Consider the following 57,671-nt stretch of genomic DNA (forward strand, 5'->3'; position numbering starts at 1 on the left):
ACCCCGGAATCAACGGCTCAACAATCGCCCACAACTCGTCCGGCACCAGCCGCAGCGCAAGATCCGACGACATGCCCCCAAATCATGCCGCACACCGGCGGTCGGATCCACGTGAGACACGCTCTAAATCGCAGCACTCGATTAGTACTTTAAGGGGCGCGACGTAGGACGATGATCCCTGATTTCTCGTAGACGCTGGTGAATCCCTGGATCCTCAATCCGTCTAGGTTGTCTGCTTCCGGCCGGCCGGCACAGGTGCGGGAATGTACATCGATGATCGACCAGTTGGCGTCCTCCTTTCCTTCGCCGATCAGAATCGCCCGATTGCCTCGGGGAATCTGGGGCAGGAGATAGTTGCTCACCTGCACCGTCACGCCGGTGGGGACGTGCGCGATTGCCTGCTGAACGGCCTGCCGGTAACTCGCCGACCGGGTTGTACCCCCACTGAGCCATGACCGCAGCGGCGTGGCCGGGCTGACGGCGACCATCAGCACCACCGCCAGAGCCAGTTCCGGCCACCGCGATGTGGCGACTCGGACCAGACCACCGCGGACAAGACCACCGCGGACCAATGCGGCTCCTGGGGTCGGCGCGGAATCATTCCGCCGACGCATCCGAGCCAGGCCGTCGGCCATCCCGATCACCAGGATCACCATCAGCACCGTGCTGTAGTGCAGCGTCCAGGCCCACATCGCCGGTTTCGTCGACAGCATCCGCTCGGCCAGCGTCGGCAGCGTGAGCAGCACCACCGGTGAGCGGAGAGCGCCGAGCCCGAACGGGATCAGCAGCAGTACCCAGGTGGTGAGCTTGGTGGAGTTGTCGAAGAGGGTGAACGCAGTGATGGCGGGATGTGTGATCACGTAGCGGCCGAACTCCTCCAGGTTCGTCGAGCCGCCAAGCCCCAAGTAGTCGTAGTGCGGATATGAGCCGCCCCGGAAGTGCGGAATGATCACGCGGACGGTGGTGATCAGCACGAGCGGGCCGGCGAGCAGCAGCACCAGGGCGTGCCGCCATTTGCGGTAGGCCATCGCCAGGACGCCGAACATGAACACCGTCGCGCCCATATCCTCCTTGGCGAGCATGGTGGCGCAGGCGAACGCACAAGCGGTGCTCCATCGCCCGGCAAGGGCGCGCTCCAACGCCCAGGCCAGCAGAGTCGCGCTGAAGATCGTCTCATGTACGTCGTAGCCGACGTCATTGAGCAGGCCGAACGACGTCAGGTATGCCGCGGTGAGGTACGCGGCCGGGCGATCGCCCAGCAGTCGCCGCACCGTTCGGTAGACGGGGATCCCCGACGAGGCGAGCAGTACGTGACCAGCAATGATCAGCGTCTGCGGGGCATCCCGGATCCAATACAGCGGAGCCAGCAGCGCGAACAGCGGCATGAAGTGATCGCCCCAGTGATGAAAACCCGGACCTTTGATCGGCACCTCCGGAAAGCCCCGCATCGCCCACCCGTGTACCGCCTGATCGAAGATCCCCAGGTCACAGGCGGCCGTCAATACATTCTGCTGCCGGGACAATCCGACCAGGCAATAGCTGAAGGCTGCCGTTGCGACGAGCCAACTACAGGGTGAACAGATCACGCCCCGGGCCACGGCGAGAGCGCCGTAGAAGACCTTCATTCCGCCGAGGTTCGGTCGGTGACGAATCGCTCGTACGTCAAGCCGTTGTCGTCCACGGGCCATCCCTTCTGTGTCACACCCCCGGGACGCCGCAGCACTCCTGTTCTGTTGCACGCGCAGGACCGTTTTCAGGAACGCTGGCGCATTTCCTCCTGCAGACGGGCGTCAAGCCAGTCCGCTTGGCCGTGCAACGGGACCGGCTCGGGTCCCTGAGTCGATTCCTGCGCTGCTGCTCTCTTCTGACCGACCACGGGCGCCGATGCGGCTGACCTTGTGCGTGGCCACCTTCTGGTCATGAGGAGCGGTCCAGAGGCGCTGAACGCCGTGCGGTCGCAGGAGGGTAAAACCGGCGGACAAGTTGCGACCGAGATCTGGGACGCGCCACTGACCGGCGGAAACGCCCGCAGGGTCCTGTCGATGCAGGTCGCAGGCGAACAGGCGAGAGCGAACGGTTGGTCTTTGGTGGACGGCAGATCCGCTAGAGCCGTGCCGCAGACGCCCAGGAAGACATGAACCTGGAACAGGCGGGTGAGCGTGTCCTCTGTCTTCGAGGCGCCGCTCGCCGGACGACCCGCCCGGATCGGAATCCCGGCTGAAGGCTCGCCGATGGGCTGGCCGCCCATCCTACGAGGAGCAGAGAACTCTCAGAACCTGCGGATCAAGCCGTGCGCTGCCCAGCGGTCCTGGCATTCGAAACGGCTTCGGCTGGGCGAGGGAAGCCTTGAAAACGGGAGGACATGGGGGAGACGGGGCTGCCAGTCTGGTGAGCCGATTATGGAGGGGGCCCTATGCCGGACGGCGATGAAGCGTCTTTTCTCGGAGAGTTCAGCCAGCGGCTGCACAGTGGCGACCTCGGTGTCGTGTGCGAGGCGCTGAGCGATTACCAGCAGGCACAGGCCAATACCAGGTGGGGAGCGGACAACCCGTATTGGCCACTGAACAACGAGGTTCTCTTCGTCGCCCGCGACCTCCTGGACCGGTCGTCCACGCTCGCCGAAGAGAACCGGCATCGGGCGCTCTCCTGGTCGCTCACCATGGTGTGGCACCTTGGTGAAGACGAGGACGCCGACCGGATCGCCGGGATCCTGGAAACCACCTCCGACCCCGGACTGCGGGAGGAAGGGCTGATGGCCGCGTCCACTGCTCTTCAGGACGCGGAGGAACCGAACCCTCGGCTCTTGGCGGCCGTCCGCGCGATCGCCCTCGACGAGAGTCTGGACGCGCGGGATCGCTGCGCCGCGATCCATGCCCTGGGCGATCTCGACATGCCCGAGGTGGAGGCCGTCTTCGTCCGCCTCACCGAGTCCGGCGACCTGAAGGTCCAGGTCAGTGCCGCCGGGCAGCTGTCATCGCCCAAGAAGGTTCGAGTGCACCGCGAGCTGCTCCAGCAGCTCGTCGACTCCTGGCCGGAGGACGCGGGCCCCTTTTCCAAGGACATTCGTGATGCGCTCACGGGCTTCCACAGCACTTACTGGAAGGACGCCCACCTGGACGATCCGGCCCTTCGGAGCGCCCACGACGAGCTGAGGTTCCCGCTGACCGACGAGACGTGCCTGGATGCCTTCACCACACTGCTGCGCAGCGACGACCCGCTCGCCGTGGGCATCGCGCTCGACCACTACGAGAACTGGGAAGGGCTGCGGCACGTCCTGGACGACTCCGACCTGGCGGACGCCTACCTGCCCGAGGTTCTGGAGCGGGCCCGCGAGGTGCTCCGTCGTCCGATCCCGCCCGCCGAGGTGAGCGCCCTGAACATGATCGGGGCACGGCATGTGGAACCGGGCGACGCCGACCTGCTGGTGCAGATCCTCGGCCGGACGGATTCCGACACCGTCCGGCACGAGGCCGTCTGGATGGCGTACGGGCTCTTCGACGAGACCGAGACCGAGACCGAGACCGTGGACGCCCGCCTCGTCGAGGCGGTGAGCGGCGTGATCTTCGACCCGTCCTCCGCCTCCCGCAGCACCAAGGAGACGGCGATCCGGATCCTGGCCGACGGGCTCGGTGCAGGCGCCGACGACGTCCTTCTGCGTGTGATCCGCGAGGGGGAGCCGGACGTGCAGGTGCACGCGGTCTCCTACCTGGTGAAGACCGGCGGCCTGGACCGCCACCGAGCGGTCATGGAAGACCTGGCCGATAGCTGGGAGGAGCGTCCTCCGGCGCGTTTCTGGGGCCAGAACCCCGTCGACCTGGTCTTCGGGAAGCCGCACAGCGTTCACTGGCAGGGGCACCGGCTACAGGACCCGGATCTGCATCGCGCGCACAGAAGGCTGCGCCTCCCCACGGCGGACGAGTCGTACCACGACGCCATGCGCACGATGCTCGAAAGTGGAGATGTGGCCGCCGTCGGCATCGCCCTGGACCATTGGTGGGACTCCGAAGGCGCCCTCGCGCGAGGCGGCGAAGAGGCACGGCAGCCGGCGAGGGCGCTCGTCCTCACGCTGATACAGAAGATCCTGCGGCAACCGCCGTCTCCGCCTGAGCTCAGCCGCGAGTACGGTCCCCGCGCCGCCCACCTCACCGCCCTGTCGGCCTTGAGGATCGCCGCGGAGGACGACCTTTCCGTCCTGGCCGACTCGCTCGAGGGCGCCGACTCGCTTCGCGACCAGCTTCTCGACACCGTGAGAGACGTGCTCTGGTCCGTCGGCCACTCCCACCCCCGGCTCGTCCAGGCTCTTGGGGACATCGTGTGCGACGAGGCCGTCCCGATGAGCGAGCGCAGTCAGGCCTTGTACCTGCTGGAGGAGTTTCGGTGCGGCAACTCCCTCGACGTCCTCTTGAGCGCGACTCGCTGCCCCGAACTGGAGATCCAGGCGGCCGCAGCCCTGGCCCTCGCACGGGACGAGACGTTCGAAGAGCACCGTCCGATGATCCAGGCTCTCGCCGCGAGTTGGCCCACAGAAGACGCTCCGACCGAGGTCATCGAAGTGCGCGAGCTTCTCGAAGACTCCGACGAGGAATAGAGCTCCTCGGCCCGCCCGCCAACTGATGAAGTCGCGGACAGCTTCACGAACTCCTCCGGCCTCTCGGCCATCATGGGGCCATCAGCATCGAATACCACGCGAACGTGCCGGCTGCGGCGGCCGCCGGTTCCCGGCCCTTCCCCTGCCTCGACCGCCACTACATCGAGCAGCGGGCGCTTGCCGCACCCAGGTGGTGGTGCCGCTCGGCCCAGCGTTTGGCGGTTCGGCCAGGGCGGCTCATAACGCTCGGCCGCCCGCGCGATGAGCCAGCCCGTATCGACGACCGGACGCGCCGATCGAAGACGGTTCGCGAGGATTCAGACAGCGTTAGCGGGGGCAGCCAGTTGTGACTGCGCAACCGGGACCCGTCGGCCGACCGAAGAAGGCCACCTGGGCCGGACCGCCCGTTGCCGCAGCAGCCGCACCGTCGCCCGGAGGGGGCAGGGTGGGGTGGCCTGCCGGCGGTCATCGGGGGCGAGTTCGCAGGTGCCGATCAGGTAGTCGACTGCGGCGGGTGCGGCGGGTGCGGCGGGTGCGGCGGGTCGCCTGGGAGGCTGCCGATCCCACGCAAGAAGCTCGACCAACGGGGGCGGGGAGTGAGAGGTCGTCTGCCGCCACGGGGGGCCGCTCTGGTGTCTCTACGCTCACGGCATGACGATCATGTACGAATGGCGAGGCGACTTCGAGAACGCAGCCGTCAACGCGTTGCACGCGGAGGGCTTCAACCATCGGGTCCTGGACATCGACTGGCTGGCACAGGTCCACCGCCATAGCCTCGGCTGGGTCTGCGCTCGGCGCGAGGGCGAGCTCGTCGGCTTCGTCAATCTCGCGTGGGACGGTGGTGTCCACGCATTCGTCCTGGACACCGTGGTCAGGGGAGACCTTCGCCGATCCGGGATCGGCGCTGGGCTGGTCACCGCAGCCGTTCGAGGCGCCCGGGCGGCACGGTGCGAATGGCTGCACGTCGATTTCGATGACCACCTGCAGGCCTTCTACTTCGGCGCCTGCGGCTTCGAGCCGACGAACGCGGGACTCATCGCGCTCTGACCGGGCTCTGGAGTCGTTTTCGGTGGCGGCGACGTTACACGGGCAGGCGGTTCCGGTCACGGCGTCTTCGATCACGAGGAGTGCCAGTGCCCAAGATGCCCGGAAGTTATCTCGCCTCCCGAGATCAGATCGCCTACCTGCAGACCGAACTGGCCGTCATCAGCCGAGCGATTGAGCTGGTGAAGCGGGCGGTGCCCCATAGGGCGATTCGAAGCCATCGCAGTGATGCCCGGCGAGGGGCTGCCCATCAAGGTCTGCTGCAACGTCCTGGGGATTCCATATGCGGCGCAAGCGCCCACCCCCGATGCGCGCGATCCGGCACCGAGCAGGTGCGCGGGGTGCACACCGAGCCCCATGGCAGCTCTGGCCTCCGGCGCGTGCACGCCGAACCCACCCTCGGTCCGAGCCCCCCGGTCGGACACGGAGCCGTCGAGTTGGCCTTCGCCACGACCATGTGGGTCGGCCGCCCTGCCGGCCGCCACTTGCGCCCTCAGTTGCCTGCTCCCGCACGAGGCCGGCACAGCGGTGGCATGACGAGCCGGTAGGCCGGGGGAGAGGACGCCTTCGGGATGCAACAGATCAAGGCGCCGCAGCGTCCTGGGGTGTGACTGAGAAGGGATGGCCTGTGGACGATGACGGCTTGACGTACGAGCGATTCGTTACCGACCGAGCCGCGACACTCCTGCGCTACGGCTATGTACTGACCGGCAATGCGCACGATGCGGCCGATCTCGTGCAGGAAGGGCTGCTCCGATTGCGCACCGCGTGGCCCCGCGTGGTCAGGAAGGACGATCCGGAGGGGTACACGCGGGCGATCATGGCGCGCTTGCACATCAGCGCATGGCGGCGGCGCAGACGTGAGCGACTCGTCCGCGAGGTGCCCGAGGGCGGCTACGTGGATCGAGGCCTCGAGCAGACCGAGCGGGATCCCCGGTTGTGGCGGGCGCTGGCGGCGTTGCCGCGGCGTCAGCGGGCCGTGCTGGTCCTTCGGTACTACGAGGACCTGCCGGACGAGGAGATCGCCGAGCTGCTCGACATCTCGCGAGGGACGGTGCGTAGCCAGGCCGCCCGCGCTCTCGACAAGCTCCGGGCGGATTGGCGTCCGTCCCTGACCCAGGCAGTGGGGGCCCACCATGACCGATGACCTTCAGCGGGCACTGAGGACCACGCTCAAGGCCGCGTCGCTGGACGCGCCGCACGCGGCACCGGACCTGCTCGACCAGCTGGCGGGCCGGGCCCGGGCGCGGCAGCGCAACCGGGCGACGATGGCGGCGGCCGCGGTCACGACGGCGCTGCTGGTGACCGCCGGGACGTCGGCCGCCCTGCGCGCCGGAAACGCGCCCGGGTCCGGTGCCCTCTCCGGCAAGAGCGCCGGCGGCTTGCCGACCGAGACCGTCCCCTCGCCGGTACCGGTCCCGAAGGCGGCGGTCCGGACCGAGCCGGACACGCTGCCGAACGGGCGCCGGTACAACCCGGAAGTGGCACTGGACGGCACGTCTCTGCTGGTCTCGACGGAGTCGCGTCCTGAAGTGACCGACCAGCTTTGGGTGTACGACCTACAGAACCACCAGGCCACCAAGGTCACCGACGTCGTCGAGAAGGGAACGTCGACGCAGTACGCCGGGAACCTCGCTGCCGGCGACGGTCAGGCCGTATGGTCGCAGGAGGGCACGGTCGCGGGACGGGCCGTGACCGAGATCTGGGCCGCCCCGCTGAACGGCGGAAACGCCCGCAGGGTCGTCTCGCTGGACGCCGGCTCGAAGGAGGCGGGGATCGGGCGACTGGTCGTGGGAGGCGGCACGATCAGGTGGAGCCGCGCAGCGAACGGCGGGACCGCCGACGACGAGCACGGGAGCGCCTCGGGGGCAACCGCCGTGTACGAGGTACCGCTCGCCGGAGGGCCCGTGCGGATGGTCCCCGGAACCGACGGCTACCGCATCTTGTCCTGGCCGTGGATCGGTACCCCGGGCACCAGCAGCGGCCGCACCGGGGACGTGGACTTCAAGCGGCTGTGGAACCTGGCGACGGGCCAGACCCGCACCGTGCGTCTCCCCAAGTCCTCCAATACCTGGACCTGCTGGATCAGCTGGTGCGTAGGCGGCCCTCCACTCGGCGTCACCCTTGACCGGGTCCCCGACACCCGCGTCCTGCCACTGGCCGCGGGCACCGGGCGCGCCGTGCCCGCGGACGAGCTGCCTGTCAGCGAACCGCCGGAGGGATCGCTGATGTACGACCGGTTCCTCTCCCTGGCCAACGGCGACAAGCACGACACCCTCTACGACCTGGCGACGGGCAGGATGATGGATCTCGGGCCCAACTACGAGGACAACTGGCCGGTGAGCATACCGAGCGCCCGGCGTGACGACTCCACCCTGGCTCTCGACCGGTACCTCGTCCGACCGGTCAAGGGGGCCATCCAGATCATCGATCTCGCGGCCGTCGGGTGAAGCGGCCCGCCGGCGGCCGGCAACCGACGCGGTCGCGCGGGTCGGCCTCCAGTTTGTCCGGCATCGAGCAGATCGTTGCGTGGGTCACGCCCCGTTACCCCCCGGCGCACCAACGCGCCGCCGACGGTGCTGCAGGAACGTCAGTGCAGGCCGAAGCGCTCGGCCCACGAGATCACGGTGGTGGGCTCGGCGTTGGCGCCGCCAGCACCAGGCCCAGCCGAGCCCCGTCGTGGACCTGCCGGGCGGCAGGGAGCAGGCAACCGGCCGCCGGCTCGGCCCAGACCTTCGCAGGACATCGCCTCGGCCCCTCGGGTCTCCACTCCCCAGACCCGCACACCCGGCCGCCGCGCCCGCAGTGCCGCTGCCACACCCGAGATCAGCGCACCGCCGCCGATGCTGACCAGCACATCGGTCAGCTCGCCGGCGTCCTCGGCCAGTTCCAGCCCGAGCGTGCCCTACCCGGCGATGACGTCCGGATCGTCGAACGGGTGCACGACCGTCAGCCCCTCGGCCCGGAGCCGCTCCATCAGCACGAACGCAGCGTCCACGGTGTCGGTCAGCCGCACCACGGCCCCGGTCGACGCGGCGATCTCGACGGCGCGCGCAGGGGCCGACTGCGGCATGACGACGGTCGCCTAGACATCGAGCGCGGCGGCCATCACCGCGACCGCGATCGCATGGTTGCCGCCGCTCACCGCCACCACACCCACCGCGCGTTTCCTCCAGCTTGTCCAGAGCCGGGCCCAGCAGTGGGGAGTCGTCGCGATTGGCCGGGGCAAGCACCCGGCCCAGCGGGATGCCGTACCCCTCGACCAGCAGCGATCGTTTCATGCCCTTGCGGCGATCCACCGGAGACGCCCGGCCAGTTCGCCACCACCCGGCGCCTTAACGATGCAGCCGTCCACGGCGACGTCGTCCAGCGGCGAACCGACGATCCGCGCGTAAGCGTCCAGGGCGCGTTTCCTGCGCCGGGCGAATGCCCCGGTGTTGATCCGTTCGTCGCGGCGGTTGCGGATCGTGGTGGCCGAACAGTCTGGACTGGACCGGACGCGCTGGCCGGGAACGAGTCCCGGGCCAGCGCGCCGAGCACTGCGACCTCGTGTCAGCTCAGATGCCGGGCGAAGAACCTCAGCGAGCTGTCCGCTTCGAACGACGGCACATCCTCGTGCTTGCCGGGGTTGGCGTGCAGCGTCTTCTCAGTCGAGGCCAAGGCGTCGAACAATGCCAGGCTCTGGTTCCGCGACACCATCTGATCGTTCCACTGGACCAGAAACTGCACCGGCACGGTGATCCGCGCGGCGTCCTCGGCCAGCCCGTGCACACCGAGCAGGCCGAGCACCGCCGCACGGATCCGGGGCTCTGCGGCGATGAGCGGGATACCGAGCCCGCAGCCCATCGACATGCCGTGGTAGCCCACCGGGCCGACGCCGACCTGGTCGAGGCGTTGGACCGCGTTCAGGATCGCTTGCCAGTCCGCGACGGCCTGACCAGCCAGATAGCCGTGCATGCCGGCGACCAGCGCGCCCGGATCCTCACCGGCGGCCATGCCGGCCCGCATCTCGGCCGCGATCCGGCCGAACTCCTCATCCTTGGGCCGGTCGCCGTGGTTGGGTGCGTCGATCGCGACGGCCGCGAAACCCTCGGCGGCGTAGCGGCGCGCGTGGGACACGATGCCGGTGGCCGTCTTGTGCTGCCCCCCGCCGTGGCCCAGCAGAATCAGGGGACGAGTACCGCAGGCGCCTTCCGGCGTCCACAGCACACCGGGGATCTCGCCGAGGGTGAAGAACTGTTCGGTGACGCCGTCCGACGACGTCCGGGCGGTGAAGCGCATCAGCGTTTTCAGGCCTTTCGGGATGCCTTGTGCGGGCGCTCCCTAGGTTATGTCCTGAAATCCAGACGTCTTCCGGAATCACGCTCACCCGATGGCTTGCGCAGATCACCGGCTCGTGGCCTCCACCACTGCTTGGGTTGAGGCCCTCGTTCGGTCACGCCTCTGGCTCGGCCGCACGCCGGGCTGCAGCGTCCCGAGCCGGTTCTCCGTGCCCGGCTGCCGAATCGCCGGAAGCCAGATCCGATCGCTCTCGGCGTCGTGCGGCGGCTCCTCCTCAGGGCGGCGGCTGCGATGGCGGCAGGCGTGGAGCGATCGTCAAGAGGTGTCCGCTCGCCGTCAAAGCCCGGCGCGCCGCCTCCTGTTAACTTTCTGGAGTGAACACGGGGAAATTTGAATCACCGCGGAGTCTGTTCGCTCCCATTTTTGCGCCTTCTTCCCGGCGCCGGCGAATCGATTCCAGGGCCCTCGCCTAATTCGCCTTCCCCTGCTTCGCTCATTCTCTGCAAATCCTCCCCGTCAGAAGGATGTCCCCTATGACTCGACGCAATCGGTGCCTGCGCGGCGCCGCGCTCGCCGCGGTCACGGCAGCGGCCGCCGGCACAGCGGGCCTGTCCGCCGTGCCCGCGCACGCCGCCCCCAAGGCGCCCGCCCGGCCCGGCGACTTCAACGGCGACGGCCACCGCGACCTGGTGCTCGGCAGCCCGTTCGGCACCGCGAACGGGGCCGCCAGGGCCGGGTTCGTCACCGTCGTCTACGGCACCGCGACCGGTCCCGATCCGGCCCACCGGCAGGTCATCTCGCAGGAGAGCGCCGGGATTCCGGGCGGTTCGGAGGAGTCGGACGGGTTCGGCGCCTCTCTGGCCTCTGCCGATTTCGACCTCGACGGTTACGCCGACCTCGCCGTGGTCGCCTCCGGCGAGGATTCCAACGGGCCCTTGGAGGGCGGCGGCATCACCCTCATCTACGGCAGTGCGAGCGGCCTGTCGTCCAGGGCGGTGAGGTTCGGGACCGATGACGGCGACGCCTACGCCCACGGCGCCGTCACCGTCAGCGCCGCCGATGTCACTGGCGACGGCAAGCCCGACCTGGTCGCCGGCGGCCGCGGCTCCTTCACCCTCTACCGCAGCCTGGCGTCGGGCGACCTGACCGGGACGACCACCACCGTCGGCCACGGGGAGGGCGAGACCGTCCAGGTGTCCACCGCCACCGCCGACTTCACCGGCGACGGTCACGCAGATCTGGCGTACGCGTACATCTGGGGCGGCATCGACGGGCAGGACCCCTCGCTGCGGTTCAACGTCTACATGGGCTCCTCGACCGGGCTCGCCGACACCGCGGCCTACACCTCGTCCAGCATCGCGGCGCGGTCCCTGGCCGCCGGTGACGTCGACGGCGACGGCCGCGCCGACCTGGTCGCGGGCGTGGACACCGACCGCGGCGGCCAGGTCCGCGTCTACCCGGGCACCGCGTCCGGCGTCGGCACCGCCACCGTCATCGACCAGGACACCGACGGCGTCCCCGGAACCGCCGAGTACGGCGACTCCTTCGGCGCGTCCGTGGCGACCGGCGACGTGAACGGCGACGGTCGCGCCGAGATCGCGGTCGGCGCCCCCGGCAAGACCGTCGACACCGTCGCCAAGGCGGGCGCGGCCACCGTGCTGTACGGCGGACCGGGCGGAGTGACCGGCAGCGGCGCCCAGTTGATCAGCGAGAACGTCGGGGACGTGACGGGCCACGCCGAGGAGAACGACCTGTTCGGCGCGCAGGTGTCGCTCGCCGACCTCGACGGGGACGGCAAGGCCGACCTCAACGCCGGCGCACCCGGCGAGAACGGCGGCGGAGGCGCCCTGTACATGCTGAACGGCGGCGCGTCCGGTGTGTCCACCACCGGAGGCCGAACGTTCTACTCCAGCACGCTCGGGGTGCAGGGACTCGACGCCGGACTCGGCGGCGTCGTCCTGCCCTGACCTCGCGGCGGGCCGCGCGGCGCCCTCGCCCCCGCCGCGCGGCCCGCGTTCCGGCTCCGCCGCCTTGACGGGCGGCGGCCCTTTCCGGAAACGGCTATGCGGTCCGGCCCGGTGCCGATTCGAGGGCGCGGCGGCGATGGTCGCTCGGAGCGATGCCGTAGGCCGCGCGGAACGCACGGGTGAAGGTGGCGTGGTCGTTGAATCCCCAGCGCGTCGCGATCCGGTGGATGGGCACCGCGTCCAGCGCCGGATCACCGAGATCGCGGCGCGCGCGTTCGAGGCGGAGCCGGCGGATCCACGACGAGACCGCGATGCCCTGCGACTGGAAGAGCCGATGCAGGTAGCTGACCGAGATGTGATGCGCGGCGGCGATGGAGCGCGGTGACAGCCCGGGGTCGTGGAGGTGCCGCCACACGTACTCCTTGATGCGCGGGAGAAGCGCGCGCTGTGGAAGGCGGTCCACCGGCTCCATTGCCGCATGGTGCGCGATCAGCGCGTTCAGGAGATCGACCGTGATGCCGCCCAGGCGGGGCGCGTCGGCCGGGCGGTAGGCGCCGGAGTCCGTGGTCAGCCGGAGGAGGTACTCGGTGAGCAGCGCCCCCACCCCCGACCTTCCCGGGAGCGGGACCGCGAGGACCCGGTCGGCCTGTTCCGGGTGCGCCACCAGGGTGCGGGGCACCTGGGCGCGCACGAGCCTGGCCGGCCGCTCCTCCGCCGTGATCCGCACCCGTAGCGGGCGCCCGCTGTCATAGACCGCGAGCTCGCGTTCACCCAGTTCGGCGCGTCGGCCGGCCTGGTCCACGACGAGTCGGCCGCGCAACGGGAACACGACCGAGTACAGTCCCGGGTCCTGCGCCCGGATGAGCGGCGGCGGCCTGCGCACCTCGGCCGGCGAGCAGGTCAGTTCGACCACGTCCGCCGCCCCGAGATCAAGCGCCCGCACCGTCGCCTGGAAGCCCTGCGGCCCGTCGCTCACGACCCGCATCGGGGGCGCGCTGGTCACCTGGAAGTCGTCGAAGGCGGCCAGCCGCCGATCGGGCGCGAACTCGTCGCTGCTGAAGACCGTCCGGATCATCGTTCCCCCAGGCAGAGGCGCGTGCGGGGTCCATGGCGGCCCGCCGGCCGTGCGCCACGCACTTTAAGGGACTGAGAGTCCCCTCTGCAAGGTACTCATAGTCCCTTGCAGTGCCGCGTAACCTACGGCCTGGGCTGACGAAAAGGTACTGACGAGTCTTCTGGAGGGCGGCCATGGCACCGGACGACGCCGCGCGGGACCCGGCGCGCGGCAGCGGCGGCCGGGTGAGGCGCCCCAGGCGCAGTGCCGCGCAGGTCCAGCACGCCGTCCTGCAGGCCGCCGTCGACGAACTGACCGACCGGGGATACGACGGCTTCACGATGGACCGGGTCGCCGCCCGCGCCGGCACGAACAAGACGGCGATCTACCGGCGCTGGCCCAGCCGCACCTCGCTCGCCCTCGCCGCCTACAGGCAGCTGGTCGCGCGGCCGGAGAGCCCGCCCGACACCGGCGCGCTCCGCTCGGACGTCATCGCCCTCCTCCGGGCGGCGGCCGACCGGATGAGCTCCCCGGCCGGAGCCGAGATCCTGCGCGGCCTGGTCATGGACGCGCGCCGCGAACCGGAGACGATGGCCGCCCTGCGCGACGAACTCGCCCGCGGTGAGCCCGGCACGATGCTGGCCGTCCTCGCGCGGGCCGTCGCCCGCGGGGAGGCGCGGCAGGAGTCCCTCGTCCCGCGCATCGCGACCCTGCCCGTGGCGCTGCTCCGCAACGAGCACCTCTTGAACGGCCCGGAGCCGGTCCCGGACGAGACCATCACCGAGATCGTCGACCTGGTGTTCCTCCCCCTGGTCCGCCCACGCTGACCGCCCTCCCGGTAGTGGCCGCAGCCCGACCCCTCGGCCGACGGCCCAGAAACGAGCCGCCCGGCGTACTTGCGAAACAAGCCATCGATGAACGCCAGCTGCCTTCGGCCGCCACTCAGTGCATTTTCTCCACAGCCCACTGTCCTTCCCACCCCTGGCAATTTGCGGTACGGGCCAACGTTCGCCGTTGACCGAACATCCCGAGCTCTGACTGGGGCGTTGAGGCGCGGAATGGGCGGGCCCCTCGCCGCAGTGGCGAGGGGCCTGGCCTGAGGAGGGTCGAGGGCCGGACCAAGTCAGGCTGGCGCAGGTTCTGGTCGTACAGCCCTACGGCCCGGCTGGCTAGGTCGTCGACATCGAAGGGGAACGGTGTCGGTGCTGCGGCCCACCCCGGTTACCTGCCGGTGGTAAGGACCATGCGGTAGCGGGCGTCGCCGGACATCATGCGGGTGTAGGCCGCGTCGACCTCGTCCAGAGGGCGCGTCTCAGTCGTGGGCCGGACGCCTGTCAGGGCAGCGAAGCGCAAGGTCTCTTCGACATCGCGTGCGGTGCCGGACGGGTGGCCATGCACGGACTTGCTGGTCGCGATGAGCTGGAACGGGCTGACCTGGATGGGCTCCGGCGTGGCGCCGAGCACGATGAGCTCGCCGTTGTGACGCAGCCCGTCGATGACGGCGCTCATGGCGTCGGAGTTGGCCGCGGTGGCGAGCACGACCTTTGCGCCGCCCAAGGACTGGAGCCGATCGGCCACGTCACCGGCGTTACCGTCGATGTAGTGGTGGGCGCCGAACTTCTTGGCCGCGTCGGCCTTGTCGTCGCCGCGTGCAATGGCCACGGTCTCGAATCCGAGCTTGGCGGCGAACTGCACGCCCAGGTGCCCGAGCCCTCCCAGGCCGAGCACGGCGACGAGATCACCCGGCTTGGCCGGACTGCGCCGCAACGCGTTGAAGGTGCTGACGCCGGCGCAGCCCATGGGCGCTGCCTCGACAGCGGTGATCTCATCGGGAATGCGGGCCAGCGCGGACGCGGGAACGACCACGGCCTCGGAGTAGCCGCCCGGGTAGGCCCAGCCAGGAATCTGGATACGCGCACAGTGGATGAAGTCGCCTTCGCGGCAGGCCAGGCAGGTTCCGCAGTTGCCGCCGAACCAGCCGACGGCCACCCGCTCGCCGACACCCCAGCCTTCGACACCGTCACCGATCGCGTCGATGCGTCCGGCGATTTCGTGTCCGGTCACCAGCGGGAACGGCACGTCGGGGAAGGCGGCGTTGACGAACGCCGAATCCGAACGGCAGACGCCACAGGCTTCGACCGTCAGGCGGACGTGGCCCCGGTGCGGCTCGGGCAGTTCGCGATCGACCACGCTGAACGGGCCGCCGGCCTCGGTGACCTGGGCGGAGCGGAAGGTCAGCGGCCTGGCAGAAGTATCCGAGGACATGATGGACCTCTTTCCGAGGAGACAGAGAGTGAGAGAGGAGCCCGTCCCAGCGGGCCCATGTCCAGCACAGCACTCCGGTGCCCTCCACAACCGCTGCGAGCAGGCCCTGAACGGGCCGGTACCGTGAAGGCAGGTACTGAGAGGGCCACTTACCCGGGGGCGCGCCGCCCGCGGGCGGACCACACTGGTGACATGGACCGTAGTAGCGAACTCGCCGGCTTTCTGCGCTCGCGCCGTGCCCGGATCACCCCCGATCGGGCGGGACTGGCGGAGGACGGGCGCGCCCGGCGAGTGCCCGGACTGCGCCGCGACGAGGTCGCGCGCCTCGCCGGTGTGAGCACCGAGTACTACACCCGGCTCGAACAAGGCCGCGCCGGAACCCCGTCCCCGGAGGTCGTCGAGGCCATCGCACGCACTCTCCAGCTTGATCCCGCGGAGCGCGAGCACCTCACCGACCTGCTGGTACGGCCCACCCCTGCGCGCCGTACCCCCTCCGCTCCGCAACGGGTCCGCCCAGGCCTGTACCTCATGCTCCAGACCCTGGAGCATGTCCCCGCCTTCATCCTCGGCCGACGCACCGACGTGCTGGCCGCCAACCACCTGGCGCGCGAGGTCCTGACCGACTTCGACGCCCTGCCTGTCCCGCAGCGCAACCTCGCCCGCTACTACCTCCTGGACCCCGATGCCCGTGACCGCGTCGGAGACTGGGCACAGATCGCCGCCGAGACCGTCGCCATGCTCCGCCTCGAAGCGGGCCGCCACCCGCACGACCGGCGACTCGCCGACCTCGTGGGCGAACTCACCCTGCGCTCACCCGAATTCACCACCTGGTGGAACGACCACCGCGTCCTGCGCCGCACCCACGGCACCAAGCACTACCACCACCCCGTCGTCGGCGATCTCCACTTCGCCTACGAGTCCTTCCAGCCCTCCGGCGACCCTGACCAGATCCTGTGCGTCTACAACGCCGAACCCGGCTCCGCCACCGCCGAAGCGCTACGGCTGCTGAGCAGCTGGACCGCCCCCGGCCCCCGGACACCCTCCCAGCCCGCGGACACGCAGTGAACCTCGGTCACCGCCGCCTCGGGTCGTCCAGCCGGCCAGGAGACGTCGCCGACCGGGGTGCCCCAGCGGAAGCGCGGGTGCGCGATCCAGCGACGCACTACAGTGGCCGGCGCTGCCGGCCGTCTGATCCGGCGCGGGTGCCGGTCGCGGTGCGGACATCAGTTGATCACTCCCCGGCGTGACGCGCAGGCCCTCCCAGGGTGAGGCCCTGACAGACGCGGCACGGCCGACCTCCAACCACCGGGTTCTGCCGGACGCAGCCGCCGGTCACCAGCGGGATCGGCGTCGGTGATGACGCGGGTGGAGGTCTGTTCGCCGAGGGGGACGTAGGCGCCGAGGCCGGCCAGGTGGGCGTGGCGGGATTTGGCCTGTAGATCGGCTGTGGTGCGTCCGGCGGCCGCCAGATGTTGCAGTGCGGAGTGGCGGAGTTGGTGGAGCGTTCAGCCGCAGGGCGATGGACGCAGTGACCGCCGCGCCCCAACCACAGAATCCCAGTTCACACCGCCAACGGATGCTCCGAGCAGTACGGGTTCCGCCGTTGGCGCCGATGGTCACGACGCTTGCCGGAGCCGATGCCTGTAGCGCAGGGGCGCCTCACCCACCTCGCGTTTGAAGGCGGTGCTGAAGGCGCTTTCCGAGGTGTAGCCCAGCTGCGCGGCGAGGGCCCCGATCCGGACGTCGCCGTCGCGCAGCGCCCGCTGGGCCAGCAGCATCCTCCAGGAGTTGAGATAGGTCAGCGGCGGGACACCCGCCACGGAGCGGAAGCGCACGGCGAACGACGTCCGCGACATCGCCGCCGCACGAGCCAGCTCCTCCAGTCCCCAAGGCCGCCCGGGGTCGCCGTGCATGAGGTCAAGCGCGGGACGCAGCCGGTCGTCGGTCAGTGCCCGCAGCCATCCCGGCGGCAGCTCGGCCTGGTCGACGCAGGTCCGGAACAGCTCCAGGAGGAACAGTTGGGCGTGCTGGCGCACCGCGAAGGCAGCACCCATCCGCTCGCCCGTCACCTCCTCGACCAGCCGATCGACGCACGCGCGCAGGGCGGCCGCGGCGGAGTCGGATGCCCGGATGAGCGCCACGGGCGGCAGCGCCTGCGTCAACAGCGCCGCACCGGCTGGGGCGAGCTCGACGTGGCCGCCGAGGACGACGTCGTCGACGGCGAAGTCCGCGCCGCCGACGCGCAGGGCGAACTCTCCCGCCTCGGGCTCGAACTCCACGGGCGGACCGTCACCGGCGCCGCCCTCGGCGCGCAGCCACGAGCGTCCGGTCAGGACCGCGACGTCGCCGGCCTCCATCTCGATCGGGGCATCGAGCCCGTCGGTCGACAGCCGGCACCGGCCGCGAACCATCACCGACAGCTTCAGCGGGGTCGCGATGACGGACTGCGTGACCCAGCGTCCGCGGGCGGCGAACGCGCCGGAGATCTGGCCGCGAACCTCGACGAGGTCGAACACCTCGGATAGATGATCGATGGCCATGGTTGAACTCTCGCGAAGAAAATGCGTCCTGTCAAGCATTCTCAGTTCAACCGGGCGAGCGCAGACTGGAGCCATGGCCAGCACCGTGGGAGCCGCTCGGACCCCTGTCAGCGATCACGGTGCGGGCGGATGCGCGGTCCACCGAGCCGGCCGCCGCGCGGCCGCCGATCTTCGCGATCACGCGGCTCGAAGTCGTCTCGAACGCGGGACCGCTCCCGTGCCGCGCCGCCTTTGAACGCGCCGTCCGCCTGGACATTACGAACAACGAGAAAAGGAGCACTCCGTGGAACGCAACGATTCCGCGAAAGACCCGTCGACGTATGCTGCCGGGTTTCCGGTGACGAGCCCTACGCCCGTCTCCTCCTACCATCCCGTCCTGATCGACGTTCCGGGGCGCCCGATTCCGCTGGCGGTCCGCGTGTCGGCTCCGGCCGTCGGCAGTGATCTGCCGGTGATCGTTCTCTCACACGGGCACGGCCCATCGAACTTCGTTCCCTCGTTCTACGGTTACGGTCCGATGGTGAACTTCTGGGCCGCACACGGGTTCGTCGTGATACAGCCCACGCACCTCGACGCCACGTTCCTCGGCCTACGAGAGGCCGATGACCCGGATGCACCGTTGTACCTGAAGTCACGGGCCGAAGATCTTCGCCAGATCGTGGACCACCTCGGCGATATCGAGCGCACCGTTCCAGGCCTGGCGGGACGTGTGGACGCCGGCCGGATCGCCGCTGTCGGTCACTCGGCCGGCGGTCACACGGTCGGCCAGATCTCGGGCCAGACCATCACCGACCCCAGCGACGGGTCGACGGTGGGAGCCGTCGACGGACGCTTCGGCGCCCGTGTCATGATTGCCGCTCCCGGTCGCGGCGAGGATATGAACGGCCCGGCGGCGGAGCCCTACGCGGCGCTCACCAGCACCGATTTCGACGGCATGACGCCGAAGGTCCTCATCGTCACCGGAGAGAAGGACTGGCTCGCCTTCTTCTCCGACCGGCAGGACTGGCGAAGGGACGCCTACACCGCGGCCCCCGCGCCGAAGACTCTGCTGGAGATCTTCGACGCGGAGCATGGGCTGGGCGGTATCTCGACCTTCGACGCAGCCGAGACCACCGACGAGAACCCCGACCGTGTCGCTGCCGTACGAGCGCTCATCTGGGCTTATCTGCGTAGCGAGCTCTACCCCGAAGATCCGGCCTGGGCGCGGGCCACTGCAGCGCTCACCGGCGGCACAGCACCCGTCGGACGTGTCGAGTCGAAGTAGACCCTTCGCGCACGCGACAGCACCGCAAGGACCGACAACGCCGTGCGCGTTCTGCCGGGCCCCTCTGGCCCGGCAGAACGCGGCCCTCGGTGGGTATCCGGACGGCGATCAGCTGTGACCTCCGAGTCGCCTCATGATCCGGCTGTGGCCGCAAGGGTGCCGACGCGGTTCTCGTCCTCGCGGTGGGGATCGGGAGAGCCGGTGCCGTAGAAGAAGCTCCGCAGGCCAGTGAGCGAGCGGACCGCCCGGTCGGCCATCTCCGGCCAGAGCCGAAGCGATGTCCGAGCCGGGATGTGGCCGCGGAAAACCGCGCCCTTGGCGGTGACCTTGACGGCCTGGAACGCGTCCGGGCGCAGCGCGCAGAACCCCGTGCGCACGACGTCGTCGAAGAGCGAGTCCGAGACCACGTAGGCCAGGTCGCGCTCCGGGTCGGCGGACAGCAGGCGGCGCGGCGGCCCCGCGTCCAGCAGCCGCTGGACGACGATGGGCGCGTCACCGGCGGGCCCGAACGGCCCGGCGGTCAGCTCGCCGTGGTGCAGCGAGAGCCGCTGATTCGCCTTCACACCCTCACCTTCACCTTCCGAGAGAGAATGCGCCTGTGCGGGTGCCGCTTCCAGAGTGCAGCAACCCCCTGCAATGGCCACTGGTTGAAGGCCGAGTTGTAGGTCGCCAGGGCGCCGAGAATTCCGCAGGCGAGCGCGTCGACGACCGGATGCTGAGCCCCGGCGAGCCGGCTCCCGCGGCGAACGAGGCGTGCTTGTCCGGGGACGCTGTCGAAGAACGCCTTATTGCGCTCTGTCTTGTGCACCCCTAACCACGGCGAGAAGCGGCGGCCGGCCGAGGTGGAAGCGGTCCGAGGCGGCCTCGACCAGGAATCTCCTGCAGAGCCGACTCGCGGCCGCATCTCGTACCGCGGGTAGATCACGTCGGGTGTGACCGGCGGCTTCCAATATCCGAACGGTGACGGCCGCCATCGACGCCCGCAGCAGCGCCGCGTTGAGCTTCCCCCGTTCCGCGGACCCCCGATCTGCGGCGCGAAGCCTGGCATTGCGCTGCACGGTGGCGGGCTCACTCTGACCAAGCGCCGTCACATGTCGCCGGAACACAGAAGGCGCGGAGCGAACCGTTACTCTCAGCCCTGCTGCACCGCGTACTGCGCGATGCCATGGCCGAACGACCAGTTCTCCGGCAGTACTTCCACAAGATTGATGAACACATCTTCGGGGCGGACGCCGGGGTTCGCCTGCAAGAGTTCGACGATGCGCAGGTAGAGCGCCTGCTTCTGGGTGAGGCCGCGCGTGTTGTTGGCGGTGATCCGGATGATGACCACCTCGTTGCTCCGTTCGACGCCGTAGTAGGTGGAACTGACGCTGAAGGTGCTGCCGTCGTGCTCGGTGATCGTCATGAAGCGGTCGTCTTCCGGCACGTCGAAGGTCTCACGCATGGCGCGGTAGACGCCCTCGAAGAGGGCCTGGTGGTACTCGGCGGACTTGCCTCGCCGCAACGACACTTGGACCAAGGGCATGGTCTGACTCCGTTCCTCGGGACGGTTCGCAGCGTAGCCATCACTTGATCATTCAAAAAAGTCATCTTAGGATATTTCAGCCATTAAATATTTCAATGATCGGTGTGACGATGAAGATGCTCGCCCTGGACGCTGTGCAGGCCTTCGTGCTGACCGCCGAGATGAAGAGCTTCACGCGCGCGGCGGAGGCGATGGACTCCACGCAGTCCGCCGTGAGCCTGAAGATCAAGCGGCTGGAGGACACTTTGGGCCGCCGCTTGCTGGACCGTACGCCCCGCCTGGTCCGCCTGTCGCAGGACGGCGCCGCCTTCCTCGGGCCCGCACGTGAACTGCTGGCCGCCCACGCGGGCGCGCTGGGCTCGTTCGGCGTCCAGCGGCAACGCCTCTCGATCGGCATGAGCCACCACGTCGTCGGCGCCGAACTGCCCCACCTCCTGCGCCAGATAGGGCGAGCAGAGCCGGACCTGACGCTGGAGGTGAGCATCGCCAGCTCATGGGAGCTCCTTGACCTGTTCGACAGCGGTGCGCTGGACGCGGTCATCGTGCTGCGCCACGAGGGCCGCCGCACCGACGGTGAGGTCCTGGCGGAGGAGTCCTTCGGCTGGATGGCCTCATCCGACTTCGAACACCGCTCCGGCGAGCCTCTGCGCCTCGCCCTGCAGGCCGAGTCATGCCATGTGCACCAGATGGCGGTGACCGCGCTGAACGAAGCGGGCATCGCCTGGCAAGAGGTATTCGTGGGCGGCGGCCTCGCGACCATCGGTGCGGCCGCGGCAGCAGGCTTGGCCGTGGCGGCGCTCAGCCCGCGCGTGGCCCCACCCGGCACCATGGACATGGGCGAATCACTCGGCCTCCCCCCGCTGCCCACCCGCAGCGTCGTCCTGCACTCACGCCCGTCCGAGCCAGCCGCTCGCAGGGCGCTGCGCACCTTCACCTCCGCCCTGCGCGCCACAGCGGGACACTGACCGCCACCACCGCGAGATTGCGGCGGTCAGGGCCTGCCCAATGCCGCGTCGTCGGACGGGGAACCTGCCTGGTCCGGCTATCTGTAACCGAACCGCCGCAGCGGCCGAGTGCTCGACCTGCTCGCTGACGTGCATCGGGGGCGTCATAGCCGCCCAGCATCGACCGCCTCATGCCGGCCCCAGTCGGGCCTAAGGCATGATCCCCGGCGTGCATGAGGGCAGCTGTTCGCCCTGGTCAGGGTGGCGGGTCCGTGGGACTCGAACCCACAACCTACGGATTAAAAGTCGGAGCGGCCTGCTCAGTGTCGGCCTGTGTGGATCCGTCCTTATCGAGCCCGATATTCGTGCCGCACGGCACCGCCGCGTGCCGATCTGGTTCGGAACCGCCGAGCCGACAATGAGCCCGCAGGGACATTGGTGATCTTGTGGCTTGTCCGTCGGTGGCCTCGCCTGACCAGCATGAATGGTGTTTTCGGCAAGCGCAGGGCCGGCCGCCAGGACGGTGCCGGGCCTGACAAGGCGGTGAGCGCGGCGGCCAGGCGCGGGAGGTCGGCGGCGTCCAGCTCGCGCGCCGTCCACGGCCTGGTGCTCGTTGCCGACGCGACGGTTCCCGTCTTCGCGCTCGTCATGCCGTGGGCGGTGCCGCCGCCGGCGACGCGAAGCCCGCTGTTTCGGCGTCTGTGGATAACCGATGTTGAGCGCGGAGCAAATGTGAGAGGGAACGCGGAGTAGTTGTCAGTGCGCTGGGCCGTCGGCGACGCTGCCGTCCCAAGTTCGTTTCTACGGAGCCGGGCCACGGGTCCCGGTGGGGGATGGGCGTTAGGTCTTCGGAGCCTGCCGAGGCGGTGGGACGCCCGGTGTACGGCGGGTCGGGCGGCGCTCGCGTCTTCGCTAAGGCGAAGCACAGCAGCAGCCGCCAGGAACTAAGGCGTCCTAAGGCGCGTGAATAGGGCGTCGTCCTGATGTGGGGCCAGGGGCCTTAGGGCGAACCTTGTACATGTCGGGCCGAGAGGGCCCGGCGGAGACAAGGAGCAGGACATGTACAGCATGGACATCAGTCGGGTCATCATCGCCGACCGCGTGCGCGAGCGGCAGGCCGAGGCGCGCAACGCCCGCCGCGCCCGGCTCGTCAAGGCGCTCAAGCGGTGACCCCTGCGCAGCGCTCTCACCCGCCAACGCCCCCGTCAGACGACGGGGGCGTTCTCTTTTGCGGCATCGGAGTGCGAGGCACAGGGGCACGAGGTGCGCTTAGCGCGCTACCGCAGATAACCGGGCCGCCCCCAGACGGGTGGAGCCTGGATGGCCTCGGCGGCTGCCGCGAGCTCCCCGAGCGGTTCGCCACGACGGCACCGCAGGACAGACCGCCCACGCTCGTCGGCTCCGTGGCTGGGCCACCAGCCCAAGCGAGATGTCGCTCAAGCATGGTTCACCGCCATCGCCTCACGACCCCGTTCGAAACTCGGGCGGCGAATGTGCCGACCAGCATCTGGGGCGCCATCGAAGACGCCGAGCACTGGCTGGTTTCGTCCGCGTCTAGCGGCAACGTTCGTCGGTGGGGTTGATGAACCCCTTGATCGTCCGGTTGCTGTGTTGATGAGTTTCAGCAACACCCTCAGGGCTTGCGGTGGGAGTAACGCTCTCTCCTGACTCGGCCCGAGAGCACGCTGTCGGCTGACGCACACCACGGCTCACCCGAAAAGCGGGACCGCACTGCGGCCCACCATTCTCCTGTCCAGGTCGTTCGGCGCCTGGCCGGGGGCTCGCACGCCGAAACGTACTTGCTGGAGACCGGCGCGGGCCGGGCGGTGCTGCGCCGGTTTCCCGTAGGGGACGACGCAGCCGTCAACGAGGCCCGCACCCTCACCGTGCTCGACGGCCTCGACGGCTTCGCGCCGCGCCTACCGAACCGGTCGACCGCCGACCGTACGACGTCCCCGGCGCGCCCAGTGTCACGCACGTCGAACTCGGCGACCAGCGAACGGCGCCGACGAGCAGTCGCACAGCTCGAGTACCTGTGGAAGGTGGCCTCATCAAGGCAACTGGAGGGGGCCTGCCAGCAACTGGACAGGATCGGCCACGACTACGACCGCCTCACGCGCGTTCGCGACGAGGCCCACGCCAGGCTCTGAGCTCCCGGGCGATTGAGCGTGCCGAAGGCGGTGCTATCAGCGGTGCTGGATGTCCTCGAACGGGTGTTGACGTGCGAGAGGACACGGCGCTGGTCCTGGGGACAAGCGCGGAGCCTTCGCGGTCTTCGCCAAATCGGGCATCACCTCAAGGAATCAGCTCCGGTTCAGGAGTTCTGCGCCTTGTTGCGGTAGAGCCTGCGCAGCAAGAGAGCGACAGTGAGCCTGACTCGTCCGGTCTGGTCGCGCAGCGACCAGCCGAGGAGACGTTCGGCGTGGGTGAGCCGCTCCTGCAGAGTGGAGTGGTGCACCTTCAGGGCCGCGGCCGCCGTGCGCAGGCTCCCGCCGGAGGCCAGCGTGTCCAGGGTCTGCAGCATCCAGGCGGCGGTGGCCGCCGCTCGCTCCACGGCGGCGACGTCGGGCACGGCGTCGGTGGGTGGTGCGTCCGCCACGGCCGCCAGCAAGATGAGGCCGCCCAGTTCCTCGGCGTAGACGATCCTCGGACCGGGATCGGCCGGCGTGCCGTCCGCGGTGAAGTGCGCGGCCGCCCGTGCCGCGGCCACCGTCCGAGGCAGTTCCAGCAGCGGCACCGCGGGACCGACGCCGCCCCGTGACTCGGTGAGCAGGGTTTCCGGGGCCGCGGTGCTGACGTGGAGCGAGCCGTCGGTCTCGGCGACGACGCGGGCGAGTGCCGACGGCTCCAGCCGCAGCAGCTTGGCGGCATGGGACCGGTCCTCCACCGACGCGGTGGCGTCCAGGAGCACCTCCACGAGTTCGGCGTCGCGTCGCGGGTGCGGGCGGGCCCGGCCGCGAGTGCGGTCGAGGATCGTGCGCACTGACATCGTGGCCCGCTCCATCACCATCGCTTCGACGGGCCCGGGTGGTCCCGGATGTTCCAGCCACACGGTGATGTGGGAGTCGACGGTCAGTTGGCACCATTCGGCCTGGGGCGCGGACGGCGTGAGCTCGGTGCGGGTCCCGTCGGGCGTCACACGTATCCGGATGCCGCGGTCGGTGTCGACGAGCACGGCCGGATGACCGGAGAGGACGGCGGCGCCGCGGACCACGTTCTCCAGTCCGGCGCGACGCTCGATCAACTGGTCGAAGAACGTGATGACCCGCAGCGCGGCCCCGGCGTCCGGGTCCAGCGCTTCCAGGCGGCCGACCAGCTCTCTCATCTGTTCATCGTGCTCAGGGCCGACTCAGGTCGCGAGCAGCCGGCGCAGCCAATCGTGCCGGGCCCGGGTCATGGCCTGCGACAGCGCCGCCTGCGGCATCCAGGCGTCGAAGGCATGGAATCCTCCGGGCCATACATGCAGTTCGGCGTCGCCGCCAGCCTGCCATATCCGATCCGCGTACGCGATGGCCTCGTCCCTGAACGTTTCCGCCGAACCCACGTCGATGAACGTGGGCGGCAGCCTGGACAGGTCGGCGGCCCTCGCCGGCGCGGCGTAGGGGGACACGTCGGGCTCGCCGTACGCCGGACCCAGCAAGGCCCTCCAGCCGGTCTCGTTCGAGACCTGGTCCCAGACGCCCAGTCCCCGCATCTGCAGCGTGGAGCAGCTGTCGTTGCGGTCGTCCAGCATGGGGTAGCCGAGCATCTGGCCGAACAGCGCGGGCCCCCCGCGGTCACGGGACAGCAGAGTGGCGGCCGCCGCCAGGCCGCCGCCGGCGCTGACCCCCACGATCACGATGCGGTCCGCGTCGATGCCGAACTCGTCGGCGTGCTCGGCGATCCAGCTCAGCCCGGCATAGCAGTCCTCCACCGGGGCGGGGAAGGGATGCTCGGGCGCCAGCCGGTACTCCACCGACACCACCACCATGCCGTGCGGCTCGGCCAGATCCAGCATCGGTGTCATGCCGGACCGGCGCGTGCCCGCGACCATGCCGCCGTCGTGCACGTGGTAGATCACCGGGCCGGGCGCGTCCAGCGCCGTCGGAGTGCACACCAGGAGCGTGACGTCCGGAGCGCCGGCAGGGCCGGGCACGCGGTGATCGGCGAAGGTATAGGCGCCGCCCCGGCGCAGCCCCTCGTCATCGACCGCGTGGGCGGCGACGTGACCGGTACGCAGGGCACCGATCAGGTCCGGGGTCAACGACACGGGTGCGCCGCCCTGCACGACGGCCAGGCCGGCGGCCAGTTCGGCGTCGAACGGCGGGGGCGGACCGATCACGCGCGCCCGGCTGCTGCCCATCTCCGTCATGACTCCCCATCGTCGCGACCGCTCCCGCCGCGCGGCCACCCGACAGCTGGCGGGGAACCGCCGACGGATGGCGGGTGGTACCGGAAACGTCGCCTGCGTGATGGTTTCCAAAACGTGTCGGGCGTCACCCGGCAGCAATCAACCCTCAGGTTGATCACGGTACCCGGCTCCGCTTCCGCTGTGACGGGGACCCGCTTTCAGTCCATGAGGCGTTCCACTCACCCGTGGAACGTTACATCTGGAGGGCCCATGTTCGTTCTGAGTCGATCGCGTGCGATCGCCGTCGCGGGCGCATCGCTCGCGCTGCTGGCCTCCCTGGCCGCGTGCAACGGCAACGACGCGGGAGCGGCCGGTGCCGGCGGCGGAGGGGGCGCGGGCGTGAACGCGCCGCCGCCGACCCCGCCGGCCGGGGTGGCGAAGTTCGAGGACGCCAAGCCCGGCAGCGGTGCGGGGCTGACCATCGGCTTCACCCAGCTGAACCTCTCCGTCGGCTTCCCGCAGGACGTGCAGCGCGGCGTGGAGGAGCAGGCGAAGAAGGCCGGCGCCAAGCTGATCACCTGCGATTCCAAGGCCGACGCGGCCGTCGCGCTGGACTGCGCCAAGCAGTTCAAGACCCAGAAGGCCCAGGGCCTGATCACCTTCCAGGCCGACGCCGGTGCCGCGCCGCGGATCTGCGCCGCGGGCCCGTCCGTGCCGGTGATGGCCGTGGACATCGAGCAGAAGCCGTGCCAGACGACCTTCGTGGGCGCCGCGAACGAGTACGCCGGCCAGCTCGTCGGCTACAACGTCGGCCTGTACTTCGCCAAGCAGAACCAGTGCAAGTACGACGCCTTCGTCTCGCTGGAGTCCAAGGCCGTGGGCCAGGTGAACGAGCTGCGGATGGGCGGCATCCGCAAGGGGTTCGAGAGCGTCTGCGGCAAGATCCACAACCTGCGGACGCTCGACACCGGGCCCGGTGGCCTCAGCGAGCCGGCGCAGCGGCAGATGACCGACACGCTGACCGCGCTGCCCGGCGCGAAGCACGTGATCGTCGTGGGCATCAACGAGGACGTCGTCATCGGCGCCCTGGCGGCGGCCCGCGCCCAGAACCGGCTTGACGATCTCTACCTGGGCGTGCAGAACCTCAACCCCAAGAACTGCGTCATCTACACCGCCCCGCACTGGCTGGGCAGCGTCGCCTACTTCCCGGAGAAGTACGGCCAGATCCTCGTGCCGAACCTGATCAAGGCGATGAAGGGGGAGAAGCTGCCGGCCGAGCTTCTGGTGCCGCACGAGTTCGTCACCAAGGACACCGTCAAGCGGTACTACCCGTCGTACGCCTGCTAGGGGTCCCTCGATGTCCTTCCTGAGCACCCACGGCATCACCAAGTCCTTCGGCCCGGTCGAGGTCCTGCACGGCATCGACTTCACCGCGGAGGCCGGCTCGGTGGTGGCGCTGCTGGGCGAGAACGGTGCCGGCAAGAGCACGTTCGTCAAGATCCTCGCCGGTGACCACGGCGCGGACGGCGGCGAGGTCCTCATCGACGGCGAGCACCGCCGCTTCGGATCGGTGGCCGAGGCCCGGTCCGCCGGCATCCGCCTGATCTCGCAGGAGATCGCCGACGCGGGGACGCTCACCGTGGCCGAGAACGTGGTGCTGGGCGCGTGGCCGCGGCGAATGGGCGTGGTGAGCCGGAGGGAGACGCGCCGGCGCGCGGCCGGGCTGCTGGACCGGCTGCGCGCCGACGTCCCGCTGAACCGGCCGGTCAGCGAGTTGCGGCTGGGCGAGCGGCAGATCGTCGAGATCGCCCGGGCGCTGGCCGGGGAGAGCCGGTGCCTGCTGTTCGACGAACCCACCGCGGCGCTGTCGGACGTGGAGGCCGGACGGCTGTTCGAACTGATCGCCGATCTGCGCGACTCCGGCGTGGCGATCGTGTACATCACGCACCGGCTCGACGAGGTCTTCCGGATCGCCGACCGCGCCTGCGTGCTGCGCGACGGCCGCATCTCGCTCGACCGGCCGGTGGCCGAGGTGACCACCGCCGACCTGGTGCAGGCCATGGTGGGCCGGACGGTCGTCGCCCGCCGGTTCGCCGGGTCGCAGGACGGGCCGTCCACGCGCGAGTCCCCGGTTCTGACCCTGCGTGACGCGTCCGGGGACGACTTCACCGACGTGTCGCTGTCCATCGCCCCCGGCGAGGTGATCGGACTGTACGGCAAGGTCGGCTCGGGCGTGTCCGAGGTGGCCGAGACGCTGTTCGGGATGCGCCGGATGGCGCGGGGCGAACTCCGCCTCGACGGCGAGGCTCTCCGGCTGCGCACCCCGGCGGACGGGATCCGGGCCGGCGTGGGCTTCCTTCCCTCGGACCGGCAGGGCCAGGCGGTGCTGCCGTCCCGGTCGGTGGCGGAGAACCTCGCCGCGCCGAGCTGGCGGCGCCTGGCCGGGCGCGGCGGCCTGATGACCCGCGGGCGGGAGGCGCGGGCTTACCGGCGCTGGCACGAGGCCTTGTCCATCCGCTCGCGCAACACCCCCGACCAGAGCATCGGCACCCTGTCCGGCGGCAACCAGCAGAAGGTGCTGCTGGCCCGCTGGCTGGAGTGCGGCTCCCGCGTCCTGGTGCTGTCCGAGCCGACACGGGGCGTCGACGTCGGCGCCCGGCAGGAGATCTATCAGGCGATCCGCCGCCTCGCCGCGGACGGCACCGCCGTTCTCGTCGCGTCCTCCGACTACGAGGACATCATCGCGGTCGCCGATCAGGCGGCGGTCATGGTCCGTGGGCGGATCGTCGCCGTTCTCGGCGGCACCGAGATCACCACCGACCGACTCACCGAATCCGCAGGAGGAGCTCTCCGTGTCCGATAGCACCGTCGAGCCGGGATCCGCGGCCGTGGCCGCGGACAGGAACCCGGCGCCGGAGGGCAGGGCCGACCGATCCGCGCTCGCCCGGATCCCCAACAGCGCCGCGCTGGTGGTCTTCCTGATCCTGGAGATCGCATTCTTCAGTGCGAACTCCCCGTACTTTCTCAACTGGGACAACGCGACCAACATCCTGACCGCCATCTCCATCACCGGTGTGCTCGCGGCCGGCGCCACGCTGCTGCTGGTCTCCGGGCAGTTCGACCTGTCGGTGGGCAGCGGCGTGGGCTTCGTCGGCCTCCTGCTGGTCAAGCTCCAGCCCGAACTCGGCACGGCCCAGGCGGTGCTGGTGGCGGTCGCCGGCGGCGTCGCCATCGGGCTGCTCAACGGCTTCCTGGTCAACGTGCTCGGCATCAACGCGCTGATCACGACGCTCGGAAGCCTCGCCATCTTCCGTGGCCTGACGCTGGCGATCGGCAAGGGCCAGAACATCGCGGCCGGCGATTTCGGCTGGGCGCTGGCCCGGCCCTTCCTCGACATCCCGGCGCCGGCGCTCGTCTTCCTCGCCGTGGCCGCCGTCTTCGCGCTGTTCATGGGCTTCACCGTCTACGGGCGGGAGATGTACGCCATCGGCGCCAACTCCAACGCCGCGAGGCTGGTCGGCATCCGGGTCAAGCGCAACCTGTTCCTGGCGTTCGTCATCTCCGGGCTGTGCATGGCCCTGGCCGGGCTGCTCAACACCTCCCTCATCGGTTCCTCGTCCGGCACCACCGGCACAGGCCTGGAACTCGCGGCGGTCACCGCGGTGATCCTGGGCGGCACCAGCCTCCAGGGCGGCACCGGCGGCGTGCTCGGCACCATCGTCGGCCTGCTCATCGTGGGCGTGCTCAGCAACGGGCTCACGCTGATGAACGTCGACTCGTCCTGGCAGCAGGTCGCCACGGGCTCGTTGCTGATCCTGGCGGTCGCGTTCGACCGGTTCCGCGCCAAGCTGCTGAGCGCTCGCCGATGAACGAGCGTGCCTACACCCTGCGCCGCGACGTCGATGTGCCGATGCGCGACGGCGTGAACCTGTGCACCGACATCTGGCTGCCCGAGGGCGACGGCCCGTTTCCGGTGCTGCTGCAGCGGATGCCGTACGACAAGTCGTCGTCGTTCATGGCTCAGCACATCATCGGGCTGGAGATCGTGCGCGCGCTCGACGCCGGTTTCGCGGTCGTCGTACAGGACACCCGTGGCCGATACGCCTCGGAGGGCGTCTTCATCCCGTTCGCATACGAAGCGGATGACGGCCGCGACACCATCGCCTGGCTCCTGGAGCAGGATTTCTGCGACGGAGGCGTGTTCATGTACGGCGCCTCCTACATCGGCGCCACGCAGTTGCTGGCCGCGTCGGTCGCGCCCAAGGGCCTGCGCGCCATCGCCCCCCAGCTGACCGCCTCCGACTACTACGAGAGCTGGACCTATCGCGGGGGCGCGCTGCAACTGGGGTTCGTACTCCTGTGGATCATCGAGTCGCTCGCGCCGCCGGACCTGGACCGGCGCGGGTCCGCCGAGGCGTCCCGGGAGCTTCTGGCCGAACTCGGCAAGGACCCCTGGAGCATGATGGACCGGCTTCCCCTGCGGCGTCCCGACCTCCAGGCGCTCGCCCCCTACGTGCGGGACTGGCTCGACCACCCGGCCCGCGACGAGTTCTGGGACGCCATCGATCCGTCCCGCGCCTACGGGCGAATGGACGTCGCCGCACTCCACATCGGCGGCTGGAACGACATCTTCCTCGAGGGGACGCTGCGGAACTTCGAGCGGCTCGGCGCGGAGGCCGCGACCGACGACGCACGGCGCCGGCAGTACCTGGTCGTCGGCCCGTGGTCACACGGCAACGTCAGCGCCTGGCAGGGCGACGGCTGGCACGGATACGGCGCCGAGGCCGACCTGACCGCGATGCACCTGGAGTTCTTCTCGGCCCTCGCCGAGGGCCGGGAGCCGAACCTGCCGAAGGCGCGCATCTTCTTCACCGGCCCCGACACCTGGCATGATCTGCCGTCCTGGCCACCGCCCGCCACCACCCCGACGTCCTGGACCCTGGACGCCGGCGGCCGCCTGACACGAGACGGCACCGGTGATCCGGCGACGCTGACCTACCGGTCCGATCCGGCGAACCCGGTCCCGACCGCCGGTGGGGCGACGTTCCTGCCGGGCCTGCTCGTCGCCCGCAACTCCGGGCCCAGGGACCAGTCCGAGATCGAAGCGCGCCAGGACGTGCTGGTGCTCACCTCTGCGCCGCTGGAGTCCGATCTCACCATCGCCGGCGAGGTGCGCCTGCACCTGGAGGCGGCGTCGTCCGCCGAGGACTGCGACTGGACGGCGCGCCTCACCGAGGTCGACGCGGACGGCCGGTCGACCGGGCTCGTCGACGGCATCGTCCGAGCACGGTACCGGCACGGCGGCGACCCCGCCCCGCTCCAACCGGGCCGCCGGGAGTCGTACATGCTGCCGCTGGGCTCACTCGCCCACGTCGTCCCCGCCGGGCACCGCCTCCGCTTGCAGATCGCCTCGTCCAACCATCCCCGGTTCGACCGGAACCCGCAGACGATGGTGGAGCCCGTGGACGCCACGCCCGACGATTTCGTGGTCGCCGAACAGACCGTCTTCGTGGGCGACGGCGGCACCCGGCTCCTCATCCCGGTCGCGCCGAACCTCACGACAGGCCGGCGTCTGTGAATCAGGTCCTCACAAGGACCTGCCGCCGCGCCTCGCCCGTGCGACGGCGTCCCGCGGCAGCCGGGGGCGGCCTCGTCATCGAGGTCGCCCTGACGCCGTCGTCCACTACCGCATGGACCACTGAACACAGTTCTGCCGGCCCTCCGGATCGGCCCGTCCCGTTCGATCAGTCCCGCTGGGCGCGGTCGGGACAGAGCGTCCTGATCCACTCCTGGCCGGTCTCGCCGTCCGGCTCCCCGTAGACCTCGCACGTGCGACGGGATCCGTCATCTTGCTTGTGAGATTCGCGATAACAGGCCAGAGCCATCGCTGTACGGCATCCGATTGCAGTATCTCGGAACGGGCTGCGGTCCTAAAGGAAAGGACGAGATCACTCCAGGTACCCATATCGAAGCTCTTTCTTCCCACGTCCTTGGTTCGTGTCGATGGAGTGGACTGCCGGAAAAGGCCGCCTCTCACCTGGATGAACACGGAGGCCGGCGGGCGGCCCCCAGCGGCTCGACACCCTGCGGCTCAAAAGTCCGAAACCGTCGTATCAGAGCGGCCCGCTCGGTGTCGGCCTGTTTCGATCCGTCCGCATCTAGCCCGATTCTCATGCCGCACTGTGTCGCCGCGTGCCGATCCGGTTCGGAACCGCCGAGCAGACAACGAGCCGACATGGACCGTCGGCGATCTTGTGGCTGGCTCGTCGGCGGCCCTGCCTGACCGGCATGGATAGAGTTTTCGGCAAGCGCAGCCCTGCAGGACGGTCGTTTGCCCCTTCTCGCATCAGTCGAGTCGGCTCTCGTCGATCGAGGTCAGGCGTTCGGCGGCATCGGGGTCTGCTTCGCCGATGCGGTGCAGCAGGCGGTGTAGGAGGGTGTGCATGGTCTCGAAGTCCTCGGGGCTGGTCAGCTCGGCCCATCGCTGCTCGATCCGGTCTCCCGCGCCGGCCGCCAGGGGCTGTACCGCTCTTCCCCGTTCGGTGAGCACGATCAGCCGGGACCTGCCGTCGCGGGGATTGGGGCGGCGTTCCAGATAGCCGGCCCGCTCGAGTTGGTCGACCGACTGAGCCATGGTCTGCTTGCGCACGCCGGCGCGGACGGCCAGGTCGCGCACTGCGATTCCCTCCGGCGGGACGAACGGGAACACCTTGGCGTCCCCGGACCGGATGTCACCGAAGCCGGCCTCGGCAAGGGCCGCCTCGACACCGACGGCGTACTCGCGGTGCAGCAGGCGCAGCAGGAGCGAGAACCGCAGCCGCTTCCCCGAGGGATCTCCGCCCATATTGACAGGCTCCTGTCTAAGTTCCATATTGGTCAGGTTCCTGTCTAGTATGCCGTCGACCATCGGAGCCCGCCATGCCCACCGCACATGTCCTGAACTCGACGATCTTCTATCGGGAGGCCGGCAGGGGGCCGATCCCGGCGGTCTTCCTGCACGGCAACCCCACGTCGTCCTACCTGTGGCGGCACATCCTGCCCGTCGCCGCGGCGTCCGGCCGGTGCCTGGCGCCCGACCTGATCGGCATGGGCGAGTCCGGCAAGCCCGACATCGCCTACGGCTTCGACGACCACTCCCGGTACCTCGACGCCTGGTTCGACGCCCTCGAACTCGACCGGGTCGTGCTGGTCGGCCATGACTGGGGCGGCGCGCTCGCCTTCGACTGGGCCGCCCGCCACCCCGGACGGGTGCGCGGCATCGCGTTCACCGAGACGATCGTCAAGCCGATGTCCTGGGACGAGTTCCCGGCCGGAGCCCGCCCGATGTTCGAGAGGATGCGGACGCCCGGCGAGGGCGAAGCCATGATCCTGGACCAGAACGCGTTCATCGAGCAGGCGCTGCCGCGGACCGTCGCCCGCGGCCTGAGCGAGGAGGACCTCGCGGTCTACGGCCGGCCCTACCCGACCAGGGAGAGCCGGCTGCCGCTGCTGCAGTGGCCGCGCGCGATGCCGCTGGACGGGGAGCCCGCCGACGTCGTCGCCAGGATCGACGCCTACGGCAAGTGGCTGGCGGACAGCCCGGACGTCCCCAAGCTCCTGCTCGCCTTCGAACCCGGACCGGGCGCGATGCTGAGCGCGGAACTCGTCGACTGGTGCGCCGAGAACATCTCCGGTCTCGAGATCGCCGAGCACGGGCCGGCCGGCCATCACACCCCCGAGGACCAGCCCGAGGCCATCGCCGCGTCCCTGGTCGCCTGGCTCGGCGGGCACGACCTGCTCTCCGGTGGGGAGGGCTGAGCGCGATGCGGGCGATACGGCAACACGCGTTCGGCGGCCCGGGGGAACTCCGGCTGGAGGAGGTGCCCGACCCGCACCCGGCCGATGGCCAGGTCCGGATCCGGGTCGAGTCGGCCGGCGTCCACCTGCTGGACACCGTCATCCGCCAGGGAGGCGGTGGGCCGCGCGTGGCGACCCGCCTGCCCATGACACCCGGCCGGGAGGTCGCCGGGATCGTGGACGAGGCCGGGCCCGGCGCCGACGCGGCCCTGATCGGCCGGCACGTCGTCGCCGACCTCGGCCTGGCCAGCGGCGGATACGCCGAACTGGCACTGGCGCCCGCGGCGGCCGTCCACTCCCTCCCCGACGGCGCCGACGCCGACTCCGCCGTGGCCATGGTCGGGACCGGGCGGACGACCATGGCGATCCTCGAACTCGCGACGCCCACCGCAGGCGACGTCGTCCTCATCACCGCCGCCGCCGGCGGGATCGGGACCCTGCTGGTCCAGGCGTGCCGCGCGGCCGGCGCCACGGTCGTGGGCACGGCGGGCGGTGCCGACAAGACGGCCCTGGTCCGTCGGCTCGGCGCCGACCACACCGTGGACCACACCCGCCCCGACTGGCCCGACGAGGTGCGCGACGCGCTGGCGGGACGGCCGGTGACGCTCGCCCTCGACGGGGTCGGCGGGCCCATCGGCCGGAACGCGCTGGAACTGCTCGGCGTGGCCGGACGGCTCGTGATGTTCGGATCGTCCTCCGGCTCCCTGACCGAACTATCGGCCGGCGACCTGTTCGGCCGCGGCATCAGCGCCGCATCCGCCGTGGGCGCACGCATCCTGCAACGCCCCGGCGGCACCCGGACGCTGGAACGCCACGCACTGGACGCCCTCCACGCAAAGCGCCTCGTCCCCGTGATCGGCGAGCGGTTCGCCCTCGCGGACGCGGCCGCCGCCCACACCGCCCTGGAGTCCCGCGCTACTACCGGAAAGGTGGTCCTGCACCCATGACCCCGCGCCACCGTTCACCGAAAAGGACCACCGTGTTCCGCCGCATCCTGCGCGCCGCCATCGCGGCCGGGCTAATGACCGGCCTGCTGGCCGCCGCCCCTGTCACGGCGAACGCGTCCGAGCCTTCCGCGCACTGCCGGGACGTCACCGTCCCCGTCTCGCTCGCTCCGGGCCAACCGGTCCAGCACACGATCTGGGGTCGGCTCTGCACACCCGCGAACCGGCCTGCCTCGACCGTCCAGGTGCTGATCCCCGGACTGAACTACGGCCGCGTGTACTGGGACTTCCCGTTCCAGCCCGGCCACTACTCCTACGTTCGCCACGCGAACCGGGCGGGCTACGCGACGTTCGACCTCGACCGCATCGGCATCGGACGCAGCTCCCACCCGGCAAGCGCCGACGTGACCTTGGAATCCAACGCCTACACCGTCCACCAGGTGGTGGCGGCGCTCCGCCGCGGCACGGTCTCCGGCCGCCCCTTCCGCACCGTGATGCTCGTCGGCCACTCGTACGGCTCGGAGATCGCCAAGCTGGAGGCCGCGGTCGACCGGGACCTGGACGCGCTGGTCCTGACCGGCAGCGCGCACACCATCTCACCCACCACCCAGCAGCTCCTCGCGCAACTCGGCCAGCCCGTCGACCAGGTACCGCGCCTCGCGGCGGAGGTGCCGCAGGGTGACAACGGCTACGTGACCGTGCAGGACGCGCACCGTCCCAAGGGCATGTACAACGTGGCCGACGCCGACCCCCGCGTCATCGCCCTGGACATCGCCACGAAGGAGACCAACACCCTCGGAGAGCTCTTCACCATCGGCGACGCCAACGCATCGGGCCTGACCGACCGGATCGCCGTCCCCATCCTCATCGCGGACGGAGCCAACGACGCGCTCGCCTGCGCCCCCGACGCGACCGACTGCACCTCGGCGGCGTCCCTCGCCGCGGCCGAGCGGCCCTTCTACCCGCATGCCCGCGTGGACGCCGTCGTCATCCCGCACGCCGGACACGCGATCAACCTGCACCGCAACGCCGCCACGGCCTACCGCAGCATCATCACCTGGACCAAGCGCGTCCTCGCCGCCCGAGCATCCGCCGAATAGGGGCAGGCGGCACCGCAAAAGGCCGCAGCTGCGGCAATGGCCCGCGGCTGCGGCCGGGCCCAGAACACTCTGGGTCGCCGAAGAGAGGACCAGCATGCAACAGCGTCGGCCGCTGGGCTACTGGCTGAAGCTCCTCGACCAGCTCATCGAGGAGAACCTCAACTGCTCGCGGCGGAGGGACTCCACCGTCGCCACTGGCAGACGATGAACCTCCTCGCGCCAGGGCCCGACTTCGACCGTGCTGGCCGGCGCGGACCGGCTACGAAGGAGGCGATCGCGGAGAGGCTGAGGCCCTTCTGGTCAGAGAATTCGGTCGACGTGGACGAGGCGATCGAGGAACTGGGGCGGCGTGGCTGGATCACCAGGCGGAAGTCCTACAGTCTCACCTCCGCAGGCGAGGCCGCGCACGCCGCCCTGGCACAGAAGGTCGACTGGGCGAGGCGCCAGATCAGGCTAGGGTGACCGCAGAACAGTACGCCGACACCGTCGAGGTGCTCCAGCACATGGTGGTGAATGCGGCGAAGATGCAGCGAACCGCGATCTGAATGCCGCCCCGCCACCGATTCGGGACGCCGAGCCGGTTTCGTCGGCCGATCGGTCGAACGGGCCCCGGTGCAGCAGCGCACAGAAGGCCATGACGCCGTTGGCGGGCATGTCCTTGGTCTTGTCGGCATGGGCCGAGATCTTGGCCTTGGACTGCTTGCGCTCGTCCGTGGCGGGGGTGTTGTGGTAGATGTGAGCGGGGACGTGATTGAGCGGCGCCTGGTTCCGGAAGATGGCGGCGGCCTCGCGGTTCAGCGCCTCGACGATGCGCGTGTCGGTCGGCCGAAAGGCTCTCGGTCGGCCCGAGAGATTCGTCGAGCACCGGAGTAGGCGGAAATACAGCTCGTCGCCGTTCCGCGTGACCGGCGTCAGATATATCCCGCTGCGATGGGCTGTCCCGGGCTTGGTGGACTCCGTCAGGGACTGGAATGCATGCTCCGCACGGATCCGCTCGAAATGATCGGAGCCGAGGTCGAAAAAACGGCGATAGTACACGCCGGCGCCGTGGACGCGGATGGGAACCTGACCGGGGTCGACCACCGGCCAAGGGGAGTCGGCATCCTCGCGATACCCGTGTGAAAGCTTCCGGATAACGAATAGCCGGGCCGCCGCATCCAGTCGACGGTCGCTGATCCGGGATACATCGCCGCACAGGTAGACGGTCTTCTGTGCGAGGTCGAAGGAGCCGGAAGTAAAGTCCTCCGGACCGGAGCGCTGGCCATCGGTCGCCCATCCGCACACGAAGCGCCCGCCAGCATGGACGCCTTCGTCCGCGTCGACCGCATGAGGTGTTCAACCGGCTGTCGGGGGTGCCGCACCGTCTGGTGCGCGTTCACCGGAACCGCGCCGCCGACCACATCATCGCTTGGCTGGAAGAACGGCACGGAAGGGAATGACGGGATGGCACGGCGGTCGGGTTAGCTTGGGGTGGTTCTGTTCACCTCTTGGGTGAAGGCCAGGAGGTGTGCGGCGAAGGCGGCGGGGGCGCGGAGGTGCGGCTGCCCCGGCAGGTCCGGCAGGACGACGAGGCGGGCGTCGCGCGCCAGTTCGAGGGCGGCGGCGTCCTTGGCGGCGAGCCTGTCCCCTTCGGCGTTCAGCAGGAGGATTCGCGCGTCCACCGCTTCGAGCGCCTCGGACGGGTCGTTCCGGAAGGCCGCCTGGTAGCCCCAGTCGTAGCGGTCCGCGACGCGCATCAGCTCGACGACGGCCAGGTGGAGGAGCTCGTCGGGGAGGTCGGGGCCCCAGATGCGCCGGTAGCGTTCGACGGCCCAGGCGAACTGGGAGCCCCGGTCGTCGAGCGGCGCCTTGGGGGTCCAGCCGGCGATGAAGCGCGCCCGTTCTTCGGGGGTGAGCAGCGGGACGCCGCTCAGCATCAGGCCCGCCGCAGGGAGGTGGGCGGCGGTCGCGAGCGCGAGGGAAGCGCCGCTGTGCACGCCGCCGAGCACCGGGCGTTCCATCCCGATCCCGGCCGCCGCCTCCGCCAGCACGCGACCGTAGTCGGGGATCTCGAATCCGGGTCCGGGCGGCGGGTCGGACGCGCCGTAGCCGGGGGTGTCGAAGGCGACGGCCCGGGCTCGCCTGCCCAGCAGCGGCAGGACCTGCTCGTAGACGCGGCAGGACAGGGGAGATTCGTGGAACAGGCCGATCCAGGGCCCCGACTCGCCGCTGATCCGGTAGTGGACCTGGCCCCATGCGGTGTCGACATAGCCGCCCTTGGTCATGGCCGGCTCAGTGGTCGCGGAGCAGGGAGCCGGCGCCGGACACCTTGTCGTCGATGCCGTTGTCGCGGAGCGCCATCCACCAGGTGGCGGCGTTGATGGCGATGACGGGCAGGTCCAGCCACCGTTCGGCCTCGTCCGCCGTCGTGACCATCGACAGGTTGGTGCCGCACTGGACCAGGGCGTCGACCTCGCCCTCGGCGAGGGTGCGCAACGCGGTGCGCAGCTCGGCCTCGGTGACGTGCGCGATCGACACGGCGGTCGGGCACTTCAGCCCGATGATCCGGTCGACCTCGAAGCCGATCTCGGTGAAGAACCGCCGGACGTTGGCGTCGCCGACCGGCTGGTAGGGGGTGACGACGCCGATGCGCCGCGCCCCGTACAGCTTCAGCGCCCGCTCGCACGCCTCGGCGCCGGTCGCGACCCGCAGCCCGGTGATGTCGTGGATCTGCTTGACGAACTGCTTGTTGCCCTCGACGCCGCCCCAGAACGTCTCGGCGGACATGCCCATCACCATGTAGTCGGGCTCGCAGGTCAGGACCCGCTCGCAGGCCGCGCCGATCTCGTCGCGGATCTGCTCCAGCAGCCGTTCCATGCCCGCGTCCCCGGCCATGTTCTGGTCGCGGATGTGGATGCGGGAGAAGTGGGACGTCACGCCGGGGACGCCCATCCGGTGCAAGTCCGGCTCGACGATGGTGTTGGTGGACGGCGCGATCACGCCGAACTTGCGCCGCCAGCCGAGTGCGTCCGTCATGCGGCGACTCCCTCCTTGCTCGGGGCCGTGGCGACGAGCCGCCAGGCGGCGAACGCGAAGGCCGCTTGGGCGAGCGTGTTGCAGGACTGCTCCGCCCATTGCAGGGCGATGGACTGCTCGGCCCCCGCCGCCATCGGGCCGAGCAGGTACTGTCCGGCCAGCCAGAGGCCGAAGAGCGTGGCCGCGAGCCGGTCGCCCGCGCGCGCGGCGGAGCGCAGGAGCAGGACGGCGGCGACGGTCACGGCGATGATCGTCCAGACCATCGCGGGCCAGGCGTCGCGCAGGGCCGCCGAGGCCGCGAGCGCCGCCGCGAGCGGGACGGCGAACCCGGCGGGGTGCGGCGGGCGGGCCGCTTCCCGCGACAGCGCGAACGCCAGCGCGGTGAAGCCGGTTGCCAGCAGCGGGAACAGGGCGCCGTGCAGCCCGGGCAGGTCGGGGCCGTCCACGGCGACGATCAGTTTCCAGGCGGCCTTGGCGAAGCCGCCCGCCACGATCAGCGCGGCCGCGGCGGGCACCAGCGGATGCCGGCGCCGGAGCAGTGCCACGCCGAGCGCGGTGAGGGCCACCGGCACGAAGTCCTCGGCGGCGAGCGCGGGCGGGTAGTCGCTCATGAGGCACCGAACAGGTCGCGCCTGCGCACGGGGGCCAGCAGGAACCGGCCCATGATCTTGGGGGTGGTGAGCCAGGCGACGGTCCCGCCGTTCTTCGTCCCGGCCAGCACCCGGTCGGCCAGCCAGGGCGTCACGGTCTCCACCCGGTCGGCGAGGACGTTGAAGACCTTCTTGGCCTTCTCCATCTCTTCGGGGGAGTAGCCGACGGTCAGCAGGTCGGTGACGACCATGCCGGGCGACAGGTGCGCGACCTTGACCGGGCCGCCCTTGAGCTCCTTGGCGAGGCCGGCGGTGAGGTAGTCGGTGCCGCGCTTGGTCGACCCGTAGGCGATCAGGCCGGGGACGGTGCGGCCGTCGCTGCCGAGCCCGGCCATGTTCCACACGGTGCCGCCGCCCTGGGCGGTCATCCCGCGCACCGCGACGGCGCTGCCGTGCATCACGCCGAGCAGGTTGGCCGCCACCAGGGTTTCGAGCTGCGCGGGAGGGAGGTCGGCGAGCGGACGGCGCGTCGTGGAGACACCGGCGTTGTTGATCCAGTGGTCGACGCGCCCGAACGCCCCGGCCGCCGCGTCCCAGAGCGACTGCACCTGGTCACGGTCCGCCACGTCGCAGACGGCGCCGACCGCGCCGTCGCCGAGTCCGGCGAGCGCCTTGTCGACCGACTCCCGCGACCGGCCGCAGACGGCGACGCGGGCGCCGCGCGCCAGGAACTCCCGGGCGAGGCCGAGGCCGATGCCGCGGGTGCCGCCGGTGACGACCACCGCCGGCCCGGTCACGCGCCGGCCTCCCAGGTCAGTACGCCGTGCAGGACGCCGTACAGGACGTTGCCCTTGAACAGCTCGTACACGACGGTGAGGGTCTCGCCGGCGCTCATCCCCGGCGACGTGTCGATCATGAACTCGCGGCCCTTGGTCTTCCACACGTCGGTGAAGTGCAGGACGGGGTAGTTCGCCCGGCCGAACGCCTGCGCGTTGCCCCAGGCGTCCGGCCCCTCGTAGAAGGAGCGGAACCCGTCGCGCCGGGCCACCACGGAGTAGCTCCGCTCGACGGCACCGGTCCAGGTGACGTGCTGGCGGGTGCGCAGCAGGTCGATCGGCTGCAGCTCGATCGAGACGGCGACCTCGCCGGCCGGTTTCTGGTCGGCGCCCCACAGCTCGCACGTGCCGCTGTACACGCCGCGCTGCTTGGTCGGGAGGATGTACGGGATGGGGCCGTTGCGGGTCTCGTCCGCGAGGAACCGGTCGATGGCGTCCCTGGTCCCGGCGTTGGTGTCGTAGTCGGTGCTGCGCTTGTAGACGCCGTTGAAGCAGCCGATCAGGGCCCAGCCCTGGTACAGCGTGGACGAGTACACCTGCGTCTCACCGTCGGGCAGGACGTGGTTCCAGGTGTTGAGGTCGGCCTGCCAGCCCGGCCCGTAGTAGTGCGCGTCGACGAACCCGCCGTAGGGCTGCCCGGTGCCGTGGAAGTCCGGACCGGTGTAGACGCGGTCGCTGTCGGAGTCGGTGACGCCGAACGCGAACGGCGCGCCGAGGCGGAACCGCCCGGCGAGCGGGCCGCCGCCCTCCAGGCCGCCGTCCATGTAGTACGTGGTGACGCCGTCCTCGAAGACCGACGACCGGCGGATGTCCTCGTATCCGCGCCAGGTGCCGGTGGCGTCGAACAGCGACGGGCGGCCGTGCCATTCGCCCTCGATCCGGCTCTGCCACTCGCTGGGCTCAGGCATCGGCGCGCTCCCCTTCCGGCAGGTCGTTGGTCAGCAGTTCGGCGCGCAGTTCCTCGGCCTGCTCGTCGCCGAGCAGCCGGGCGACGTTCCCCCACACCGGGTCGACCTCCGGGCTGAACAGGGCGGCGCGGTTGCGGGCGTCGCGCGCGGCGAGGCCGGTGCCGGCGAGCGTGGCGCGGACGTCGTCCGGGACGCCCTTCACGAGCAGGTCGCGCCAGTGCTCGAAGTAGCGGTCGAGGTAGGTGCCCATGGCCGCGAAGTGCTCCTCGTCGGCCCTGTTGACGAGCATCCAGGGCGACATCATGGCGTGCTGGCGCGGGCCGATCGCGGCGGTGGACGGCCCGAACCGCTCCCGGACCTCCTCGTACACCGGCGTGAGCGGCTGGTACACCGCGTTGACGTACTCCAGATGCGCGCCCAGGTCGGCGCGCGGGACGAGGTCGATGTGGTAGGCGAGGTAGCCGCCGGCCTGCACCGAGTCGAGCGTGAAGTGCGGGACGGCCGAGTCCGCGCCGGTGAACGCGAAGATCATGTGGCTGTCCATGCCGATCTGCGCGACGGTCAGCCCGATGCGGACGACCTTGGCGATCCGCTCGCCGCGCAGCACCGTCAGCGCGCCGACCGGCTCCGGGGACATCGGGCCGGTGAGGTCCTTCTCAAGGACCGTCGTCAGCTTTTCGACGCCGGCCAGCGCCGCCAGCGTCCGGTCGCTCAGTGCCTTGGGCGGAGACACGCTCACTCGCTCTCTCCTTCGGTGGCGGTGGCCTCCCCGGCGGGCACCGGCTCGGCCGCGGGCGCCGGGGCGTCGACGGACGCCGGGTCGCCCGCGGGTGCCGGGTCGCCGCCGCGGGCGCGGTGCTGCCAGGCGCGGGCCAGCTCCGGGTTCTCCCGCCGGGCGGGGGAGGGGATCACGGTCGCGCTGCCGCGCGCGCCGTTGACCGGCAGCTGCGCCTCGTCGCCGACCCACCAGCCGGCGGCCATCAGCTGCCGGCGCCGCCGCCGGTAGGCGACCTGCAGCGAGTCGCTGCGCAGGTGCAGCTCGTCGGCCAGGTCGTAGGGCAGCAGCTCCGGCCGCTGGCTCTCCACGACCGGCTTGTCCTGCAGCAGGATGCTGAGGATCCGCTTGCGGGCGTCGCGGTCCGCCCACCGGCCGGTGAAGAAGTTCCGGTACCCGACGATCTTGACGAGGGTGCGGTTCCGGTCGAGGGGGACGTTGTGGTCGTAGAGGATCATGTCCCCGAACGGCAGCCGGACGTGCAGCTTCACGATGTTGGGCAGGTACCAGCCGTTGGTGACCAGCACCTCCTCCGGCTTCTCCTTGTACAGCCGCTTCCACAGGCCCCTCGCGGGCGGCGGGCTGAGGCCGATGTCGGCGACCGCCGACCAGTCGTCCTGGACGATCTCGTAGTCGGGGATCTCCGGCCTGTCCGGGTTGCCGAACCGGGTGCCGTGCACGAACGGGGTGTGCGAGGCGTCCACGACGTTCTCGAACGTCCGCTCGTAGTTGGCCTCGATGACCATCTCGACGTACACGGTGGCGAAGGACGGGTCGTCGTGCTCGGGGAAGTGCGGGATGGGCGGGCGCTCGTCCTCCGGCAGGTCGCCGAGGAACGCCCAGATCAGCCCGTACTCCTCGCGGACGGGATAGGAGTCGACGCGGGCCTTCTTCGGGATGCCGCGCCCCGGCGGGTTCGCGGGGATCCTGCTGCACGCGCCGTCCGGCTCGTACTGCCATCCATGGTACGGGCAGGCGATCCTGTCGCCGGTCAGCTTGCCCGCCGACAGCGCCGCGCCCCGGTGCACGCACAGGTCCGACAGGCACACCACCTCGCCGTCGCGCTTGCGGTACAGGACGAAGTCCTGGCCCAGGCAGGTCACCCGCCTCGGCGCCCGGGTGACCGCGTGCGCGAACTCGACCGCGTACCAGAAGTTCTTGAGCATGGTGGCTCCTATCGGCGCCGCAGGTCGATGAGCGCGGGGTCGGCGGACGGGACCACGTCGTCCCCGCGCACATGGGCGCGCAGGAAGCCGACGGCCAGGTCCGTGAAGGCGCGGCGGGCCTCGGCGGGGTCGGTCTCGGGCTCCAGGTCGAGGAAGGCGCGGGCCGCGGTCGGGTCGACCGGGTCCGCGACGGCGAAGTGGTTGGCGCCGCGCACGACGGCGAGCAGGTCGCGCGGGTCGTGCAATGCCTCGGTGAAGGTGCGGCTGACGGGATCGGACGGGGCGTCCTGGCCGTAGCGGTCGGAGCTGCCCATGATGACGCCGTCCCGCGTGCCGACGCCCAGCAGCACGGGGCAGTTGACCTGCGCGGGCAGGACGGTGCCGGCGGGCCAGCCCAGCATCGTGGCGACCATGGTGTGCGTCCCGTAGGCGAAGCAGGCCCGGACGCCGGGGACGAACCGCGCCGACTGGAGCACCACGGTGCCGCCCGCCGAATGCCCGCCGAGCGCGACCCGGTCCAGGTCGATCGCCCCCTTGAGCAGGTCGATGCCGGTGAGCGCGTCGAGGACGGCGGAGATGGCGGGGCAGGTCGGCCGGGTGCCGTAGGCGTCGGGCCGCGCGGCGTCCAGATCGACGCCGGGGGTGAGGCCGTACCGGCCGCCGAACAGTTCCGCGACCCGGTCGAACGTCACGGCGACGAAGCCGGCGGCGGCGATGGCGGACGCCAGCGGCCGGTAGACCGCCTGCTCGACGTTCACGCCGGAGCAGAACACGACGACCGGGTACGGGGCGCCCGCCGGGGCGGGCGGGAACTCGCCGGACAGCCGCTCGGCGTCGGTGCCCTCCGCGCGGGCCGGGTAGTACACCTTCAGGTGCGCGGTGCCGAACGGCGCCTTCTCCGGCCCGCCGCCGGTGTCCGCCGACCACCACAGCGACCGGACGCCGGTGCCGTCGGACGCGCTCACGGGCGCGGCAGCTCTCGGTCGCCGCCCCACAGGGCGCGGACGAGGCGGTCGGTGGTCTCCTGCCCGAAGTAGCGGACGCCCATCACGTTCGCGGGGTCGCGTTCGGCGATGTTGCGGCGGGTCGCGAGGTCGGCGGCGGCGAGCGCGGGCTGGTCGGCCTCCGGCACGGGCCCGGCCGCGTCGACCCAGCCGAGCCAGCGGTCCACGTGCTCGGTCAGCAGCCGCTCGACCAGGTCGATGTTCTTGTCCGACCGGGGGAACGAATAGCAGTGCGCGGTGGGGGACAGGCTCGCTCTGATGAACCCCGCCCGGCTGGTGAACCACTCCAGTTCCGGGTTGTCCTCGCGCACGGCCAGCCAGCCGCTGTTGAGCGGTTCGTAGTACGCGTCGTAGTAGGCGCCGTCGGCCAGGAGGTTGGTGCGCGGCACCGAGTCGACGTAGAACCAGCCCTCGGGCCAGACCAGCAGCGCGATGCCGAGGTGCGGCACCCGGACGTGCGGGCCGAGCCAGACCGTCAGGTGCAGGTTGGCGAACCCGGCCGCCGGGTTGCCGAGCCAGGAGTGGACCATCCAGTCGACCTCGGGCCCGCTGTAGGCGGCCAGGCTCCCGCCGGGGCTCTCGGGCGGGTTCCCGTAGGACTCCAGGGCCTCGGTGGACGGGTCGCGTGCCAGGTCGAACCGCGCGTCGATCCTCGCCTTGAGCCCGGCGAGGATCGCCTTGTAACGGTGGAAGGTCTCGGTCACGTCGATGGCGGGGGACTCGTCCACCATCTGCTCGACGTGCCGCAGGCTCTCCTTCGGTTCGGGGGTTTCCTTCAACGGAGCGCTCCGCTCGGTGCGTCGTCGGCCAGCGCGGCGACCGCGTGCGCGGGACGCCCGCCGACCAGGTCGGTGTTCTTGGAGACGAGCCGGTTGACGGCCTGCGCGGGGTGGATCGCCGCGACGGTGACCGGTCCGGTGGCGCGGGTGACGAGGGGATGGCTGATGCGGCCCTCGAACGGGCCCTCCCAGGGCGTCCAGAGGGTGAAGTCGGCGGGGAGCGCCAGGATCAGGCCGTCCTCCGGTCCGGAGGCGATGACGTTCAGCCGGTTCTCGGCGGCGCGTTCGGGCAGGCCGAGGGCGGTCTCCCAGTCCTGCGCGGGCGTGCACGGGACCGCGACGGCGTCGGCGTCGGCGATGGCGGCGAGCCGGAAGACCTCGGGGTAGAGGGCGTCGTCGCCGGTGACGAGCGCGAGCCGTCCCCAGGGGAGCGTGAAGACGTCGAGCCGCTCGCCGTACTCGGTCGCCCAGTCGGCATGCCGGGCGCTGGCGTGCAGTTGCGGTTGGCTTCCTGCCAGGCCGTCCGCGTTCACCAGGTAGGCGGCGTGCGCGGCGCCCGCCCGCACGCTGGTCACCGCATGGGCGGTGGTGCCGCGAAGCGCGGCGGCGAGTTCCTCGACGACGCCGCCGGCATCGGCGCCGGGACCGAACGCCAGCTCCGGCAGGACGATCAGCTCGGCTCCCGCCTGCGCCGCCCGCCGCACCAGGTCGGGGGAGCGGACGACCGCCGCGTCCGCCTTCTCGTCGCCCGGAGGTGCGGTGCGGGGGCGGGGCGTCTCGATGATCGGGGCGTACAGCCGGGGCCTCCGGGCCGCGAACGTGTCGGTGCCGTCCGGGCGGGTCTTGCGGTCGGCGAGCGACGGGTCGATGTCGGCGACGACGACGGCCTCGCCGGTGCGCGGTCCCTTCGCGACGACCGTCCCGTCGGGGGCGACGATCTGGCTCTCGCCCGCGCCGTCCAGCAGGTCCGGCGGGACGCCGAGGCGCTCGGCGATCGCGGGCAGGAGCGCGGCGGGCAGCAGCGGGCCGACCTTGTTGGCCGCCACCACCCAGACCCCGTTCTCCGCGGCGCGGACCGGGACGTGCAGGCTCGCCTCGTCGGTGGCGAACGAGTTCAGGCTGTTCAGCAGCACCTGCGCGCCGCGCACCGCCAGGTCGCGGGGGACGTCGCTGGTGACGCCCTCCATGCAGGCGTACATGCCGAGGCGGCCGCACGGGGTGGCGATGACCGGGCCGGCGGTGGTGCCGGGATCGAGGTGGTCGCCCTCCGCGCCCATCAGCGTGAGCTTGTCGGAGCGGCCGAGCAGCGCGCCGTCCGGGCCGTACAGCAGGCTGCTCACGGTCACCCGGCCGTCGGCGCCGGCCAGCGTCACGTTGGCCTTGACGTGGACGCCGTGCGCGGCGGCGCGGGCGGCGACGGCGGTGAGGAACGGGCCGCCGGGGGCGCAGGCGTGCCGGCGGGCGTCGTCGCGGTCGGTGTACCAGGACAGGCGGTTGCAGAACTCCGGGAGGACGATGAGGCCCGCGCCCTCGGCCGCCGCCCGGTCCACCATGCGCAGGCAGGTGGCGAGGTTGGCGGCGGTGTCGAGGCCCACCGCGAACTGGACGGCGGCCACCCGGACCGGACCCATCGGGCCTCCCGGTTCCTCTAGCGAAACGCTGTTTCCAAAACCCTACAATCGGGGCGCGCCCTCCGCCAGATCCCGCGGGCGGAAACTTCCGGCCGCGGGACCCGGCGGGCGGTGCGCCGGACGGGGCGGGTCAGGAGGCCCCGGCCAGCGTCTCGATCAGGCCGGCGCCGAGCTTGCTCTGGTAGTACGAGCCGCCGGGCAGGTACGCGGCGGTCTGCGTGCCGCTGAAGGCGTCCTTCGCCCAGGCGACCGCGAACGTCTGCAGGGCCTCGACGTTCTTCGCCTGCGGCGTGCCGCAGGCGAGGGTCCCGACGGCGTCGGTGCTGGCGCCCTCGGCGTCGGTGTGCTCGCCGTCGGTCAGCCGGACGCCGACGAACGGGGCGTGCACGTCGGCCTGGACGGCGTCGGTCCCGCTGCCGCTGTTGTTGCAGGTGCCGTCGGGCCCGGAGATCGTGCGGACCATGCGGCCGGTGCCGTCGACCGCCTTCAGGCCGGTGTCGAGGTTGTTGCCGATGAACGACTTCACCGGGTCGAGCAGGACCAGGCCGCGCAGCCGCGCCCACGCCGCCGGGCTGTCGGTGCGGAGCCGTCCGGCCACGTAGCCGACGGCCTCGCCGCCGGCCGAGTGCCCGGAGAAGACCAGCGCGCCCGGCAGCGCGAGGTCGGACCGTCCGGCCTGCGCCTTCGCCTTGGCGAAGCTGCGGCCGAGCTTGTCGGACGGGTCGGACATCTTGGCGAACAGGTCGGCGACGTTGCCGAGGAAGTCGGTGTTGTTGCCGAGGTTCTGCAGGGTGCAGCCGTACAGGTTCGCCGTGGGAAGGGTGGGGGCGAAGACGAGGTAGCCGGCCGCGGCGTACTTGGACGCCAGGTCCGCGACGTTGTCGTTGGAGCGGGCGAAGCCGTGCTGGAGCCACACCAGGCCCTGCGGGGCGCCGGCGGGGAAGTACCAGTCCGCGCTCTGGTTCAGGACCGTGAACGCGCAGCGGATCTCGACGGTGGTCTGGACGCGGGTGACGGCGGCGTGGGCGGGGGAGAGGGGGCCGAGGGCGGTCAGGGCGAGGGTGGCGGTGCTGGCCGCGGCGAGGGTCCGGACGGCGTGGACGGCGCGCATGCTGCCTCCGAGGGCGACCACTCTGTTTCTTCTAGAGAAACGGAGTTTCCAATATGGCCCCCCCATTAAGCACGCCGGGAGACACGAAGGCAATGGGGCGGCGCCGCGATCGGGTAACGATGCGCGAGGCGGCGCCGCGGCCGGCCGTCACGCGGGATAGGCGCCCGCGCCCGTCCCGGCGCCGCCCGCGCGGAACGCGGCGGGCGCGTGGACCGCGCAGGTCTGCACGTACTCCAGCAGGCCCTCGAAGCCGTACTCGCGGCCGTGCCCGCTGCGCTTCACCCCGCCGAACGGCGCGCGCAGCGCCATTCCGGTGCGGTTGTGGGTGTTGACGAACGTGAAGCCGGCGTCGAACCGGCGGGCGAACGCGAACGCGCGGTCCTCGTCGGCCGACCACACCGAGGCGCCGAGACCGAGGTCCCCGGCGTTGGCGCGCGCCAGCGCCTCGTCCTCGTCGTCGTAGGCCAGCAGCGGCACGACGGGGCCGAACTGCTCCCCGACGACGACCGGCGCGTCGTCGTCCACGCCCGTGACCAGGGCGGGCCGGACGAAGTAGCCGCGCTCCAGGTCGATCCGCACGGCGCCCAACCCGGCGACGGTGCCGCCGCGCCGCGCCGAATCGGCGATCAGCTCCCGGACACGGCCGGCGGCGCCGGCCGAGATGACCGGGCCGACCGTGGTCCCCCGGTGCAGGGGGTCGCCGAGCACCAGCGTCCGTTCCGCCGCCGCGAGATAGGCCTCGCGGACCTCGGCCAGCCGCGGCCTCGGCGCGTACAGGCGCTTGGCGGCCATGCAGACCTGACCGGCGGTCGCGAACGACGCCATGACGAGGCGGTCCATCGCCGCGTCGGTGAGGTCCGCGTCGTCCAGCAGCACGACCGGGTCGTTGCCGCCGAGTTCCATCAGCACCGGCGTGATCGCCTTGGCGGCGGCCGTCCCGATGGCGCGGCCCGCCTCGGCGCCGCCGGTGAACGCCACCCTGTGCACGCGGGGATGCCCGGCCAGCGCCCGCGCCGTCGCGGCGCCGCCGTGCATGACCCGGACGAGCCCCGGCGGGAACGCCTCCAGCACGCGGCCGACCGCGAGGGGCGCGAGCGGCGACGGCTTGACCACGACCGTGTTGCCCGCCGCGAGCGCGGGGCCCACCTTGAGCAGCGTGAGGATGACGGGCGCGTTCCACGGGGTGATGGCCGCGACCACGCCGTACGGGCGGCGCCGCAGGACGAGCCGTCCGGCGGCGTCGTCGGTCTCCCGGTCGGCGTACGCCGCCGGGGCGTGCTCGGCGGCCCAGCGCAGGTAGGCGGCGGCGAACCGGATCTCCCCGGCGCAGTCGGCGACCGGTTTGCCGGACTCGCGGGCCAGCAGTTCGGGGACGCCCGGCATGGCCCCGACGGCGTCGGCGGCCCGCAGCAGCGCCGCGGCGCGGTCCTCGACCGGCACGCGGCACCAGTCGCGCTGCCGCGCCTCGGCGTCCCGGACGGCCCGGTCGACGTCCGCCGCGTCCGCCACCGGGACCCGGCCGACGATCTCCTCCGGCCGGGCCGGGTTCTCCCGCACGATCTCGCCCACGGGCATCAGGCGACGTCCCGCAGCGAGGCGATCATCGACGTGCGCAGCAGGTGCCGCCGCGCCTCGGCCGGATCGGCGGCCAGCCTCCGCAGCTCGTCGTGGTACCCGGCCGGATCGCGCATCCGCTCCCAGTTGCCGTGGGTCATCCGCCGCACGAACGACCGCGCCGTGTCGCGGCGCGCCGCCGCGACGGCGTCGAGCGCCGCCTCCGGGCCGCCGGCCACGACGTCCGCGAGGGCGCCGCCCAGCAGGACGGCGTCGTGGATGCCGCTGTTCATCCCCATCCCGCCGAGCGGGTTGTTGACGTGCGCCGCGTCCCCGGCGAGCAGCACCCGCCCGGCGCGGAACGTCCCGGCGACGCGCTGGTGGACGCGGTACAGGCTGGCGTGCGCGACGTCCCACGGAGCGTCGGCGACCCCGCGCAGCCGTTCCGGAAGCCGCGTCAGCTCGCGGGCGTCGGGCGTGCCCTCCGGGGTCGGGAACAGGACGCGCCAGTGGTCGGGGGTGCGCAGCAGCACCAGCCACTCGTCGGGGTCGAAGACGTAGTTCACCGCGGCGATGCCGGGCAGCAGGTCCTCGACGGCGGTCGTGGTCGAGGCGACCAGGAACCGCTCGGGGTAGGTCATGCCCGCGAACTCCACGCCGAGGGAGCGCCGCACCGCCGATCCGGCGCCGTCCGCGCCGACCAGCCAGGCGCCGCGGAACCGCTCGCCGCGTGCGGTCGTCACCTCCACGCCGCTCCCGTGCGCCAGCACCGTCCGCACGGCCGCGCCGAACCGGACCTCGCCGCCCGCGCCCAGCACCTCGTCGCACAGGATCGGGGTGAGCTTGCTCTGCTCGCACTGGACGCGGAACGGGTACGGTGTGTCGCCGGAGAGCACCGACAGGTCCAGTTCGGCGATGACGCCGCCGCGCCGGTCCCGGTACTGGAAGGCGCGGGAGACGAGGCCGCGCTCCAGCAACCGGTCCAGCACGCCGAGCCCGTTCAGCATCTCCAGCGACGGCGGATGGAACGTGGACGCGCGCGACTCGGCGGCGAGCTCCGGCTCCGCCTCCAGGACGGTGACGGGGACGCCGCGGCGGGCCAGGGTGAGCGCGGCGGTGAGCCCGACCGGCCCCGCCCCGGCCACCAGCACCGGCGCCATCACGGTTCCCGGGAGTGCAGCGCGAAACCGTCCTCGACGCCGACGACCTGCGCGTTGGTGAAGAAGCGCAGCGTCTCGGCCGTGCCCTCCTCGCCCAGCCCCGACGCGCCCCAGGCGGGGCGGGGCGCGAACAGGTGCAGGCTCATCACGCTGGACCCGTTGACCTTCACCTCCCCGGCGCGGATGCGCCGTGCCACGGCGAGCGCCGCGTCCTCGTCGGTGCCGTTCACGTACCCTTCGAGCCCGTACGCGGTGCCGTTGGCCAGCGCCACGGCCTCGTCGAGCGTCCGGTAGGGGTGGACGGTCGCGACCGGACCGAAGATCTCCTCGGTGGCGTCACCGGGGTCCACGCCCGTGACGAGCGCGGGCGCCAGGTGGTTGCCCTCGTCCGGCACCTTGGTCGTGGAGAGGATCCGCCCGCCGAGCGCGTCGCGCTGTGCGGCGACGAGGGCTCGGTGCCGCGAGTGGACCAGCGGCCCGAGGTCGGTGGCCTCGTCCAGAGGCGGTCCCGCGCGCAGCGCCGCGAGCCGCTCGCCGATCGCGTCGAGGAGCGCGTCCTGGCGGCCCTCGGGCACGATGAGCCGGCCGAGCGCCCGGCACCATTGGCCGTTGAGCGTGGTGAGGAGGTCGACGGCGGCGCGCGCGGCCCGCCCGGTGTCGGCGTCCGGCATGACGACCAGGGGGTTGCTGCCGCCCAGCTCCAGCTGCACCGGCTTGATCCCGACGGCGCAGGCAGCGGCGACGGACGCGCCGCCGACGGCCCCGCCGGTGAACGAGACCGCGCGGATCCGCGGGTCGGCGGCCAGCCGCGCACCGGTGCGGCCGTCGCCGTGGACGAGCTGGAAGACCCCGCCCGGCACGCCGCCGCCGGCCAGCACGTCCGCGACGACCTCGGCGAACCGCTGGCTCCCGTACGGGGCGTACTCGCTCGGCTTGAGGATCGCGGGGCAGCCCGCGGCGAGCGCGTTGGCCACCTTGTGCGCGGCCATCGGCGCGGGCGCGTTCCACGGGACGAGGCACAGGGCCGGGCCCCACGGCAGCCGCCGCACCTCGGCCGCGCGGCCGTCCTCGCGGGTGAGCGTCGCGTCCAGCCCGCCGCGCAGCTGCTCGGCGGCCAGCCGGAACGACCCCGGCACGATCATCCCGAGCGGCGTCGTCTGGCGTATCGGGACGCCGGTGGCCGACGCCTCCAGGGCCGCGATCTCGCCCGTCACCGGTTCGAGGGCGTCGGCGGCCGCGTCCAGCAGGGCGGCGCGTTCGGCGGCGGGCCGCGCGGCCCAGCCGTCCGCCGCCTCCTCGGCCGCGGCCAGCGCCAGCTCCACCCGCTCGCCGCCGGTGACCCCGGCGGGGCCGGCCGGCCCGCCGGTGGCCGGGTCCTCCAGGGCGGGGCCGTCCCCGGGCGACGCGGCCCAGGTCCCGGCGACGAGGTCGCGGTGCGGCGGGCTCATTTCGGGACGCTCGCGAACAACTCGTTCTCCTTGCTCTCGGTCACCATCTGCGCGGCCTCGAGCCTGCCCCGTTCCGCCGGGAACGTCATCACCAGGCCCATGGCGAGATCGCGCAGCGCCCGCCCGATGACGCCGTCCATCGTGGCCGCCGAGGTGCCGCACGCCTTGAACGCGCCCAGCACGACCTGGAAGCACGCCTCGGCGATGTCGCCCTTGGCGATCCGCCACTGCGCGTAGACCTCGGGCTTGGGGCGCAGGGGCGGCTCGGAGGTCTCCAGCTCCAGCTGGCGGCGGATCCACAGGTAGGCCGTCTCCAGCCGCTCGGCCATGTCGCCGATGATCACCTGGTGCATCGGCGAGGACGCGATCGGCCGCCCGGAGTCGGCGAACGTCCGGCGGGTGAGCCGCTCGACGGCGAAGTCGTAGACGTTCTGCGCCGCGCCCAGGTAGCAGGCGGAGATCGCCAGCTGGTTGCCGACGAAGCTGCCCCGGCTCATCCGCAGCATCCGCACGAACGCGCCGGGCACCGTCAGCGCCTCGTCCGCCGGGACGAACACGTCGGTGAGCGTCACGCCGTGGTTGTTGGACGCCCGCATCCCGAGGCCGTTCCACGGCTGCCGGGAGGCGACGCCCGCCGCCTCGCGCGGCACCAGGAACAGCGCCAGGCCGTCGGCGTCGGAGGTGCCGTCGAGCCGAGCGGTCACCAGGTAGGTGTCGGCGACGCCGGTCGCGCAGCCGAACGACTTCACGCCGTTGAGCCGCCAGCCGCCGTCGGACGGGGTCGCGGTGGTGGCGATCGCGATGTTCGCGCTCGACGACTTCACCTCCTCGCTGGCGAAGTTGGCCATCCACGTCCCGGCTGCCATCCGGTTCAGCACCTTCTCGGCGAACGCCCGCACGGGCTTGACCTCGCCATCGCCGCTGAACAGGCCGGCCTCGACCGCCTCCAGCGGCAGCAGGCCGCGCGAGGCGCTGGTGTTGTGGAAGAAGTACGACAGCGCCGTGGACGGGCAGGCGGTGCCCATCGCGTAGGTGGCGGCGGCCAGGTCGCGCAGGCCGCCGCCGAGGCCGCCGTACTCGGCGGGCACCACCAGGCCGAGCAGCCCGGCCTCGCGCAGCAGCGCGACGTGCCCGGCGGGGAACGCGGCGCCCGCGTCGGCGGCCGCGGCGGCCTCGCGCAGCCGCGGCAGCACCGCCTCCACGCGCGCGGCGCGGTCCCGCTCGGCATCGGTCATCGTCTCGACGAGCCGTTCACCGGTCAGCGTCGTCGGCTGGGTCATCGGCTGGATCCCTTCAGCTGGTCAGGACGCGGCCCGGTAGGTGCGGCCGGGCAGGGCCGAACCCCAGACGGCCTCCAGGTCCGTGGCGGCGGCCACCAGGGCGGCCCGGTCGATCGGGGTGACGATGTCGAGCCGGGCGGCCAGGAACAGCACGTCCTCGGCGCACAGGCCGCCGTCGACGCCGCCGAGCGTCACGTCGAAGCTGCGCACGCCGCTCTTCATCGCGGTCAGCGCGTTCGCCAGGCCGAGGCCGCAGGCCTCGCGCAGCCGCACCCGCACGGGCACCGGCCGGGCCAGCGCCACGGCCTCCTGCAGCACGTTGCGGACGACCAGCGGGGAGGCGGCCGCGGCGCCCTCGTCGAGCGCGATCTCGGTGCAGCCGGCGGCGAGCAGCCGGTCGACGGCGGCGAGCACCGCGGCCTGCCGGGCGGGGTCGAAGACGTCGCGCACCCGGCCCGCGACGGGCAGCCCGCGCGCCCGGGCGGCGGCGATCAGCCGGGGCGCGTCCGGCCCGTCGGCGATCTCGGCCGTCACCGGGGAGCCGTGCGGGACCCGCGCCAGGGACGCGGTGTCCTCGACCAGCGCCGACCAGGGCGGCCCCGCCGGGCCGCCGGAGCCGGGGACGGGCGGGAGTGGCAGCCGGACCCGGACGCCCGCGGCGCGGACCGCGTCCAGCAGCCGCGCGGCGCCGTCCCCGGTGACGCGGGCGGGCGCGGTGCCGGAGCCGGTGAGCCTGCGGTGCAGCGCGGCGGCGAGCCCGGTGTCGGCGATCGTCACCTCGTCGGGCAGCGGGTCGGCGAGCTGACCCCAGGCGCGGGAGTGGAACAGCAGCGGCGCGGTGCGCCGGGGCGTCTCGGCGGCGAGCACCTCGCCCACGAAGATGGTGTGGTCGCCGCCGGGGTAGGCGTGCGCGACCCGGCAGTCGAGCCAGGCGAGCGCCTCCGCCAGCACCGGCGCGCCGGTGGGCGCGGCGGTCCAGGTGCCGCGCGCGAAGCGGTCGCCCGGCTCGCGGCCGGCGAACCGGTGCCCGATGGCCGCGTGGTCCTTGCCGAGGAAGCTGACCGCGAACACGCCGCTGCGCTCGATCAGCCCGTGTGTGCGGATGTCGCGGGCGAGGCAGACCAGGACGAGCGGCGGGTCGAGGCTGACGCTGCAGAACGAGCCCGCGGTCATGCCGTGCCAGCCGTCCTCGGCGGTCGTGGTGACCACCGCGACGCCCGTCGGCCACTGGCCGAGCACCGCCCGGAAGGTCTGTGCGTCGACCGCCACGGCATCGCGTCCTTCGTTTCGCTTCAGGAAACACTGTACCGCTCACGGTAACGATCGCCCGGAGCGAGTGTCAACGCCCCGAATCGGTGACGAGCGTTTCGGCAAGGGAAACGCGATGGCCTAGACTGCGGCTGAGCCCGGTCCGTCGGAAGGAACCGCCGTGTCGCGTCGTGCGACCTCCCAGAGCGTCCCCGCCCCGCCCGCCGAGGACGGCGAGGGGCAGAGCCGGTCGATCGCCGCCGTGGAGCGCGCGATGGACGTCCTGCTGCTGTTCGGCCGCAGCGGCCGGCCCGACCTCGGGGTCACCGAGATCGCCACCGAGCTGGGCCTGACCAAGGCCGCCGTGCACCGGATCCTGACCGCGCTGCGCAGCCGCGACCTGATCAGCGTCGACGCGGTCACCCGCCGGTACGCCCTCGGGCACGCCGCGATCGCGCTCGGCCGGGCCTACCTCGCCCGGATGGACCTGCGCGCGGTGGCCGCCCCGGAGCTGCGCCGCCTCGCCCAGCAGCTCGGCGAGACCGCGACGCTGTCGATCCGCCGCGGGGACACCCGGCTGTACGTCGACCAGGTCGTCCCGCCGCACGAGCTGCGGGTGGAGGTCAGCCTCGGCATCCCGTACCCGCTGCACGCCGGCAGCTCGTCCAAGGCGATCCTGGCCTTCCTCGACGAGGCCGAGGTCGACGGGCTGATCGGCCGGCACGGGCTGGAGGCGCTGACCGAGCGGACGATCGTGGACGAGGCGCGGCTGCGCAAGGAGCTGGCGGCGATCCGCAAGCGCGGCTACGCCACCTCGCAGGGCGAGCGGCAGGAGGGGACCGCCTCGATCGCCGCGCCGGTCTTCGACCACGACGGCCGGGTGATCGCGGCGCTGAGCGTGGCCGGTCCGCTGTCGCGGTTCAAGCCGCGGATGGCCGAGCTGGCGCCGCCGCTGGTGGAGGCCGCCGCGCGCCTGTCCGGCGCGCTCGGCCACAGCGGGTGACGCGGCTCCGGCGGGTGGCGCGGCCGGAGCGGGCGGCACCGGGTCCACGGGTCACAGGTCGGCGCCGGGCTTGAGCACGCCCAGCGCCGCCGCGCCCAGGACGGCCGCCCAGATGCCGAAGACGTAGGGCAGGCAGCCGTCCACCGAGCGCCTGAGCACGCGTTCGATCTCCGGCGTGGAGCCGCCGTTCAGCACTGCGCCGAACGCGGGCCCGAAGGGCCGCAGCGTCAGGCGGATGCCGAGCCCGCAGGCGATGGCGGCGGTGTAGAGCGCCACCTTGCCGCCCAGCCAGCGCGGCTCGGTGGTGACGCCGAACGGCCGGTCGGCGAGCAGGGTGTAGGCGGCCACGGCGGCGAGCGCGGCGATCAGGCCGAGCCGGACCGCCCAGTCGGCGCGCCGCACCCAGGGGAAGCGCCCGTGCGTGCGGTGGTCGGCGACGGTGGCCGCGAGCCAGGCCAGCGCGAACGCCCACACGAGCGCGACCCGCCACCAGCTGAAGGCGGGCGCGCCGAACAGCTCGGCGCCGTGCGGGTCCAGCGCCATGAGCGTCACCCCGCTCGGCAGGAACAGCACCAGGCAGATCTTCGGGCCGAGGTCGAGGCCGCTCATCACGCTGAGCGCGGTGGCGCGCGCGGCCGGGGTCAGGTCCGGCTTGAGGACGTACCGGCTGGAGTAGAAGACCCCGAGGTCGCCGCCCAGCCAGAAGACGAAGAGCACCAGGTGAAGCAGGATCCACCAGCCGTGCGCGTGCGGCCCCACGACCGCCTCCTCTACTCGGAAGCCCGAATTTGGAAACACTGTTCCGGTGCGGGAGACGGTAACACGGGGATCAGGTTCTGGTGGCGCGCGGCCGCCGTCCCGCCAGCTCGGCGAACACGACCAGCCGGTAGGCGGCGGAGAACTCCGGGTGGCAGGTGGTGAGCGTGAGCATCGCCTTGCGGGGGCGCGCCCCCGCGTGCTCCGGGACGGGCGCGGCGACGTCCGTGCGGCTCGGCCGCACCACGGTGCGGCTCGTCACCGTGTAGACGAACGTCGTGGTGGCGGTGTCGATGAGGATCTCGTCCCCGCGCGCCAGCTCGTCGTTGCGCCGGAACGGGGCGCCGTAGGTGGTGCGGTGACCGGCGATGGCCATGTTGCCGATCTCGCCGGGGCCCGCCGTGCCCGGGTAGTGCCCCGGCCCCTTGCGCAGGTCGGCCGTGCCGGTGCCCTGCACCACCGTGTACTCGTAGGACGACCCGAACTTCGGGATGCGCAGTAGCGCGTACGCCTGCCCGTCGGTGGGCGCGGCAGTGGCGCCGCTCTTCTCCCGGCGCGGTTCGTCCGCCGCGAGCCTGTGCACCCGCGCCGCGTTCCAGCGCCGTTCCAGCTCGTCGTGCAGGTCGCCCTGCTGCCGATGGGTGTACTCGCCGGTTCCCCAGTACAGGTAGGCGACGAACAGGCCGAAGACGAGGCCGGCCGTCATCGCCAGCTCGGCCAGGCTTCGCAGCACCGTGCGCATGGTCGGGAACGGTAACCCTTCGGTAGGGAAACGGCGATCCCCAGAGTGAAACGATTCCGTTGCCACCCGCGCCCGCCCCTTGACAGTGCCGCTCCGATGCGGTTTCGCTATGTCCACGCTGCGAAACTTAGTTTCCCTATGGGAAACGGTTCGGCGCAGCGGTCGGCGGAAGGAGCAGCGACGCACGATGAGACGCACACGCACGGCCCTGCGCGGAGCGGCCGCGGTCGTCACCGCGGCGGGCGCCGTCTCGGTGCCGGTGGCCGCGGCGGGCACCGCGCACGCCGCCGCGGGACGGGTCCCCTACCAGTGCACGATCTTCAGCACGGTGTTCGACTACGACGCGACCGTGACCGTCACCGCACCGGCCTCGGCGAAGGCCGGTGACACGGTCACCGTCAAGGCCGACTTCTCCGATCTGCCCGGAGTCGCGCCGCTGCCGATCGACTCGTGGACCACCTCCGGGACGCTCGCCGTCTCCGGGGCGCAGTCCGGGACGGTGCCCGTCAAGGCTCCGAAGCGCACCGGGCCGGTGCCCGCGCACGGCGCGGTCCCGATCGGCGAGGTCACCGGGCAGCTCACCCTGACCGGCACCGGCGAAGTGGACCTCGCCCCCGGCGGCCTGACGATCGACGCCGACGCGGGCGCGCAGGCCACCATCACCTGCACGCCCAAGCAGACCCCCGCGACGCTCGCGACGATCAGCGTCGGCGAGGGCGGGCCGGGAGCCTCCGTCAGCCCGTCCACCGTCGTCCAGGGCGGAGCCGTCAGCGTCACCGGCTCCGGCTGGCAGCCCGGCGCCGCGGGCATCGCCCTGTGCGACGCCAACGGCGCCGCCTGCAAGGCCGGCGACCTCACCGGCGCGACCGCCTCGGTGGACGCCGCCGGGAAGCTCACCGCGTCGGCGACCGTCGCCGAGTCCGCCGCCGCCGGCGCCCGCACCATCGTGGTCACCCAGGGCACCGTGCGCAGGGCCGTGCCGC

Annotated in this window: 50 protein-coding genes and 1 pseudogene (1 of these 51 running past the window's edge); 19 read left to right on the top strand and 32 right to left on the bottom strand. The window is 71.6% G+C overall.

Going from position 1 to position 57,671, the window contains the following annotated elements:
* Positions 1 to 149: 149 nt before the first annotated feature.
* Positions 150 to 1,625: a DUF2079 domain-containing protein gene (locus tag J4557_RS38765; protein WP_208271801.1), complete on the bottom strand. Its 1,476-nt coding sequence runs from the start codon at positions 1,623 to 1,625 to the stop codon at positions 150 to 152.
* A gap of 788 nt (positions 1,626 to 2,413) precedes the next feature.
* On the opposite strand from J4557_RS38765, the gene J4557_RS38770 reads away from it, so the two are divergent.
* The 4 genes from J4557_RS38770 to J4557_RS38785 all read left to right on the top strand — a co-directional run bounded on the left by J4557_RS38770 (position 2,414) and on the right by J4557_RS38785 (position 8,082).
* Positions 2,414 to 4,588, top strand: coding sequence for a hypothetical protein (locus J4557_RS38770; protein WP_208271802.1), 2,175 nt, complete (start codon positions 2,414 to 2,416; stop codon positions 4,586 to 4,588).
* 651 nt (positions 4,589 to 5,239) lie between these two features.
* The gene (locus J4557_RS38775; protein ID WP_208271803.1) at positions 5,240 to 5,635 is read left to right on the top strand and encodes a GNAT family N-acetyltransferase; all 396 of its coding nucleotides are present in this window, start codon (positions 5,240 to 5,242) and stop codon (positions 5,633 to 5,635) included.
* A 625-nt stretch (positions 5,636 to 6,260) separates the two neighbouring features.
* Positions 6,261 to 6,779 carry a SigE family RNA polymerase sigma factor gene (locus tag J4557_RS50200; protein WP_307800458.1) on the top strand — a complete coding sequence of 173 codons (519 nt, stop codon included), beginning with the start codon at positions 6,261 to 6,263 and terminating at the stop codon, positions 6,777 to 6,779.
* On the top strand, positions 6,769 to 8,082 hold the full coding sequence (locus tag J4557_RS38785; protein WP_208271804.1) for a hypothetical protein: 1,314 nt from the start codon (positions 6,769 to 6,771) through the stop codon (positions 8,080 to 8,082). The genes J4557_RS50200 and J4557_RS38785 overlap by 11 nt, the downstream gene beginning before the upstream one ends.
* Positions 8,083 to 8,222: 140 nt before the next feature.
* Here J4557_RS38785 and J4557_RS52290 read toward each other — a convergent pair whose 3' ends face one another.
* The 4 genes and pseudogenes from J4557_RS52290 to J4557_RS38800 all read right to left on the bottom strand — a co-directional run bounded on the left by J4557_RS52290 (position 8,223) and on the right by J4557_RS38800 (position 9,913).
* Positions 8,223 to 8,525, bottom strand: coding sequence for a pyridoxal-phosphate dependent enzyme (locus tag J4557_RS52290; RefSeq protein WP_208271907.1), 303 nt, complete (start codon positions 8,523 to 8,525; stop codon positions 8,223 to 8,225).
* Positions 8,526 to 8,537: 12 nt separating this feature from the next.
* On the bottom strand, positions 8,538 to 8,705 hold the full coding sequence (locus J4557_RS38795; RefSeq protein WP_208271805.1) for a hypothetical protein: 168 nt from the start codon (positions 8,703 to 8,705) through the stop codon (positions 8,538 to 8,540).
* 100 nt (positions 8,706 to 8,805) lie between these two features.
* Positions 8,806 to 9,113 (bottom strand): annotated as a pseudogene (locus tag J4557_RS50205) (transposase); the annotation flags it as partial.
* Between the two features lie 71 nt (positions 9,114 to 9,184).
* A complete protein-coding gene (locus tag J4557_RS38800) occupies positions 9,185 to 9,913 on the bottom strand; it encodes a dienelactone hydrolase family protein (protein ID WP_208271806.1) in 729 nt (242 codons plus the stop codon).
* 533 nt (positions 9,914 to 10,446) lie between these two features.
* On the opposite strand from J4557_RS38800, the gene J4557_RS38805 reads away from it, so the two are divergent.
* The gene (locus J4557_RS38805; RefSeq protein ID WP_208271807.1) at positions 10,447 to 11,880 is read left to right on the top strand and encodes an FG-GAP-like repeat-containing protein; all 1,434 of its coding nucleotides are present in this window, start codon (positions 10,447 to 10,449) and stop codon (positions 11,878 to 11,880) included.
* A 94-nt stretch (positions 11,881 to 11,974) separates the two neighbouring features.
* Here the strand turns inward: J4557_RS38805 and J4557_RS38810 are convergent, their stop codons facing one another.
* Positions 11,975 to 12,955: an AraC-like ligand-binding domain-containing protein gene (locus J4557_RS38810; protein WP_208271808.1), complete on the bottom strand. Its 981-nt coding sequence runs from the start codon at positions 12,953 to 12,955 to the stop codon at positions 11,975 to 11,977.
* Between the two features lie 173 nt (positions 12,956 to 13,128).
* Here J4557_RS38810 and J4557_RS38815 point away from each other — a divergent pair, with 173 nt between their 5' ends.
* Positions 13,129 to 13,761: a TetR/AcrR family transcriptional regulator gene (locus J4557_RS38815; protein WP_208271809.1), complete on the top strand. Its 633-nt coding sequence runs from the start codon at positions 13,129 to 13,131 to the stop codon at positions 13,759 to 13,761.
* Between the two features lie 394 nt (positions 13,762 to 14,155).
* On the opposite strand, the gene J4557_RS38820 is transcribed toward J4557_RS38815, so the two are convergent.
* A complete protein-coding gene (locus J4557_RS38820; RefSeq protein WP_208271810.1) occupies positions 14,156 to 15,199 on the bottom strand; it encodes an alcohol dehydrogenase in 1,044 nt (347 codons plus the stop codon).
* Between the two features lie 192 nt (positions 15,200 to 15,391).
* Between J4557_RS38820 and J4557_RS38825 the strand changes: the two genes are divergently transcribed.
* A complete protein-coding gene (locus J4557_RS38825) occupies positions 15,392 to 16,264 on the top strand; it encodes a helix-turn-helix transcriptional regulator (protein WP_208271811.1) in 873 nt (290 codons plus the stop codon).
* 551 nt (positions 16,265 to 16,815) lie between these two features.
* Here the strand turns inward: J4557_RS38825 and J4557_RS38830 are convergent.
* A complete protein-coding gene (locus tag J4557_RS38830; RefSeq protein WP_243777042.1) occupies positions 16,816 to 17,739 on the bottom strand; it encodes an AraC family transcriptional regulator in 924 nt (307 codons plus the stop codon).
* A gap of 283 nt (positions 17,740 to 18,022) precedes the next feature.
* Between J4557_RS38830 and J4557_RS38835 the strand changes: the two genes are divergently transcribed.
* Entirely contained in the window at positions 18,023 to 19,003 is a 981-nt protein-coding gene (locus J4557_RS38835) for an alpha/beta hydrolase family protein (protein ID WP_208271812.1), read from the top strand.
* Positions 19,004 to 19,134: 131 nt separating this feature from the next.
* Here the strand turns inward: J4557_RS38835 and J4557_RS38840 are convergent, their stop codons facing one another.
* Together J4557_RS38840 and J4557_RS38845 are read right to left on the bottom strand one after the other, a co-directional pair.
* On the bottom strand, positions 19,135 to 19,566 hold the full coding sequence (locus tag J4557_RS38840; protein ID WP_208271813.1) for a hypothetical protein: 432 nt from the start codon (positions 19,564 to 19,566) through the stop codon (positions 19,135 to 19,137).
* 569 nt (positions 19,567 to 20,135) lie between these two features.
* On the bottom strand, positions 20,136 to 20,528 hold the full coding sequence (locus tag J4557_RS38845; RefSeq protein ID WP_208271814.1) for a tautomerase family protein: 393 nt from the start codon (positions 20,526 to 20,528) through the stop codon (positions 20,136 to 20,138).
* Positions 20,529 to 20,623: 95 nt separating this feature from the next.
* Between J4557_RS38845 and J4557_RS38850 the strand changes: the two genes are divergently transcribed.
* Positions 20,624 to 21,493 (top strand): LysR family transcriptional regulator, encoded by an 870-nt coding sequence (locus J4557_RS38850; protein ID WP_208271815.1) that lies wholly within the window; start codon positions 20,624 to 20,626, stop codon positions 21,491 to 21,493.
* A gap of 1,778 nt (positions 21,494 to 23,271) precedes the next feature.
* On the top strand, positions 23,272 to 23,622 hold the full coding sequence (locus J4557_RS38855) for a hypothetical protein (RefSeq protein ID WP_208271816.1): 351 nt from the start codon (positions 23,272 to 23,274) through the stop codon (positions 23,620 to 23,622).
* A 164-nt stretch (positions 23,623 to 23,786) separates the two neighbouring features.
* Here J4557_RS38855 and J4557_RS38860 read toward each other — a convergent pair whose 3' ends face one another.
* A complete protein-coding gene (locus J4557_RS38860) occupies positions 23,787 to 24,797 on the bottom strand; it encodes a helix-turn-helix domain-containing protein (protein ID WP_208271817.1) in 1,011 nt (336 codons plus the stop codon).
* 24 nt (positions 24,798 to 24,821) lie between these two features.
* On the bottom strand, positions 24,822 to 25,823 hold the full coding sequence (locus J4557_RS38865; protein WP_307800459.1) for an alpha/beta hydrolase: 1,002 nt from the start codon (positions 25,821 to 25,823) through the stop codon (positions 24,822 to 24,824).
* Positions 25,824 to 26,072: 249 nt separating this feature from the next.
* Here J4557_RS38865 and J4557_RS38870 point away from each other — a divergent pair, with 249 nt between their 5' ends.
* From J4557_RS38870 to J4557_RS38885, 4 genes are read left to right on the top strand one after another with little or no spacing between them, the layout of a single operon-like run.
* Complete coding sequence (locus J4557_RS38870) at positions 26,073 to 27,149, top strand: sugar ABC transporter substrate-binding protein (RefSeq protein ID WP_208271818.1); 1,077 nt, start codon at positions 26,073 to 26,075, stop codon at positions 27,147 to 27,149.
* Positions 27,150 to 27,159: 10 nt separating this feature from the next.
* Positions 27,160 to 28,665 (top strand): sugar ABC transporter ATP-binding protein, encoded by a 1,506-nt coding sequence (locus J4557_RS38875; RefSeq protein ID WP_208271819.1) that lies wholly within the window; start codon positions 27,160 to 27,162, stop codon positions 28,663 to 28,665.
* Entirely contained in the window at positions 28,655 to 29,671 is a 1,017-nt protein-coding gene (locus J4557_RS38880) for an ABC transporter permease (protein WP_208271820.1), read from the top strand. The genes J4557_RS38875 and J4557_RS38880 overlap by 11 nt, the downstream gene beginning before the upstream one ends.
* Positions 29,668 to 31,380: a CocE/NonD family hydrolase gene (locus J4557_RS38885; protein WP_208271821.1), complete on the top strand. Its 1,713-nt coding sequence runs from the start codon at positions 29,668 to 29,670 to the stop codon at positions 31,378 to 31,380. Before J4557_RS38880 ends, J4557_RS38885 begins: the two co-directional genes overlap by 4 nt.
* A 768-nt stretch (positions 31,381 to 32,148) precedes the next feature.
* Here the strand turns inward: J4557_RS38885 and J4557_RS38890 are convergent.
* On the bottom strand, positions 32,149 to 32,709 hold the full coding sequence (locus J4557_RS38890; protein ID WP_208271822.1) for a MarR family winged helix-turn-helix transcriptional regulator: 561 nt from the start codon (positions 32,707 to 32,709) through the stop codon (positions 32,149 to 32,151).
* Positions 32,710 to 32,720: 11 nt separating this feature from the next.
* Between J4557_RS38890 and J4557_RS38895 the strand changes: the two genes are divergently transcribed.
* From J4557_RS38895 to J4557_RS38905, 3 genes are read left to right on the top strand one after another with little or no spacing between them, the layout of a single operon-like run.
* Positions 32,721 to 33,599 carry a haloalkane dehalogenase gene (locus tag J4557_RS38895; RefSeq protein ID WP_208271823.1) on the top strand — a complete coding sequence of 293 codons (879 nt, stop codon included), beginning with the start codon at positions 32,721 to 32,723 and terminating at the stop codon, positions 33,597 to 33,599.
* A 5-nt stretch (positions 33,600 to 33,604) separates the two neighbouring features.
* Positions 33,605 to 34,585, top strand: coding sequence for a zinc-binding dehydrogenase (locus tag J4557_RS38900; protein ID WP_208271824.1), 981 nt, complete (start codon positions 33,605 to 33,607; stop codon positions 34,583 to 34,585).
* A gap of 32 nt (positions 34,586 to 34,617) precedes the next feature.
* Positions 34,618 to 35,682, top strand: coding sequence for an alpha/beta hydrolase (locus J4557_RS38905; protein ID WP_208271825.1), 1,065 nt, complete (start codon positions 34,618 to 34,620; stop codon positions 35,680 to 35,682).
* A gap of 453 nt (positions 35,683 to 36,135) precedes the next feature.
* Here J4557_RS38905 and J4557_RS38910 read toward each other — a convergent pair whose 3' ends face one another.
* The 17 genes from J4557_RS38910 to J4557_RS38990 form a co-directional block, all read right to left on the bottom strand.
* Entirely contained in the window at positions 36,136 to 36,966 is an 831-nt protein-coding gene (locus tag J4557_RS38910; RefSeq protein WP_208271826.1) for a hypothetical protein, read from the bottom strand.
* Positions 36,967 to 37,142: 176 nt separating this feature from the next.
* Positions 37,143 to 37,946 carry an alpha/beta fold hydrolase gene (locus tag J4557_RS38915; RefSeq protein WP_208271827.1) on the bottom strand — a complete coding sequence of 268 codons (804 nt, stop codon included), beginning with the start codon at positions 37,944 to 37,946 and terminating at the stop codon, positions 37,143 to 37,145.
* 7 nt (positions 37,947 to 37,953) lie between these two features.
* Entirely contained in the window at positions 37,954 to 38,697 is a 744-nt protein-coding gene (locus J4557_RS38920) for a maleate cis-trans isomerase family protein (RefSeq protein WP_208271828.1), read from the bottom strand.
* Positions 38,694 to 39,308, bottom strand: coding sequence for a hypothetical protein (locus tag J4557_RS38925; RefSeq protein ID WP_208271829.1), 615 nt, complete (start codon positions 39,306 to 39,308; stop codon positions 38,694 to 38,696). The genes J4557_RS38920 and J4557_RS38925 overlap by 4 nt, the downstream gene beginning before the upstream one ends.
* On the bottom strand, positions 39,305 to 40,084 hold the full coding sequence (locus J4557_RS38930) for an SDR family oxidoreductase (RefSeq protein ID WP_307800460.1): 780 nt from the start codon (positions 40,082 to 40,084) through the stop codon (positions 39,305 to 39,307). The genes J4557_RS38925 and J4557_RS38930 overlap by 4 nt, the downstream gene beginning before the upstream one ends.
* Positions 40,081 to 41,031, bottom strand: a complete 951-nt coding sequence (locus J4557_RS38935) for a hypothetical protein (protein ID WP_208271830.1) — start codon at positions 41,029 to 41,031, stop codon at positions 40,081 to 40,083. The genes J4557_RS38930 and J4557_RS38935 overlap by 4 nt, the downstream gene beginning before the upstream one ends.
* Positions 41,024 to 41,770 carry a hypothetical protein gene (locus tag J4557_RS38940; RefSeq protein ID WP_307800461.1) on the bottom strand — a complete coding sequence of 249 codons (747 nt, stop codon included), beginning with the start codon at positions 41,768 to 41,770 and terminating at the stop codon, positions 41,024 to 41,026. Before J4557_RS38940 ends, J4557_RS38935 begins: the two co-directional genes overlap by 8 nt.
* Positions 41,767 to 42,972: an aromatic ring-hydroxylating dioxygenase subunit alpha gene (locus J4557_RS38945; protein WP_208271831.1), complete on the bottom strand. Its 1,206-nt coding sequence runs from the start codon at positions 42,970 to 42,972 to the stop codon at positions 41,767 to 41,769. The genes J4557_RS38940 and J4557_RS38945 overlap by 4 nt, the downstream gene beginning before the upstream one ends.
* Positions 42,973 to 42,980: 8 nt before the next feature.
* A complete protein-coding gene (locus J4557_RS38950) occupies positions 42,981 to 43,937 on the bottom strand; it encodes an alpha/beta hydrolase family protein (protein ID WP_208271832.1) in 957 nt (318 codons plus the stop codon).
* Entirely contained in the window at positions 43,934 to 44,755 is an 822-nt protein-coding gene (locus tag J4557_RS38955; RefSeq protein ID WP_243777043.1) for an oxidoreductase, read from the bottom strand. Before J4557_RS38955 ends, J4557_RS38950 begins: the two co-directional genes overlap by 4 nt.
* On the bottom strand, positions 44,752 to 46,386 hold the full coding sequence (locus tag J4557_RS38960) for a nitrilase-related carbon-nitrogen hydrolase (protein ID WP_208271833.1): 1,635 nt from the start codon (positions 46,384 to 46,386) through the stop codon (positions 44,752 to 44,754). The genes J4557_RS38955 and J4557_RS38960 overlap by 4 nt, the downstream gene beginning before the upstream one ends.
* Positions 46,387 to 46,516: 130 nt before the next feature.
* Positions 46,517 to 47,518, bottom strand: coding sequence for an alpha/beta fold hydrolase (locus J4557_RS38965; RefSeq protein WP_208271834.1), 1,002 nt, complete (start codon positions 47,516 to 47,518; stop codon positions 46,517 to 46,519).
* Between the two features lie 126 nt (positions 47,519 to 47,644).
* Entirely contained in the window at positions 47,645 to 49,066 is a 1,422-nt protein-coding gene (locus tag J4557_RS38970) for an aldehyde dehydrogenase family protein (RefSeq protein ID WP_208271835.1), read from the bottom strand.
* Positions 49,067 to 49,071: 5 nt separating this feature from the next.
* Positions 49,072 to 50,211: an FAD-dependent oxidoreductase gene (locus tag J4557_RS38975; protein WP_208271836.1), complete on the bottom strand. Its 1,140-nt coding sequence runs from the start codon at positions 50,209 to 50,211 to the stop codon at positions 49,072 to 49,074.
* Complete coding sequence (locus J4557_RS38980; protein WP_208271837.1) at positions 50,211 to 51,659, bottom strand: aldehyde dehydrogenase family protein; 1,449 nt, start codon at positions 51,657 to 51,659, stop codon at positions 50,211 to 50,213. Before J4557_RS38980 ends, J4557_RS38975 begins: the two co-directional genes overlap by 1 nt.
* Positions 51,656 to 52,939 (bottom strand): acyl-CoA dehydrogenase family protein, encoded by a 1,284-nt coding sequence (locus J4557_RS38985; protein WP_208271838.1) that lies wholly within the window; start codon positions 52,937 to 52,939, stop codon positions 51,656 to 51,658. Before J4557_RS38985 ends, J4557_RS38980 begins: the two co-directional genes overlap by 4 nt.
* A gap of 21 nt (positions 52,940 to 52,960) precedes the next feature.
* Positions 52,961 to 54,208, bottom strand: coding sequence for a flavin reductase (locus tag J4557_RS38990; RefSeq protein WP_208271839.1), 1,248 nt, complete (start codon positions 54,206 to 54,208; stop codon positions 52,961 to 52,963).
* Positions 54,209 to 54,368: 160 nt separating this feature from the next.
* Between J4557_RS38990 and J4557_RS51930 the strand changes: the two genes are divergently transcribed.
* Entirely contained in the window at positions 54,369 to 55,190 is an 822-nt protein-coding gene (locus tag J4557_RS51930; RefSeq protein WP_307800462.1) for an IclR family transcriptional regulator, read from the top strand.
* A 51-nt stretch (positions 55,191 to 55,241) separates the two neighbouring features.
* On the opposite strand, the gene J4557_RS39000 is transcribed toward J4557_RS51930, so the two are convergent.
* The gene (locus tag J4557_RS39000; RefSeq protein ID WP_208271840.1) at positions 55,242 to 55,949 is read right to left on the bottom strand and encodes a hypothetical protein; all 708 of its coding nucleotides are present in this window, start codon (positions 55,947 to 55,949) and stop codon (positions 55,242 to 55,244) included.
* Between the two features lie 70 nt (positions 55,950 to 56,019).
* Positions 56,020 to 56,688, bottom strand: a complete 669-nt coding sequence (locus J4557_RS39005) for a class E sortase (RefSeq protein WP_208271841.1) — start codon at positions 56,686 to 56,688, stop codon at positions 56,020 to 56,022.
* Positions 56,689 to 56,875: 187 nt separating this feature from the next.
* Between J4557_RS39005 and J4557_RS39010 the strand changes: the two genes are divergently transcribed.
* Positions 56,876 to 57,671 carry the 5' portion of a WxL domain-containing protein gene (locus tag J4557_RS39010; RefSeq protein ID WP_208271842.1) on the top strand. The gene runs 524 nt beyond the window's last position, so only the first 796 of its 1,320 coding nucleotides appear in the window; the start codon lies at positions 56,876 to 56,878; the stop codon falls past the right edge of the window.

It is taken from the genome of Actinomadura nitritigenes, from assembly GCF_017573545.1.
Taxonomy (GTDB): domain Bacteria; phylum Actinomycetota; class Actinomycetes; order Streptosporangiales; family Streptosporangiaceae; genus Spirillospora; species Spirillospora nitritigenes.

Coding starts and splice junctions, on each gene's coding strand:
- J4557_RS38765 (WP_208271801.1), bottom strand. CDS start 1,625: ATGAAGGTCTTCTACGGCGCTCTCGCCGTGGCCCGGGGCGTGATCTGT.
- J4557_RS38770 (WP_208271802.1), top strand. CDS start 2,414: ATGCCGGACGGCGATGAAGCGTCTTTTCTCGGAGAGTTCAGCCAGCGG.
- J4557_RS38775 (WP_208271803.1), top strand. CDS start 5,240: ATGACGATCATGTACGAATGGCGAGGCGACTTCGAGAACGCAGCCGTC.
- J4557_RS38785 (WP_208271804.1), top strand. CDS start 6,769: ATGACCGATGACCTTCAGCGGGCACTGAGGACCACGCTCAAGGCCGCG.
- J4557_RS38795 (WP_208271805.1), bottom strand. CDS start 8,705: ATGCCGCAGTCGGCCCCTGCGCGCGCCGTCGAGATCGCCGCGTCGACC.
- J4557_RS38800 (WP_208271806.1), bottom strand. CDS start 9,913: ATGCGCTTCACCGCCCGGACGTCGTCGGACGGCGTCACCGAACAGTTC.
- J4557_RS38805 (WP_208271807.1), top strand. CDS start 10,447: ATGACTCGACGCAATCGGTGCCTGCGCGGCGCCGCGCTCGCCGCGGTC.
- J4557_RS38810 (WP_208271808.1), bottom strand. CDS start 12,955: ATGATCCGGACGGTCTTCAGCAGCGACGAGTTCGCGCCCGATCGGCGG.
- J4557_RS38815 (WP_208271809.1), top strand. CDS start 13,129: ATGGCACCGGACGACGCCGCGCGGGACCCGGCGCGCGGCAGCGGCGGC.
- J4557_RS38820 (WP_208271810.1), bottom strand. CDS start 15,199: ATGTCCTCGGATACTTCTGCCAGGCCGCTGACCTTCCGCTCCGCCCAG.
- J4557_RS38825 (WP_208271811.1), top strand. CDS start 15,392: ATGGACCGTAGTAGCGAACTCGCCGGCTTTCTGCGCTCGCGCCGTGCC.
- J4557_RS38830 (WP_243777042.1), bottom strand. CDS start 17,739: ATGGCCATCGATCATCTATCCGAGGTGTTCGACCTCGTCGAGGTTCGC.
- J4557_RS38845 (WP_208271814.1), bottom strand. CDS start 20,528: ATGCCCTTGGTCCAAGTGTCGTTGCGGCGAGGCAAGTCCGCCGAGTAC.
- J4557_RS38850 (WP_208271815.1), top strand. CDS start 20,624: ATGATCGGTGTGACGATGAAGATGCTCGCCCTGGACGCTGTGCAGGCC.
- J4557_RS38860 (WP_208271817.1), bottom strand. CDS start 24,797: ATGAGAGAGCTGGTCGGCCGCCTGGAAGCGCTGGACCCGGACGCCGGG.
- J4557_RS38865 (WP_307800459.1), bottom strand. CDS start 25,823: ATGACGGAGATGGGCAGCAGCCGGGCGCGCGTGATCGGTCCGCCCCCG.
- J4557_RS38870 (WP_208271818.1), top strand. CDS start 26,073: ATGTTCGTTCTGAGTCGATCGCGTGCGATCGCCGTCGCGGGCGCATCG.
- J4557_RS38875 (WP_208271819.1), top strand. CDS start 27,160: ATGTCCTTCCTGAGCACCCACGGCATCACCAAGTCCTTCGGCCCGGTC.
- J4557_RS38885 (WP_208271821.1), top strand. CDS start 29,668: ATGAACGAGCGTGCCTACACCCTGCGCCGCGACGTCGATGTGCCGATG.
- J4557_RS38890 (WP_208271822.1), bottom strand. CDS start 32,709: ATGGTCGACGGCATACTAGACAGGAACCTGACCAATATGGAACTTAGA.
- J4557_RS38895 (WP_208271823.1), top strand. CDS start 32,721: ATGCCCACCGCACATGTCCTGAACTCGACGATCTTCTATCGGGAGGCC.
- J4557_RS38900 (WP_208271824.1), top strand. CDS start 33,605: ATGCGGGCGATACGGCAACACGCGTTCGGCGGCCCGGGGGAACTCCGG.
- J4557_RS38915 (WP_208271827.1), bottom strand. CDS start 37,946: ATGACCAAGGGCGGCTATGTCGACACCGCATGGGGCCAGGTCCACTAC.
- J4557_RS38920 (WP_208271828.1), bottom strand. CDS start 38,697: ATGACGGACGCACTCGGCTGGCGGCGCAAGTTCGGCGTGATCGCGCCG.
- J4557_RS38925 (WP_208271829.1), bottom strand. CDS start 39,308: ATGAGCGACTACCCGCCCGCGCTCGCCGCCGAGGACTTCGTGCCGGTG.
- J4557_RS38935 (WP_208271830.1), bottom strand. CDS start 41,031: ATGCCTGAGCCCAGCGAGTGGCAGAGCCGGATCGAGGGCGAATGGCAC.
- J4557_RS38945 (WP_208271831.1), bottom strand. CDS start 42,972: ATGCTCAAGAACTTCTGGTACGCGGTCGAGTTCGCGCACGCGGTCACC.
- J4557_RS38960 (WP_208271833.1), bottom strand. CDS start 46,386: ATGGGTCCGGTCCGGGTGGCCGCCGTCCAGTTCGCGGTGGGCCTCGAC.
- J4557_RS38975 (WP_208271836.1), bottom strand. CDS start 50,211: ATGGCGCCGGTGCTGGTGGCCGGGGCGGGGCCGGTCGGGCTCACCGCC.
- J4557_RS38980 (WP_208271837.1), bottom strand. CDS start 51,659: ATGAGCCCGCCGCACCGCGACCTCGTCGCCGGGACCTGGGCCGCGTCG.
- J4557_RS38985 (WP_208271838.1), bottom strand. CDS start 52,939: ATGACCCAGCCGACGACGCTGACCGGTGAACGGCTCGTCGAGACGATG.
- J4557_RS39005 (WP_208271841.1), bottom strand. CDS start 56,688: ATGCGCACGGTGCTGCGAAGCCTGGCCGAGCTGGCGATGACGGCCGGC.